This window comes from Ramlibacter sp. MAHUQ-53 (genome assembly GCF_052600055.1).
The window spans coordinates 161,378-215,898 of the sequence record NZ_JBQWTS010000005.1 but is presented as its reverse complement, the minus strand read 5'-3'; the positions used below and the strand labels follow the sequence as shown (position 1 = coordinate 215,898).

Below are 54,521 nucleotides of genomic sequence, written 5' to 3'. Positions count from 1 at the left end.
TTGGGCAGCTTGTAGGCGGTGAGGTTGGCGCGGCAGAACTCGCGCACCCGCTCCTCGGTGAGCGCCGGGTCCTTGCGCACGATGACCAGCTTGACGGCCTCGCCGGTCTTCTCGTCGGGCATGCCGACCACGGCGCTCTCCAGCACCCCGGGCAGCTGGCCCACCACGTCCTCGACCTCGTTGGGGTACACGTTGAAGCCGGAGACCAGGATCATGTCCTTCTTGCGGTCGACGATGCGGAACCAGCCGCGCGTGTCCATGATGCCGATGTCGCCGGTCTTGAAGTAGCCGTCGGCCGTCATGACCTTGGCGGTCTCGTCGGGCCGCTGCCAGTAGCCGGCCATGACCTGCGGCCCCTTGATCACGATCTCGCCGGCCTGGCCCGGGGGCAGCTCGTTGCCGGCGTCATCGATGCACTTCATCCAGGTGGAGGGGATCGGCACGCCGATGGTGCCGGTGAACTCGGTGCTGGTCACCGGGTTGCAGCTGGCCGAGGGCGCGGTCTCGGACAGGCCGTAGCCCTCGCAGATGGGGCTGCCGGTCTTCTCCAGCCACAGCTTGGCCACCGCGCCCTGCACCGCCATGCCGCCGCCGACCGAGAGGGTCAGGTTGCGCCAGTTCACGGTGTCGAACTGCGGATGGTGGGCCAGGCCGTTGAACAGCGTGCTGACCGCGGGGAAGACGTGGAAGGTCTCCTTGGACAGGGTCTTGAGCACCCCCGGCAGGTCGCGCGGGTTGGGGATCAGGATCACCTTCCCGCCCAGGCGCATGAACAGCATCATGCAGACCGTGAACGCGAAGATGTGGTACAGCGGCAGCGCGCAGACCACGGTGATCTGCTCGTTGGCCGGCACCTTGCTCATGGCCGGGTGCTTCCAGGCCTGCGACTGCAGCACGTTGGCCACGACGTTGCGATGCAGGAGCACCGCGCCCTTGGCGACGCCGGTGGTGCCGCCGGTGTACTGCAGCAGCGCGATGTCGTCGGGGCCGATGGCCGGCGGCGAGAAGCTGCGGCGCTGGCCCAGCGCCAGGGCGTCGTTGTAGCGGACAGCGCCGGGCAGCTCGAAGGCCGGCACCAGCTTCTTGACGTGGCGCACCACGTAGTTCACCAGAGCGCCCTTGAGCAGGCCGAGGCGGTCGCCCATGGCGGCGAGCACCACGTGCTGCACCTGGGTGTTGGCGATGCAGGCCTGCAGCGTGTGGGCGAAGTTCTCGATGATGACGATGGCCCGGGCGCCCGAATCGCGCAGCTGGTGCTCCAGCTCGCGCGGGGTGTACAGCGGGTTGACGTTCACCACCACCAGGCCGGCGCGCAGGATGGCGGCCACCACCGCCGGGTACTGCGGCACGTTGGGCATCATGATCGCGACGCGGTCGCCCTTGGCCAGGCCCAGCCCCTGAAGGTAGGCGGCGAAGGCGCGGCTGTCGGCGTCGACCGAGGCGTAGTCGTAGGCCTTGCCGAGGAAGCTGAGGAAGGGGCGCGCGGAGAACTTCTGGAAGGCCTCCTCCATCAAGGCCACCAGCGACGGGTACTGGCCGGGGTCGACATCGGCCGGGACACCGGGGGGGTAGGACTCCAGCCAGGGGCGCTCACTCATTCTTTTGTCTCCTGCTTGCGGGCCCGCCGCGCGGGGCGCACCACGGGCTGATTGTGGTCCCGGGCCGCGCCTGCGCGGCCTCTTGTTTTCCCTGAAGGCGGCGGCATCGAACGCTTACTCGACGGCCTTGCCCATGTCCTCGACGACCTTCTTCGCGTCGCCGAAGACCATCATGGTCTTGTCCATGTAGAACAGCTCGTTGTCCAGGCCGGCGTAGCCCGCGGCCATCGAGCGCTTGTTCACGATCACCGTCTTGGCCTTGTAGGCCTCCAGGATCGGCATGCCGTAGATGGGGCTGCCCTTCTGCAGCGCCGCCGGGTTCACCACGTCGTTGGCGCCCAGGATGATGGCCACGTCGGCCTGGCCGAACTCGCCGTTGATGTCCTCCATCTCGAACACCTGGTCGTAGGGCACCTCGGCCTCGGCGAGGAGCACGTTCATGTGGCCCGGCATGCGGCCGGCCACCGGGTGGATCGCGTACTTCACGGTGATGCCCTTGTGCACCAGCTTCTCGGCCAGCTCCTTCACGGCATGCTGCGCGCGCGCCACCGCCAGGCCGTAGCCGGGCACGATCACCACCGTCTCGGCGTTGCCCAGGATGAAGGCGGCGTCGTCGGCGCTGCCGCTCTTGACGGTGCGCTGCACCGCCGCGCCGGCCTGCGCCGCGCCGGCCTCGCCGCCGAAGCCGCCCAGGATCACGTTGAAGAACGAGCGGTTCATGGCCTTGCACATGATGTAGCTCAGGATCGCGCCCGAGCTGCCCACCAGCGAGCCGGCGATGATCAGCATGGAGTTGTTCAACGAGAAGCCGATGCCCGCCGCCGCCCAGCCCGAGTACGAGTTGAGCATGGACACCACCACCGGCATGTCGGCGCCGCCGATCGGGATGATGATCAGCACGCCCATGACAAAGGCCAGCGCCAGCATCGCGAAGAACGCGCTCCAGTTCTCGGTGGCCATGTAGGCCAGCCCCAGCCCCAGCGTGGCCAGGCCCAGCGCCAGGTTCAGCAGGTGCTGGCCGGCGAACACCACCGGCGCGCCCTGGAACAGGCGGAACTTGTACTTGCCCGAGAGCTTGCCGAAGGCGATGACCGAGCCGCTGAACGTGATGGCGCCGATCGCCGCGCCCAGGAACAGCTCCAGGCGGTTGCCCTTGGGGATCTCGCCCACCGCGGGGGCGATGCCGAAGGCCTGGGGCTCGGCCACCGCGGCGATGGCGATGAACACCGCGGCCAGGCCGATCATGCTGTGCATGAAGGCCACCAGCTCGGGCATCTTGGTCATCTCCACGCGCTGGGCCATCACGGCGCCGGCGCCGCCGCCGACCACCAGCCCCAGCAGCACCCAGGCCATGCCCGGACCCGTGCCGCCGGACAGCTCCACGATCAGGGCCGCGGTGGTCAGCACCGCGATCGCCATGCCGGCCATGCCGAACAGGTTGCCGCGGATGGAGGTGGTGGGGTGCGACAGGCCCTTGAGGGCCTGGATGAAGCACACCGACGCCAGCAGGTACAGCAGGGTGACGAGGTTCATGCTCATGCTGCATCCCCCTTGGCCGCGGGCGGGGCGGCGGGCTTCTTGTCCTTCTTCTTGAACATCTCCAGCATCCGGCGCGTGACCAGGAAGCCGCCGAAGACATTGACCGCCGCCAGCGCCACGGCCAGCACGCCCATGGTCTTGGCCAGCCCGCCCTCGGTGAGCGCGGCGGCCAGCATGGCGCCGACGATGACGATGGCCGAGATCGCGTTGGTCACCGCCATCAGCGGCGTGTGCAGCGCGGGGGTGACGGTCCACACCACGTGGTAGCCCACGTAGATGGCCAGCACGAAGATGATCAGGTTGATGACGGTGGGCGACACGACATCCATGGCTCATTTCCTCCGCAGTTCACCGTTGTGGGTCATCAGGCAGGCGGCGACGATGTCGTCGTCCAGGTCCACCTTCAACTGGCCGTCCTTGTCGATCACGAGCTTGAGGAAGTCCAGCACGTTGCGCGCGTAGAGCGCGGAGGCGTCGGCCGCCACCAGCGCGGGCAGGTTGGTCTCGCCCACGATCGTCACGCCGTGCTTGACGACGGTGCGCCCGGCTTCGGTCAGCGGGCAGTTGCCGCCCTGGGCCGCGGCGAGGTCGACGATGACCGAGCCCGGCTTCATGGCCTGCACCATCTCCGGGGTGACGAGCACCGGCGCCGCGCGGCCCGGGATCAGGGCGGTGGTGATCACCACGTCGGCCTGGGCCACGCGCTTGGCGACCTCGGCCTTCTGGCGGTCCAGCCAGCTTTGCGGCATGGGCCGGGCGTAGCCGCCCACGCCCTCGGCCGCCTCCTTCTCCTCGGCGGTCTCGTAGGGCACGTCGATGAACTTGGCGCCCAGCGACTCGACCTGCTCCTTCACGCTGGGGCGCACGTCGGAGGCCTCGATCACCGCGCCCAGGCGCTTGGCCGTGGCGATGGCCTGCAGGCCCGCCACGCCCACGCCCAGGATCACGACGCGGGCGGCCTTCACGGTGCCGGCCGCCGTCATGAGCATGGGGAAGAAGCGCTGGTAGCGGTCGGCCGCGATCATCACGGCCTTGTAGCCGGCGATGTTGGCCTGGGAGGAGAGCACGTCCATGCTCTGCGCCCGGGTGGTGCGCGGCGCCGCCTCCAGCGCGTAGGCCGTCAGGCCTGCGCCCGCCAGGCCCTGCAGTCCGGCGGCATCGAAGGGATTGAGCATGCCCACCAGCGTGGTCCCCGCCCGCATCAGCGCAAGCTCGCCGCCGGAGGGAGCCCTCACCTTCAGCACCAGGTCGCTGCCGAAGGCCCCGGCCGCATCGGTGATCTCGCAGCCGACGGCTTCGTACGCCGCGTCCGGCGCGCTGGCCGCCAGGCCGGCGCCCGACTGCACGCGCACCGCGTGTCCCTGGCCCTTGAGCTTCTTGGCCGTCTCCGGAGTGACGGCAACGCGGGTCTCTCCCGCCGTGGTTTCGGCGGGTACGCCAATCTGCATGGATCTCCTCCTCGCAACAGGGGTGGCGGTAGCAACTGCTTACTGACCCGCAGCTTACATGAAAGCTCGGCGGGGTCACCCCCCTGCGTCGGACGGGAACCGGCACGCAGGCGGGTCCGCGTCCTACACGGATGAGCTGCCTCGAGGTCAAAAACTGCACAGATGGCACGTCCGGCATCCTTCTCATCCGCGGCTAACGGCCCGCGGGCAAGCAACGTGAACTACCTGGGCGCGTCACGCGCACGGCGCAAGTTCGAGCTCTACTACCCCGAAGGTTTCGGGGATGCGGCCTACCTGGTGGCCGAACGCTCGATGAAGGAGCGTGCCCACCTGGAATGGCAGCGCGACCTCGGGCCGGAGACCTGGCGCAAGCTGCTGGCGCGCGGCGAGTACCGGCAGATCGCCGACACCGCGCTGCGCATCGAGGCGCGCACCAACCTGCTGTTCTCGTTCGAGAAGATGGCGCTGCGCGAGGCCTTGCGGCCGGCCGCCGGGGCGCGCCTGTTCGCACACGAGCTGCATTCGTTCGTCTGGGGGCGCGGCCCTGCGCAGCGCCGCTTCGAGGACTGGAGCCAGGCGGTGGCCGAACTGCCGCAGCCGCGCGGGCGCGTGCGCAGCTGGCCGGTCGTCACGGTCTTCGGCTTCCTGGCCCGGCCCGACAAGCACCTGTTCCTCAAGCCGCAGGTCACGCGGCGCGCGGCCCGGGCCTATGGCTTCGACCTGCCGTATGACGCGACGCCGGGCTGGAAGGTGTACGAGGGGCTGATGACGTTCGCCGCGATCATCCGCCGCGACCTGGACCGGCATGTCGGCTTCCACGCGCGCGACATGATCGACGTGCAGTCCTTCATCTGGGTGCAGGGCGCGCAGGAGTACGAGGCCTGATCGGCGCCTGGCCGCCCCGCCCCGGGCCGCTCAGGGCCGCTCAGGGCAGGAACGGCGGCGACAACAGCCGCACGCCCAGGGACATCCAGCGGTTGGAGGTGCCGGGCTGCAGGCGGCTGCCGAGGGTGGCGTCGACCTGCACGCGATCGGGCACCACCCACCAGCGCAGTCCGCCGTGCACGTGGGTGCCGCTGCGGTTCTCGCCGAAGGCCTCGGCGATCAGCTGCACCTGCGGCGCCAGCCGGATCTCGCTGCCCAGGCCCCAGGTGCCGAAGCTGCGGCGGGCCGCGCGGTCGTCGCGCATGCCGAGGTTCAGGTGCAGGACCACGTCGTCGCCCCGCATCGCCCAGCTCGCCGGGACGTAGAAATAGTTGCTGGCCACGGCGGGTGAATCACCCGGCAGGTCGTGGCTGCGGCCCACGGCCAGGCCGATGCCCCAGCCATCCGGCGTCAGCGGCCTGATCAGCGTCTTTCCTTGGAACAGGTTGGCGACGAGGCGGCGCTCGCCGGGGCGCGCCTCGGTCGCACCGAAGCCGCCACCGACCGACAGCTCCAGGTTGCCTGTGGGGTTGCAGGCCGGCACCGCCCAGAAGCGGTTGGGGCCGTCGCGGTTGATCCGCTGCCACGACTCGACCTGGCACGCCTGGGCATCGACGATGCGGGCGTCGTCGGTGATCATGGGCCGTGCGGCCAGGGCGGGCGGGGGGGTGGCGGCAGCGGCGAGGAGCAGGCCAAGGGACCCGGTCAGGGAGGCAAGGCGGCGTGCGAAGGGCATGGCGAGGGCGGAGGGAGCGTGGCGTGGCGTGGCGTGGCGTGGCGTGGCGTGGCGTGGCGTGGCGTGGCGTGGCGCGCGATCCTACCCGCTGCCGGTGACGCGGTGGTGACCCCTATGATCGGCCGATGGACACCCGATGGAAACCCAGCGTCACCGTGGCCGCCGTCATCGAGCGTGACGGCCGCTTCCTCCTGGTGGAGGAACACACCCCCGAAGGCCTGCGCCTGAACAACCCGGCCGGCCACCTGGACCCCGGCGAATCACCCGTGGCCGGCTGCGCCCGCGAGGCGCTGGAGGAGACCTGCCACGCCTTCGAGCCCACCGCCCTGGTGGGCGTGTACCTCTCGCGCTTCCGGCGCGAGGCCACCGGCGAGGACATCACCTACCTGCGCTTCGCCTTCTGCGGCGCGCTGGGCGAGCTCGACCCGGCCCGCCGCCTGGACACCGGCATCGTGCGCACGGTCTGGATGACGCCCGACGAAGTGCGCGCCAGCGCCGGCCGCCACCGCAGCCCGCTGGTGCTGCGCTGCATGGAGGACTACCTGCGCGGGCAGCGCCACCCGCTGGACCTGGTCTACACCGACCCCAGCGTGGCCGGGCTGGGATAATTGCCCCCCTTATGAGTTCGAAGCAGCGCATCGTCGTGGGCCTGAGCGGGGGCGTGGATTCCGCCGTGTCCGCCTACCTGTTGAAGAAGCAAGGCCACGAGGTGGTCGGCATCTTCATGAAGAACTGGGAAGACGACGACGACAGCGAGTACTGCTCCTCGAACGAGGACTTCGTCGACGCCGCCAGCGTGGCCGACGTGATCGGCATCGAGATCGAGCACGTCAACTTCGCCGCCGAGTACAAGGACCGCGTCTTCGCCGAGTTCCTGCGCGAGTACCAGGCCGGCCGCACGCCCAACCCCGACGTGCTGTGCAACGCCGAGATCAAGTTCAAGGCCTTCCTGGACCATGCCATGCGCCTGGGCGCCGAGAAGATCGCCACCGGGCATTACGCCCGGGTTCGCTGGTGCCCGGCGAACCCGGGCGAGCCCGATGGGCCGTTATGGAAATCGCACGCTGGCGCGTGCGATGCGCCCGGGTCGGGAGGGCACTACCAGCTACTGAAGGGCCTGGACCCGGCCAAGGACCAGAGCTACTTCCTGCACCGCCTGAACCAGGCGCAGCTGCGCAAGACGCTGTTCCCGGTGGGCGAGCTGCACAAGACCGAGGTGCGCCGCATCGCCGAGGAAATCGGCCTGCCCAATGCGAAGAAGAAGGACTCCACCGGCATCTGCTTCATCGGCGAGCGGCCGTTCCGCGAGTTCCTGGGCCGCTACCTGAGCAAGGAGCCGGGCCCGATCAAGGACGAAAAGGGCCGCACCCTGGGCCAGCACCAGGGCCTGTCCTTCTACACGCTGGGCCAGCGCCAGGGCCTGGGCATCGGCGGGGTGAAGGCCAAGGGCGCGCAGAAGGGCGCGGGTGACCACGCGCCCTGGTTCGTGGCGCGCAAGGACATCGAGAAAAACACGCTGTACGTGGTGCAGGGGCATGACCACCCCTGGCTGCTCTCGCAGGCGCTGGAAGCCACCGACCTCAGCTGGACCGCCGACACGCCGCCCTCCGCGGGCGCCTACGCCGCCAAGACCCGCTACCGCCAGGCCGACGCGGCCTGCACGCTCTCGCTGCCGCGGGACGGCGCGATCCGCCTGCAGTTCACCGATCCGCAGTGGGCGGTGACGCCGGGGCAGTCCGCCGTGCTGTATGACGGCGAGGTCTGCCTGGGCGGCGGCGTGATCTGCGCGCGCGACTGATCTCGCGGCCCCGGCCGACTTGAATTCGGCCCCGTGATCGACTGAACTTCAGCCTCCCCTTTTCCGGAGGCTCGCCATGCTGATCGCACGCTGGAGCATCAATGCCCGCTTCGGGCACAAGCAGGTCGTCATCGACGCCATGCATCGCTGGCTGGCCGACATCGGGCCGAAAGCCGGCGTCGAGCCGCAACGCACCCGGCTGCTGACCGGGTCCATCGGCGCCCTCGAGGCGACGGTGCAGACCGAGCACGAGGTCGACAGCCTCGCACAGCTCGAGGCCGTGTGGGCCGAGTTGCCCAAGATCCCCGAACACCTCCAATGGAGCAAGGACCTCGAGCCCTACGTGGTCTCGGGCACCAGCCGCTGGGAGATCCTGCGGGCGCTCTGACGCGGGGCCGCGCGGCACGGGTGCGTTGACGTGGGTCAAATAAGGTGCATCTCAAATGCATATTCTGATGACACACACATCGCACCGAGGAACCCGAATGAACGCCGTGCTCGAACCCGCCGTCCCGGCCACCCTGCTGCAGCCCGCCGCCACGCTGGGCGAGATCGCCGCCCGCGTGCCGGGCGCGACCGCCGTCTTCCGCCGCCACAAGCTGGATTTCTGCTGCGGCGGCAACGTCGCCCTGGACCAGGCGGCCCGGGCCAAGGGCCTGGACGCGCAGGCGCTGCTGGCGGAACTGCGCGAGGCCGCGCCGGCCCCTGACGGCCAGGCCGTCCCGACCGAAGCCGGCGCGCTGATCGACCACCTCCTGGCCCGCTACCACGAGGTGCACCGGCGCCAGCTGCCCGAGCTCGAGCGCATGGCGCGCCGGGTGGAGGCGGTGCATGCCGACCACCCGCAGGTGCCCGCCGGGCTGGCGCAGCACCTGGAGGCGATGCAGTCGGAGCTGCTCTCGCACATGGAGAAAGAGGAGCAGGTGCTGTTCCCGGTCCTGCGCCGGGGCGGCCACCCGATGGCGGCCCACCCGATCACCATGATGCGGCACGAGCACCTCGAGCACGGCCAGGCCCTGGAGACGCTGGACCGCCTGACGCAGGAAATGACCCCGCCGCCCGGCGCCTGCAACACCTGGCGCGCGCTGTACACGGGGCTGGCCCAGCTCAAGTCCGACCTGATGGAGCACATCCACCTGGAGAACAACTGCCTGTTCCCGGCTTTCGAGGGCCAGTCGCCGGGGGAGTCGCAGGGCGGCTGCGGGTCAGGCGGGGCCTGCGGCTGCGCCTGAAACGACAACGGCCACCGAGGTGGCCGAAGGGGAGGTCCGGTGCCCGCGGCGCGGGGCGCAAGCCCTGTCGCCGCACAGGCGCGCCAGCGGCGCGGCCGGGCGGGGATCAGAACGGGATGTCGTCGTCCATGTCGTCGAAGCCCGAGTTCGCCTTGGGCGCCGGGGCCGGACGCGGAGCGGCCGCGCGGGGCGCGGGCGCCGGGGCGCGGCGCTGGGGAGCGCCACCGCCGTATTCGTCGTCGCCGCCGCCACCGCCGGCGCCGCCGCCCATGCCTTCACGGCCACCCAGCAGCTGCAGCTCGGTGGCGATGATGTCCACGGTATTGCGCTCGATGCCGTCCTGGCCGGTGTACTTGCCGTACTTCAGGCGACCCTCGACGTAGAGGGGGCGGCCCTTCTTCACGTACTCGCCCGCGATCTCGGCCAGGCGGTCGTAGAAGGTGACGCGGTGCCACTGGGTGTCTTCGACCATCTCGCCGCTGTTCTTGTCCTTGCGGCGGGTGGAGGTGGCAACACTCACGTTGGCCACGGCCTGGCCCGAAGGCAGGTAGCGCATTTCGGGGTCGCGGCCGCAGTTGCCGATGAGGATGACTTTGTTGACGGATGCCATGGGGTTTCCTTGCAGATATCGGCTCGATTATGTCGCCTGCGCCTCGCTGGCCAGGACCTCCGGCGCCGGCCGGGAGGAGGCCGGCGCGCGCATCGGCCAGGCCACCACCAGCCACACCGCCATCAGCGCGGCGCACAGGCCGAAGACGCCCGGCGCGCCGGCCTGCTTCACCAGCCAGCCACCCACCGCGCCCCCGGCGAAGAAGCCCAGGGACTGCAGGGTGTTGTAGACGCCCAGGGCCGCCCCGCGCGCATGGGCCGGGGCCACGCGCGAGGCCATGCTCGGCTGGCTGGCCTCCAGCACGTTGAAGCCGCAGAAGAACAGGAACAGCAGGGCGCCCAGCGCCGCCAGCGAGGGCTGGCCGGCCACGGCCAGCAGCCCCAGCTGCACCAGCCCGATCACACCGACCGAGGACAGGAAGACGGCGCGCAGGTAGCCGCGGCGCTCCAGCGGGAACAGCACCCCGCCCATGACGACGAAGGACCCCAGCATGGCCGGCAGGTAGACCTTCCAGTGGTCGGCCTTGGCCAGGCCGGCGGCCACCAGCAAGGCCGGCACCGCGACCCACATGGCCAGTTGCACCGCGTGCAGCACGAACACGCCCACGTCCAGCCGCAGCAGGCCCGGGTGCGAGAGCACCTCGGACAGGCGCCCGCGCGGCTGGTCCTTGTGCTGGACCGGCTCGGGCGGCGTCCACCACAGCACCACGGCGATGCAGGCCAGGGCCAGGAAGCCGGTGGCGGCGAACAGGCCCGACAGGCCGACCTTCGCCGCCAGCAGGGGCGCGGCGACGAGGGAGACGGCGAACATCAGGCCGATGCTGGCGCCCACCAGGGCCATGGCCTTGGTCCGCACGCTGTCGCGGGTCTGATCGGCCAGCAGGGCGGTGACGGCGGCCGAGACCGCGCCGGCGCCCTGGAGCGAGCGGCCGGCGACCAGGCCCCACAGGGAGGTGGCCGCCGCCGCCATGAAGCTGCCGGCGGCGAACACCAGCAGGCCCAGCACGATCACGCGCTTGCGGCCAAAGCGGTCGGAGGCCATGCCGAAGGGGATCTGCAGCAGGCCCTGGGTCAGGCCATAGATGCCCATGGCCAGGCCGACCAGGGACGGGTCGTCGCCGCCGGGGTAGCGGGCCGCCTCCAGGGCGAACACGGGCAGCACCAGGAACAGGCCCAGCATGCGCGCGGCGAATACGCTGGCCAGCGAGCCGCTGGCCCGGCGCTCGGCGGGGGTCATGCGGCTGGAAGTCGGGTCGGAAGGGGTCACGGGGCGGCTGGAGCGGTCGCGGGCGCGGACGCCCGCGCCTGAAAACCCTGCATTGTCCCGTATCCCGCCCGGGGTCGGGGCCGGCCGGTCAACCCGCCAGGTTCTGGATGCTGTATTCCAGCTGGTACAGCTCGCGGATCACTTCCGCCTTCGCCCCCAGGGCCACCAGGCGCGGGGTCGACAGGAACTGCTCGCCGGCGGCCCGGACACCGTCGGCGCTGGAGCCCTCGATGAGGACGACCAGGTGCGGCAGGGTGATCACGCGCCCGCGCTGGTTGCCCGAGTTGCCGCCGGTGAGGGAGGGGTCGTTGCGCACGAAGTGGGCGGCGGTGACCCGCGGCGCCTGGACCACCGGCGGCATGACCTGGTCGCGCAGCGCCTCGACCAGCGCCGCCTCGCGGCCCGGCTCGGCCTCGAAGCGCAGGGTCAGCACGAAGCCGCCCATGGCGCAGCCCCCGGTGAACTCGATGCGGCAGGCGCCGCGCACGTTGTTGCGAAAACCCGGCAGCGTGGCGGTGGACCAGGGCGTGGGGTGGGTCAGGCGGGTCAGGTAGGCCTCGCTGGTGAGGACGTCCGCGTCCCGCACCTCGTACAGCGTGAGGAATTCCGTGCCCGGGTCGACGGCGACGCAGCGGCGCCCGCGCAGGAAGCCCGGGATGCCGAGGCGTTCGACCATGTGCTCGCGGGGGTGCCATTCGAAGAAGTCCTCGCGCTTCTCGGGCGAGATGTCGTTCCAGATCGCGACCAGCGCGTTGCCGGCGAGTGCCATGCGGGTGTCTCCTGATGGAAAGGGGTGAAACGGACTCAGAGGCCGGTGATGGCGGGCGGAGCCACCGGCGGCAGCGGGCGGGCGCGCAGGCGCGGCGGCTGGCCGGCGAGCCGGTAGGCCTCCTCCATCACGCGCAGCGTCTCGAGCTGGTCGCGGGCGCTGGTCCAGAACGCGCCGCCGGCGCGAACCTGGTCGGCGAAGTGCTGGACGGAGGCGTCGAAGCAGCCCTGGCGCACCTGCGCCTCGTCATACGTGATGCGCGCCTGCTCGGCCCCGGTCAGCGTGAGCACCGCGCCCTCCAGCAGCACGCTGCAGCGGGTGCCGGCGATCTCGAGCCGGTCCGGCGCGCGGGTCTCATGGCCGGCCGCGGTCATGACGCCATCGATGGTGACCGGCACGCCGGCGGCTGAACGCAGCAGGATCATGGCGCTGTCCTCCCCCACGATCTCCTCGCAGGTCTGGGCCGTGGCACAGCCCAGGACCTCGAGCTCGCCAAAGAGCGCGCGCACCACGTCGATCTCGTGCACCAGGGACTCGGCGATCAGCACCCGCCGCTCGCGGGCCAGGAACGGCTGGCGGGTCAGGGAATGGATGCGGCCGTCCTCCGCTCGCGGCAGCATGCTCGATCGCCACAGGCCGATGCGCACCTGGGTCACCGCGCCCAGGCGGCCCTCGGCCAGCCACTGCGCGATCTGGCGGAAGTAGGCGCGGTAACGCCAGTTCTCGTTGACCATGACCCGGATCCTGTCGCCCACCTCCTCCACCAGGGCCACGGCCTCGGCATGGGTGGGACACAGCGGCTTCTCGCACAGCGCATGCACGCCGTGCCGCGCCGCCAGCCGCACCAGGCCGGCATGGGTCTCGCGCGGCGTGATGATGTCCACCATGTCCAGCGCCTCGGCGGCCAGCAGGGCCTCGGGCGAGGTGTAGGTGGCGGGGATGCCGAACTCGGCGGCGCGGGCCTGCGCGCGCTGCGGGTCGGGGTCGCATACCGCCACCACCTGCGCGCCGATGCAGCGGGCCCAGGCCCGGAAGTGGTCGGCGCTGATCATCCCGCAGCCCAGCACCCCCACGCGCAGCAGGCGGTCGGCGGTCATGCGGCCTCCTTCGCGGCGCGGTGGCGGGCGTAGGTGGCCATGAAGGCATCGGCATCCGCGCGGGCCGCGCGGGCCTTCTCGGCCGGCGTGCAGTCCGCCAGGTCCTGGCGGGCCACCTCGTACTCGATCTCCAGGCCCGGCGGCAGCGCGTCGAGGAAGTCGAACAGGGGCAGCTCGCCGGTACCCGCCGGCAGGCGCGCGGTGCGCGCCTCCTGCAGCAGGGCCTCGTCGCTGGGGCGAGCCGCGAGCCGGCGGGCGTCGCACAGCTGCGCGAAGACGATGCGGGCCGGGTCCAGCGCGGCGAGGTCGGCGGGCGTCGCGCCGGAGCGGTCCAGGTGCAAGGCATCCAGCAGCAGGCCGGCGTTCGGCGCGCCGGTGGCCTCGACCACGCGGGCTGCGGCCTCGAGCGAGCGCACGGCGCTGTAGGGGAGGAACTCCAGTGCCACGCGGATGCCGGCCTGCCCCGCCAGCTCGCAGTAGCGTGCGAGCAGGTCGGTGAAGGCCGGCAGGTCCGGGTCGAAGCCGTTGGCCACGACGATGGGCGCGCCCAGTTCGTGGGTGGCCTCGATCGCCGGGGCGATCTGGTCCCAGGTCACGTCGGGATAGAACTGGTAGGCCGAGACATTGGACAGGCGAATGCCCAGGCCGGCGGCGCGGGCCCTCAGCTCGCGGGCCCGCGCCGGGTGACCGACGATCGCGTCGCTGAACGCATCGCCCGGCTTGCGGCCGCAGATGCGAAGGCCGACGGCGCTGAAGCCTGCCTGCGCCGCGGCGTCGAGGGTCAGTTCGGGCGTGGTGCCCAGGCTCAGGTGGGCAAGGGTCAGGGGAGAAAGGGTGGCCATCGTTCAGTGGGAGGCAGGGGATTCGCAAGCGGCTTGCAGGACGGCCGGCACGGGGACATCCAGGCGCCCAGCGAGCGCGCGCAGGTCGGCGGCCACGCCCTGGGGCAGTTCGATGCCCAGCGCCTGCTGGCGCTGCTGCGTGCGCCAGGCGCGCTCGCCCGGCACCAGGATCTCGCGCGCGCCGGGCACCAGCGGCGTGGCCTTGAGCATCGCGACGATGGCGTCGACCCGCTGGCGGAAGGCCGCCGGGTCCACGAAGCGGGCGATGTCGATGGCGATATGGATGTGGCCGTTGCCGATCGCCTGGCTCGTCTGCTGGAACCAGGCCGGGATCTCGCCCAGGATGCGCGAGCCGGTGAGCGCGCCGCACAGGATCTCGCCGAACACGGCCAGGCCGTAGCCCTTGTAGCCCAGGGGCATGAGCGCGCCACCCGCGGTGAGCGCGCCGGGGTCGTCGGTGGGATGGCCCTCGGCATCGACCAGCCAGTCACGCGGGATCTTCTCGCCGTTCTTGGCGGCCAGGCGGACGCGGCCGCCCGCGGCCACGCTCAGGGCCATGTCCAGCACGACAGGGCCATGGCTGTCGCCGGGCGCGGCCATCGCGATCGGGTTGTTGCCGATGGTGTTGCGCCGCCCACCCCAGGGCGCCATCCCCGGGAAGCCATTGGTCCAGGCCAGGCCGATCATGTCGCGCGGCAGGCCCTGCATCGCGTAGTGCGCGCAGGCGCCGATGAAGTCGCTGTTGCGCGCGGCCACCAGGCCCACGCCCTGCGTGGCGGCCTTGTCCAGGGCGAGCTGCATGGCCTGGGTCGCAGTGATCGCGCCAAGGGCGCGGCCGCCATCCAGCAACGCGGTCGCGGGGGACTCCTGCACGACGACAGGCGCGGCATCGGCGCGGGCGCCTCCCTGCAGCAGCCGGTCCACCAGAAACGGGGCGCGCACCACGCCATGCGAGTGGGTGCCGCGCAGGTCGCTCTGCACGAGGCTGTCCGTCACCGTGGCCGCATCGGCCGCCGTCAACCCGGCGCGGGCGAACAGCGCACGCACGAAGGCGGCCAGCTCGCCCTGCGGCACGCGGCCGGTGGGATCATCGTCCATCGCCCACCTCACTCGGCGCGGATGTTGGCGCTGCGGGCGACCTTGCCGAAGGCCTCGTAATCGCTGGCGATGCGCGCGGCGAAGGCCTGTGGCGTGTCGCCGATGGCCTGCACCGCCATCTGCTGCAGGCCGGCCTTCACCGCGTCGGTCTGCAGGCTCTCCACCAGGGCCTTGTGGATCCGCTGGACCACTGCATCGGGCGTGCCGCGCGGCGCGTGCAGGCCGAACCAGTTGCTGCACGCCTCCATCGGGGCGAAGCCGGCCTCGGCGGCGGTGGGCACGTCGGGCAGCTTCGGGTGGCGCTTGCGCCCCACGATCATCAGCGGCCGCAACTTGCCCTGGGCGATGTGGGGCTCGACCACCGAGGGCGCGTTGAGGCTCATCTGGACCCGGTTGGACAGCAGGTCTGGCATCAGCGGGCCGCCACCGCGGTAGTGGACCGACTGCATCTGGATGCCCGCCAGCATCTTGAAGTACTCGAGGTACAGGTGCTGGTTGCCGCCGGCGCCGGCGTCGCCGGTGAACATCTCGTTCGGCCGGCGCTTGGCCAGCGCGATGAACTCGGCCAGGTTGCGTGCCGGCACGTCGGCGTTGATGTTCAGGATCTGGTCGCCCTCGCCCACCATGGCGATGTGGACCAGGTCGGTCAGCGGGTTGACGCCCACGTTGGAGGTATGCGGCAGCACCACGATCTGCCCCACGCCCGAGGCCAGCAGCGTGTAGCCGTCGGCCGGGGACTTGGCCACGAAGGCGGTGGCCAGGTTGCCGGCGGCGCCGACCTTGTTCTCCACCACCACGGGCTGCCCCAGGCGTTCGGCCATCGGGCCGGTGAGCAGGCGAGGCAGGGCGTCGGTCAGGCCACCGGGGGCGAAACCCACGACGAGCTTGATCGGCCGGCTGGGCCAGGACGGGCCCTGGGCCAGGGCAGGCAGCGCCAGGCCGGCGGCCAGGCCCGGGGCGGCGGCGAGCAGGCGGCGGCGGGAGAGGGGGTGCGTCATGGGGACCTCAGGCGTCGGCGAGTTGGCGGGGACGGGCGGGCGGCACGCCGCCGTGCACCAGCCACCCGTTGGTGGCGAGCACGCCGGCGTCCACGGCGATGTTGGCGCCGGTGATGGCGCTGGCGCGATCGGACAGCAGGAAGGCGATCGACTCGGCGACCTCGGCGGGCTCGACCAGCCGGCCCAGCGCGCTCACTTCCGCGGGCGAGATCGCGTAGCGCTTGCCCTCCTGGATGTTGGCCACCATGCGCGGCACCGCGACGAAGCCGGGGCTGACCGCGTTCACGCGCACGCCGCTGCGGCCCCACTCGCCGGCCATGCCCTCGGTGAGCATGTTGACCGCGGCCTTCGCGGAGTAGTACGCGTGGCCGTGGTTGGGGCGCTGGCCCACCATCGACGAGATGTTCACGATGGCGCCGGCGCCGCGCCCCGCCATGCGCTGGCCGAAGGCCACGTCGCACAGGTAGGTCCCACGGTAGCCGGAGTGGACGATGCGGTCCCAGTGCTCGATCGGCAGCTTCTCCGGCGCCATCTGCGGCTGGAAGATGGCCGCGGCGCTGACCATGGCGTAGACCGGGCCGAAGTCCTCGTCGATGCGGCGCGCGGCCTCGTGGATGGAGTCGGCGTCGAGCACGTCGACGCGCAGGGCCATGCCGTCGACGCGGGCCGCGGTGGCGCGGGCGGCGTCCAGGTCGATGTCGGCCACCGCCACGCGCCAGCCGCGCGCATGCAGCAGCTCGCAGGTGGCGGCGCCGATGCCATTGGCGCCGCCGATCACCGCAGCGACGCGGCCGCGGCCTTCCGTGTAGTCAGTCGTCATGGCGTCGTCCTCGCGCTGGGTCAGTTCACCTGGATGCGGGCGGCACTGGCCACCTTGGCGAAGGCCTCGTAGTCGACGGCGATGCGGGCGGAAAACGCGGACTCGCCGTCGCCCACCGGCCGGATCGACTGCGCCGCCAGCGCTGCGCGCAGGGCATCGGTCTTGAGCGCGTCCTGCACCGCCGCCTGGATGCGGCGGCGCACCGGCTCGGGAAGGCCCTTGGGCCCATGCAGGCCGAACCAGTTGGTGCAGGCCTCCAGCGCCTTGAAACCGGCCTCGGCGGCAGTGGGCACCTGGGGCAGCTTGGGCTCGCGCTGGCGGCCTACCACCATCAGCGGGCGCAGCTTGCCCTGCTGGATGTGGCCCTCGATCGCCGGGTAGGCGTTCAGGCTCATCTGCACCTGGTTGGCCACCAGGTCCGGCAGGAGCTGCGCGGTGCCGCGGTAATGCACACCCGTCATCTGCAGGCCCGCCAGCAGGTTGAAGTACTCCATGTACAGGTGCAGGTTGCCGCCCGCGCCGGAGTCGGCGAAGAACAGCTTGCCGGGGTTCTTCTTCACCAGCGCCACGAACTCCTGGATCGTGTTCGCCGGCACCTGGGCGCTCACGGTGAGGATCAGGTCGCCCTCGCCGATCATGGAGATGTGCGCCAGGTCGTTCTTCGGGTTGACGCGCATGTCGGTGTACGTGTGCGGCGACACCACGATCTGCCCCACCGAGGAGAACAGCAGGTTGTAGCCGTCGGCCGGCGCCTTGGCCACGAACTCGGTGGCCAGGTTGCCGGCGGCGCCGGTCTTGTTCTCGACGACCACGGACTGGCCGATGGCGGTCCCCATCGGGGTGGCGAGCAGGCGGGCGAGCACGTCGGTCAGGCCGCCGGCGGAGAAACCCACGTTCAGCTTCAGCGGGCGGGCGGGGAAGTCCTGGGCACGGGCCAGTCCCGGAAGGGCCAGGGCGGCCGCCGCGGCGCCGGCGTGGCGCAGCCAGTGGCGCCGGCTGCGGTCGGATGTCTCCATGTCGTTCTCCTGTTCGCCGGCTCGCGGGGGCTGGCGTGGCATGGATTACAGCGGGCCGCGGCGCCCGCGTCCAAGACCGTTGGTGTCGGCCTGTCCGAAGTTTTTCTTGGGTCCGACCGCAGCCGCCGCCTCAAGGGCGGGCCGGGGCCGGCGCGGGGTGGGCCGCCGCGAGCAGGTCCTCGGGCGTGGCCAGGGCCTCCAGCGGCGCGGCCAGCGGGCCCAGGCGCTCGGCATAGAGGCGGCACACCTGGGACATGAGCCGCAGCACGCCGGCCTCGGCCTGGAACGGCGCGCGCTTGTGGGGCCGCACCAGGTACAGGGTGCGGCGCAGGGGCGGGTTGACGATGCGCCGGCCGCGGATGCGGCCCGAGGCGATGTCCTCGGCCACGTTGCCATAGGGCATGACGGCGCAGGCGTCGCCCATGGCCACCATGTTCTTCATCATCGAGATCGAGGAGACGTCCAGCGTGACGTTGAGGTCCACCGCCAGCCGCCGGGCGGTGGCCAGCACCTGCTGGCGCACGCCGTCACGCGGCCCGGGCATGACCAGGGCATGGCGCGCGATCTCGCTGAACTCGATGGAGGGGACGGACTGCAAGGGCTGCACGTCGCCGCCCTCGCCCCGCGAGACGAACAGCGTCTCCTCCTCAAGCAGCGGCACCCGCAGCAGGCCGGGGCGCTCGTGCACCTCGTAGGCCAGGGCGATGTCGATCTCGTGGCGCTCCAGCGCGTCGACCAGGACCACGCTGCGCTCCTCGACCAGGCTGAGGGAGACATCGGGGATGTCCTGGCGGGCCTGCTGCACGAGGTCGCGGCCGACCACGTTGGCGAACCCGTTGGTCAGGCCCAGGAGGATGCCCTCGCGCTCCTGGCGGCCGGCGGCGATCACCTGGCGCTCGGCCTCGTCGACCAGGCGCAGGATCTCGCAGGCCCGCTCGTACAGCAGCCGCCCGGCGCGGGTGGGCTCGACCCCGCGCGAGTGCCGGTGCAGCAGGCTCACCCCCAGCGCCTCCTCCATCTGCTTGATCTGCAGGCCGAGGGCCGGCTGCGCCACGTACAGCTGCTCGGCGGCGCGTGTCATGTTGCCCGTCTCGACGATGCGGGCGAAGTACTGGAGCTGGCGGAAGTTGATGGGAGCCTCGATGCGGTTCGCGGTACCTGTGACCATTATCCGGGCCCGGTCGCGCCCCCGCTGTCACCCCTGCGCGAACTTGACGTGGATGTTCTTCTGCTGCGTGAAGGCCAGGAGTTCCTCCAGGCACTCCTCGCGCCCGATGCCCGATTGCTTGATGCCGCCGAAGGGCGCGCCCAGGAAATGCTTGCTGACCTCATTGATCCAGACGTAGCCGGCCTGCACGGCATGGGCCGTGCGCAGCGCCGCATGGAGGTCGTTGGTCCAGATCGAGCAGGTCAGGCCGACGTCGACCGCGTTGACATCGCGCAGGAGGGCCGCCTCGTCCTCCCAGCGCAGGACGGACAGCACGGGTCCGAAGATCTCCTCACGCGCGATGCGCATCTGCGGCGACACCTGCGCGAAGACCGTGGGCTCGATGAAGAAGCCCCCCGGCAGGCCGGCCGGCGCGCCGCCGCCGCACACCAGGGACGCGCCTTCGGCCCGGCCCGACTCGATGTACGACAGCACGCGGTCGTACTGCGCCTGGCTGATGATCGCGCCCATGGTCGTGTTCCAGTCGTGCGGGCGGCCGGGCCGGAAGGCGCGGATGCGGACCTTCAGGGCCTCGAGCACCCGGTCGTGGAGGGACGCATGCAGGAAGGCCCGGCTGCAGGAGCCGCAGGACTGTCCGCACCAGGCGAAGTTCATGCCCGCGACCATCGCATCGGCGACCGCCTCCGGGTCGGCATCGGGGAACGCGATCAGCGCGTTCTTGCCGCCCAGCTCCAGCATCACCGGCTTGACGGTGTCGGCCGCACTCTTCATCACGGCCCGCCCGGCGCCGACGCTGCCGATCAGGGCCACCATGTCGACGCCGGGATGGGCCACCAGCGCGGCGCCCGTGTCCCGGCCCGCGCCGGTGACGACGTTGAAGACGCCAGGCGGGAACAGCCCCTCGACCAGCTCCGCGAGCCGCAGCGCGGACAGCGGCGCCTGCTCCGGCGGCTTGATGACGATGGTGTTGCCCGCCGCCAGGGGCGCGGCCGCCTTGCCCGCCGCGAACATGAAGGGGTGGTTGAAGGGGATGACGCGGGCCACCACGCCCAGGGGCTCGCGCACCGAGACGTTCATGCGCCCGGGGCCCATCGGGATCGAGTCGCCCTTCATCTCGGTGACCAGGCCGGCGAAGAAGTCGATCTGCGAGGCGGCGATCTCGGCGTCGCCCACCATGGCGCGCACCGGGTTGCCGCAGTCGATCGCGTCGAGCATCGCCAGCTCCTTCGCGTGCTCGCGGACGATGGCGGCGAAGCGGCGCAGGAGGGCCGCGCGCTCCAGGGGCGGCAGGTCGCGCCAGGCCGGGAAGGCGGCGCGCGCGCTGGCGACGGCTGCATCGACATCGCGCGCGTCGCCGTCGGCCGCCCGGCCCAGGGACTCGCCGGTGCCGGGGCTCGACAGGTCGAAATGGCGGCCCGCATGGGGCGGATGCCAGGCGCCGCCGTAGTAGTGCGCGCGGTGGGTCGGCAGCACGGCGGCCGCGTCGAAGAGGGTGTCGCTCATGGTCGCTGCGGGCTCAGGCGCGGGGCGCATCGAACGGGGGATCGAGCAGCAGCTTCATGGCATCGATCGCGGCCAGCCAGCCGGCGGCGCCAAAGCCGAAGATGACGCCGGTGGCCACCGGCCGCACATGCGACAGCTGCCGGAACTTGCGGTCGGCGTAGCGGTAGGAGTTGTTGAAGTGCAGTTCGATGATGGGGCACTTCAGGATCCGCAAGGCGTCGGGGATGGCGATCGAGGTGTGGGTGTAGGCGCCCGGGTTGATGATCACCCCGTCGATGGCGGGATAGGCCTGCTGGATCCAGGTCACCAGCTCCCCCTCGTGGTTGGACTGGCGGAAGTCGATGGCCAGGCCCAGGCCCGCCGCGCGCTCGCGCACGGCGGCTTCGATCTGGGCCAGCGTGGTGCGCCCATAGAGCTCGGGCTCGCGCACGCCCAGCATGTTGAGGTTGGGCCCGTTGAGGCACAGGAGGGTGCGTTGGGACATGGTGCTCAATGACTCTGGGAAAGGTGGGGGGAAACGGGGGCCGCGCGCCGCGCGCGCGCCTCGGTGAGGAAGCGCCGCGTCGCCTCGCCCGCCCGGCGCAGGCGCTCGGCCACCGGCAGGTGGGCCTGGTGGGCATGGGGCGCTTCCAGGCTGACGGGGATGCCGGCCGGCAGGGCGTCCATCAGCGCCTGGATCGGCAGGCCGCCCTCGCCGGGATAGAGGCGGCCCTGCCGGCTCTCCTCGGTCAGCGCCTGCAGCGGCGGGTCCGGCGCATCGCACAGCTGCACGTAGGCGATGCGCGCGGGATCGACCGCCGCCACCTGGGCGGGCGTGCCGCCCGAGCGCGTGAGGTGCAGGGCGTCGACCAGGATCCGCGCGTTCGGGTGGCCGACCTGGCCGATCACGCGCAAGGCATCGGCCAGCGACTTCATCGGCCGGATCGGCATGAACTCGATGGCCATGCCCAGGCCGAAGCCCTGGGCGGCCTCTGCGAGTTCGGCATAGCGAGCGGCGAGGCGGCCCTCGTCGGGGTCGATGCCGCCCGAGACGATGAAGGCCGCGCCGAGCGCGGCGGCGGCCTCCAGCGCCGGCAGGTAGTCGGCGACACGGGTGTCGGCGTCGATGCCGAAGGACTCGGCCTCGAAGATGCGGATGCCCTGGTCGTCGGCGCGCCGGCGCAGGGCGGCGATGCGGGGCCGGTCGCCGGCGATCACCGCAGTCGGCGCATGCCGGGGCGGGATCACGCGCAGGCCCACGCCGTCGAAGCCGGCCGCCGCCGCGGCGTCGATGAAGGCCTCGGCAGGGGCGTCGATCGCGGTCAGGTGGGAGACGCAGAGCATCAGGTGTCGATCTTGATGTTCGCGCCCTTGAAGATCTCGCCGTAGAGCGCGAGGTCGGACTCGATGCGCTCGGCGAAGGCCTGCGGCGAGCTGGCGATCGGCCGCTGGCCGCTGGCGATGACCTTGTCCCGGAAGGCGTCGACCTTGTAGGCGGCGACCAGGGCCTCGTGCACCTTCTGGATGATGGGCCGGGGCGTGTTCTTCGGCGCATGCAGGCTCAGCCAGAAGGTGATCTGGTCGAGGTCCTTGACCCCCAGTTCAAACGAGGTCGGCACGTTGGGCAGTGGCGCCACGCGCTGCTTGCCCAGGACCATGAGGGCCCCCACCCGCCCCGACTTGATGTAGGGCTCGGCCAGGCCCACCGAGGCGATGGTCAGGTGGACCTGGTTGGCGAGCAGGTCGGGCATGAGCTGCCCGGAGCCGCGATAGTGGGCCGTGATCATCTTGATGCCGGTTCGCAGCGACAGGAGCTCGCCGGCGATGTGGTTGGCCGAGCCGATGCCTGGCGTGGCGTGGATCAGGCTGCCCGGCGACTTCTTCGCCAGCGCGAGGAAGTCCTGGTAGTTCTTCGCCTCCAGCCCGGGGCTGGTGATCAGGACGAACTCGCTCTCGACCGCCATCGTGATGGGCGCGAGGTCCCGCACCGGGTGGGCCGGCATGCGAGGCGTGGCATGCGGCGCGGCGACCACCGCGGAACTCGTCGACAGCAGCAGGGTGTGGCCGTCGGGCCGGGCCTTCGAGACGAAGTCGGTCGCCAGGTTGCCGTTGGCGCCCGTCTTGTTCTCGATCACGATCGACTGCCCGAGCTTGTCCGACAGGTAGGGCGTGAGCAAGCGCGCATAGGCATCGGCGCCGCCGCCCGGGGGAAAGCCCACGATGATGCGGATCGGGCCCGTGGGGAACTCCTGCGCCCGGGCGCCCAGGGGCAGCGCCGTGGCGGCGGCCAGGCCGGCGGCCTGGCGAAGGACCTGTCTGCGGGACGGGCTGGATTTCATCATCGCGTGTCTCCTGGGGTTTCGGGTTCTGGGGGACTCACTCGCCGAGCAGGTCGGCGATGCGGATGGCGCAGCCCGTCGCGGCGGACTGCCGGATCGCCAGCGTCGCGGCGAGGGTGCGGGCGGCATCGGCCGCTGTCACCCGCGACGCGCACTCGCCGCGCAGGAGGGCGGCGAAGTGATCGAGCTGGCGCGTGAAGGCATCGGCGGGCACGTGGTAGAGGCGCCGGCGAATCAGCGGCGCGTCGCGCCCGCCATTGGGCTCGTTGGTCCAGGTCTCGAGCGTGGGCACGGTGATCGAGCCCTGCGTGCCGCAGACGAGGTAGCAGTCCTCGGGGATGGTCGCGAAGCGCGGATCCTCCTGCGAGGTCATCTCCCAGCACCAGGGCGCGGTGGTGGCGTCGGAGACGGTCAGCGTGCCCAGGGCGCCGCTGGCGAAGCGCAGGGTCACGGCCGCCGTGTCCTCCACGCCCAGGCCCCGCGTGGCGTTGGAGGTGACGGCCTGGACCGATTCGATCTCGCCGCACAGCATGCGCAGGCAGTCGATGTCGTGGATGGTGTTGATCAACAGCACGCCCCCGCCCCGGGCCGGGTCGAGCTTCCACAGGTCGCTGAAGTACTCGTCGGGCTTGCGCCGCAGCCACAGGCCGACGACGGCCACCACCCGGCCGATGCCGCCGGCGGCGATGTGCTGCGCCGCCTTCTGCAGCAGGGGGTTGTGGCGGCGGTGGTGGCCGACCAGCACCGGGACCTCGGTGGACTGCAGCACCCGGACCAGGTCGAGCGCGCGCTCCACCGAGTCGGCCACGGGCTTTTCGATCAGCACGCCGACGCCGCGCTCGATGCAGTCGATCGCCGCCGGCACGTGCAGCGAGTTGGGCGTGGCGATCACCACCGCGTCGGGCCATGCGGTGTCCAGCAACTCGAGGTGGCTGGCGAAGGTGGCGATGCCCTGGGCGGCCAGCGGCGCCCGGGCCTTCTCGAAGGGGTCGGCCACGCCCACGACCTCGAAGGCCGGGTGGCGCGAGAGGATGTCGAGATGGGCGCGGCCCATCGCGCCGGCGCCGATGATGCCGATGCGGCAAGGTGAGGTCATGGCTTCTGTCCGCTGGAGTGATTCAGGGCCGTCACCATCGCGGGCGTGTAGCCCGGCTCGGTGATCACGTCGACCACGGCAATGCCGCCGGCGTCCACATGCGCGAGGGCCTGGCGGAAGGCGGCCACGAGCTGGTCCGCGCTCCTGACCGGGCCGATGCCCAGCGCGCCCTGCGACCGCGCCATGCCGGCGATGTCGACCGCCGGGTCGTCGATGCGCTGGCCGATCCACTTGTTCTCGACCGGCCGGCCCCGCAGGCGGGCGACGCGCTCCTGGTGCACCTCGTCGTTGAAGAACGACTGGTTGTTGGCGACGATGTACAGGAGCGGGATGCGGTAGTGGGCCGCCGTCCAGATCGCCGTCGCCCCCATGAGGAAGTCGCCGTCGCCGCCGATGCAGACCGGGATGCGCCCGCTGCCCTTGAGGGCCAGCGCCGCGCCCACCGAGATGCCCGGGCCGCCGCCCACGCCGCCCCCGCCGTCGGAGCCGAGGAAGTCCAGCGGGTGGGTGAAGTCCCAGAACTGGCCGTCCCAGCCCAGGGGCAGGTGGACCAGCGAGGTCTCGCGGGCGCCCACGGCCTCGCGCAGCCCGGTCGCCAGGTGGGCCATGGTGATGGGGCCGTGGCCGAGCGCCGGCCCCTGGAACGGGGGCCGCAGGGAGCCCGGGTCACGCGGGGCCCCGCCGACCGCGTCGGCCAGGGCGATCGCCACCTCGTCGGGGTCGGCCGCGAGCATCAGGTCCACCGGCGGCAGCCCCTGGTAATCCATGCTCCAGCCGTTGTGGAGCGTGTGGTCCTGCGACACCTGGATGATGGTGGCGCGGGGGTCGCCCGGGCCGAAGGCGGCGGCCAGGGTGCCGGCCAGGTCGACCCAGTCGAGCGACAGCACCACGTCGGCGGCGGCGATCGCCTCGCGCGCCTGCGGCGTCGCATAGATGCCCGGCGCGCCGGCGTGGAGCGGGTGGTTCGTCGGGAAGGCGGCGCCCACCTTCAGGTCGGTGACGACGCGGGCCCCCAGGGCCTGCGCCAGCCGCACCCGCGCCTGCCAGGCCGCCTCGCTGCGGGAGGCGCGGCCGGCCAGGATCACCGGCCGCTGCGCCGAGGACAGCAGGCGCGCGACCTCGGCGACCTGCCGGTCCGAGGCGGTGGCGGCCACCGGCGGCATGTAGCGGCGCGGGTCGATCGGCGCCAGCGGCTCGGCCAGGGGCGCCTCCTGGAGCTGGACGTCGAGGTTGACGTAGACCGGCCCCTTGGGCGCGGTCTGCGTGATCCAGCCGGCCCGCAGCAGGGACTCGCGCGCGGCGGCGGGCGAGGCGGGCTGGTCGTCCCATTTGGTGTAGTCCCGCAGCATCGCGCCCTGGTCCCGCGCGGTGTGGATCCACTCGATCCAGGGGCGTCGCTGGGCCGCGTCGAAGGGGCCGGTGGCCCCGATCAGCAGCAGGGGCATGCGGTCGCACCAGGCGTTGAACACCGCCATGGTGGCGTGCATCAGTCCGACATTTGAGTGCGCGGCGGCGGCCATCGGCCGGCCCGTGACCTTGGCGTAGCCATGGGCGATGGCCACCGCATGCTCCTCGTGCAGGCACAGCAGCATCTGGGGCTGCTCGTTGCCGAGGTAGTTGACCAGGCTGTCATGGAAGCCCCGGAAGCTGGCGCCGGGGTTGAGGGCGATGTAGGGAATATCCAGGGCGCGCAGCGCCTCGGCGATCGCATCGCTGCCGAACAGGGCGGTCGGCGGCGCGACGACAGGACGCTCGATCGGGGCAGCGCCCGTGGTGGCCGGGGACAGGTCAGGGAGATCGCGCGAGTCGTTCATGGAGCCGTCGGTGCATCAGGGGACGGCTGCCCACGCAGCCGGGGACCCGTATCTTGTTGATGCACGGCGGCGAAGGCCAACACCGTGTTCTTATGCCTGTCCAAAGAAGAATGTATGGCGGGCGGCCCGCGCCGCCGCCATCCGCCGCCAGGCCCGGGTTGCCAGCCCCCGGGTGCCACGACCTATGATGGCGGGTTGACTTCGACCGCCCCTGCCTTGAACACCGAGACCGCCGGCCAGTACCTGGGCGCCGCCCTGGCCGCGTCGCGCATCGCCATCCGCGGCGCGCGCACGCACAACCTCAAGAACATCGACCTGGACATCCCGCGCAACCAGCTGGTGGTGATCACCGGCCTGTCGGGATCGGGCAAGTCCTCGCTCGCCTTCGACACCCTGTACGCCGAGGGCCAGCGCCGCTACGTGGAAAGCCTGTCGGCCTATGCCCGCCAGTTCCTGCAGCTGATGGACAAGCCCGACGTGGACGTGATCGAGGGCCTGTCGCCCGCCATCTCCATCGAGCAGAAGGCCACCAGCCACAACCCGCGGTCGACGGTGGGCACGGTGACCGAGATCCACGACTACCTGCGCCTGCTGTTCGCCCGCGCCGGCACGCCCTACTGCCCCGACCACGGCCAGCCCCTGGCCGCCCAGACCGTCTCGCAGATGGTGGACGCGGTGCTGGCCCTGCCCGAGGAGACCAAGCTGATGGTGCTGGCGCCGGTGGCGCGCGAGCGCAAGGGCGAGTTCGAGGAGCTGTTCGCCGCCATGCAGGCCCAGGGCTACATCCGCTTCCGGGTCAACGGCCAGAGCTACGAATTCGACCAGCTGCCCAAGCTGAAGAAGAACGAGAAGCACGACATCGACGTGGTGATCGACCGCCTCAAGGTCCGTCCCGACGCGCAGCAGCGCCTGGCCGAGAGCTTCGAGGCCGCCCTGCGCCTGGCCGAGGGCCGCGCCATCGCGGTGGAGATGGACAGCGGCCGCGAGCACCTGTTCAACGCCAAGTTCGCCTGCCCGGTCTGCAGCTACTCCATCAGCGAGCTGGAGCCGCGCCTGTTCTCCTTCAACTCGCCTGTGGGCGCCTGCCCCGCCTGCGACGGCCTGGGCCAGGGCGAGGTGTTCGACCCGCAGCGCGTGGTGGCCTTCCCCTCGCTGTCGCTGGCCTCCGGGGCCATCAAGGGCTGGGACCGCCGCAACGCCTACTACTTCAGCCTGGTCGAAAGCCTGGGCAAGCACTACGGCTTCGACCCCGAGGCGCCCTTCGAGCAGCTGCCGCCCGCGGTGCAGCACGCCATCCTGCACGGCTCGGGCGAGGAGGAGATCCGGTTCTCCTACACGATGGAGTCCGGCCAGTCGTCCGGCCGCAAGGTGACGAAGAAGCACCCCTTCGAGGGCGTCATCCCCAACATGGCCCGCCGCTTCCGCGAGACCGAATCGGGCGCCGTGCGCGAGGAACTCGGCCGCCTGCGCAGCCTCCAGCCCTGCCCCGAGTGCGCGGGCTCGCGCCTGCGCCGCGAGGCGCGCCACGTGAAGGTGGGCCAGGGCGAGCAGGCCCGGGCCATCTACGAGATCAGCCGCGTCACGCTGCGCGAGTGCCTGGGGTATTTCCAGGGCCTGCGGTTGAAGGGCGCGAAGGCCGAGATCGCCGACAAGGTGGTGCGCGAGATCGGCAACCGCCTGAAATTCCTCAATGACGTGGGCCTGAACTACCTGAGCCTCGACCGCAGCGCCGAGACGCTGTCCGGTGGCGAGGCCCAGCGTATCCGCCTGGCCAGCCAGATCGGCTCCGGCCTGACCGGCGTGATGTACGTGCTGGACGAACCCAGCATCGGCCTGCACCAGCGTGACAACGACCGCCTGATCGACACCCTGCGCCACCTGCGCGACATCGGCAACAGCGTGCTGGTGGTGGAACACGACGAGGACATGATCCGCGCCGCCGACCACGTGATCGACATGGGCCCGGGCGCCGGCATCCACGGCGGGCGGGTGATCGCCCAGGGCACGCCAGCGCAGGTGCAGGCCAGCGCCAGCTCGCTCACCGGCCGCTACATGGCCGGCACGCTGAAGATCGAGGTGCCGAAGCGGCGCACCGCCTGGCTGCCGGTCGAGGGCGGCCGGCCCGGCGAAGTGCAGCGCCTGCGCATCACCAACGCGCGGGGCAACAACCTCAAGGGCGTCACCGTCGATATCCCGGTGGGCCTGCTCACCTGCGTGACCGGGGTCTCCGGCTCGGGCAAGTCCACCCTGGTGAACGACACGCTGCATGCCGCGGCGGCGCGCAGCCTGTACCGCGCCCATGAAGAGCCCGCGCCCTACGACGAGATCGAGGGCCTGGAGCACTTCGACAAGGTGATCGCCGTCGACCAGTCCCCCATCGGCCGCACGCCGCGCAGCAACCCTGCCACCTACACCGGCCTGTTCACACCGATCCGCGAGCTGATGGCGGACACCCACACCGCCAAGGAGCGCGGCTACGGCCCCGGGCGCTTCTCGTTCAACGTGCCCGGCGGGCGCTGCGAGGCCTGCGAGGGCGACGGCGTGGTGAAGGTGGAGATGCACTTCCTGCCCGATGTCTACGTGGCCTGCGACGTGTGCCGCGGCATGCGCTACAACCGCGAGACGCTCGAGGTCCAGTGGAAGGGGAAGAACATCGCCCAGATCCTGGACATGACGGTGGAGGCAGCGCACGAGTTCCTCAAGCCGGTGCCCGCCATCGCCCGCAAGCTGCAGACGCTGCTGGACGTGGGACTGTCGTACGTGAAGCTGGGGCAGGCCGCCACCACGCTCTCGGGCGGCGAGGCGCAGCGGGTGAAGCTGGCGCTGGAGCTGTCCAAGCGCGACACCGGCCGCACCCTCTACATCCTGGACGAGCCCACCACCGGCCTGCACTTCGCCGACATCGACCTGCTGCTCAAGGTGCTGCACCAGTTGCGCGACGCGGGCAACACCATCGTCGTTATCGAGCACAACCTGGACGTGATCAAGACGGCCGACTGGCTCGTCGACATGGGCCCCGAGGGCGGCGCCGGCGGCGGCACGGTGGTGGCCACCGGAACGCCCGAGGCGGTCGCCGCGAACCCGGCGAGCCACACCGGCCGCTACCTGGCGCGCCTGCTCTGAGCCGCTGAAGCCCCGCGGGCCGCCGCGGGGCGGGTCGGGCCGCTGTCCCCGGGGATGCATTCGCGCGCCAAAAGCGCGACGATGCGTGCGTGCGCAAGGACCGAGGAGCCCGCATGACCCCCGCCGCCACCGGCCCCACAGCCCGCCTGCCCGATCCCTACCGCCCCGAGGCCCAGGTCCTGGCCGACCGGCTCGCGCGCCTGGAGGGCGCGCTGGACTGGTCGGCCGTGATGCGCGAGGCCACGCCCTGGGTGCAGGCCGTGCGCAGCCACCCGCCGCCGTTCTGGGCGATGGAGAGCCTCCTGCGCGAGTACCCGATCTCCAGCGCCGAGGGCCTGGCCCTGATGCGCCTGGCCGAGGCCCTGCTGCGGGTGCCCGACATCGAGACCGCCATCGCCCTGGCCGCCGACCAGCTCGGGCAGGCCGACTTCGCCGCCGCCGGCGACAGCACGCTGGCGCGCCTGTCCGGCGCCGTCATCGCCCTCTCCCGCCGGCTGCTGCCGGCCGATGGCGAACCGGACGGCCTGTGGGAGCGCCTGGGCGCGCGCACCCTGGTGGCGGCCGCCCTGCGCGCGGTGCAGCTGCTCGGGCACCAGTTCGTGATGGCGCAGGACATCCACCAGGCGCTGGCGTCGGCCTCGCGCCATGGCGGAGGCCTGCACTCGTTCGACATGCTCGGCGAGGGCGCGCGCACCGCGGCCGACGCGCGGCGCTATGCCGACGCCTATGCCCAGGCCCTGCAGGCCATCGCCGCCCGCGCCGAGCCGGCGCGCGGCCCCGGCGGCAACGACGGCCTGTCGATCAAGCTCAGCGCCCTGCACCCGCGCTACGAGGACGCGCAGCGTGACCGGGTGCTCGCCGAGCTGGTGCCGCGCGCCTGGGCGCTGTGCGAGCGCGCCGCCGCCGCCAACCTGAACCTCACCCTCGACGCCGAGGAGGTGGACCGCCTCGAGCTTTCGCTGGACGTGTTCGAGGCGCTGGCGCTGCAGGTGCGCGCGCACTGCCCGCAGTGGTCCGGCCTGGGCCTGGCGCTGCAGGCCTACCAGACCCGCGCGCTCGACCTGGTGGAACAGGTCATCACGCTGGGCCGCCGCCTCGGCCTGCGCTTCACCTGCCGCCTGGTCAAGGGCGCCTACTGGGATGCCGAGGTCAAGCGCGCCCAGGAGCTGGGCCTGCCGCACTACCCGGTGTTCACGCACCGCGCGCACACCGACGTCTCCTACCTCGCCTGCGCCCGGGCCCTGCTCGACGCGGGCGACGTGGTGTTCCCCCAGTTCGCCACGCACAACGCCGCCACGCTCGCGGCGGTGGCGCGCCTGGCCGCGGGCCGGCCGTTCGAGCTGCAGCGGCTGCACGGCATGGGCGAGGGCGTCTACCGTGAGGCGCTCAAGGACGGCGCGCTGCGTTGCCGGGTGTACGCGCCGGTGGGCCGGCACCGCGACCTGCTCGCCTACCTGGTGCGGCGGCTGCTGGAAAACGGCGCCAATTCCTCCTTCGTGCACCAGCTCGCCGACCCGGCGGTGGACCTGCCCGCACTGCTCGCCTCGCCCATGGCGCGCGCCCGCGCCTTCCTCGCCGCGCCGGCGTCGCTGCCGGGCCTGCCGCTGCCGCGTGACCTGCTCGGCGAGCGCCGCAACAGCGAGGGCGTGGACCTGGCCGTGCCCGCGATGCGCGAGCCGCTGCTGGCGGCGCACGCGCGCCTGCAGGTCCCCTTGGTGGCGCCCGCCGACCCGGGACAGGTGGCGGAGGCCGTCGAGCGCGCGCGCGCCGCGTTTCCCGCCTGGGAGGCGATGCCGGTGGCCGAGCGCGCCGCCATCCTCCTGCGCGCCGCCGACACCCTGCAGCAGCGACTGCCCCCGCTGGCCGCGCTGCTGGTGAAGGAAGCGCGCAAGACCTGGGGCGACGCGGTCGCCGAGGTGCGCGAGGCCGTCGACTTCCTGCGCTATTACGCGCTCGAGGCCGGGCGCGTGATGGCGCCCGTTGCCCTGCCGGGCCCCACCGGCGAGTCGAACGCGCTGCGCCTGTGCGGGCGCGGCGCCTGGGTCTGCATCAGCCCCTGGAATTTCCCGCTCGCCATCTTCACCGGCCAGGTGGCCGCGGCCCTGGCCACCGGCAACACCGTGCTGGCCAAGCCCGCCGAGCAGACGCCCGCCATCGCACAGGAAGCGGTGCGGGTGCTGCACGAGGCCGGCGTGCCGGCCGGGGCCCTGCAACTGCTGCATGGCCCGGGCGAGACGGTGGGCGCGGCGCTGGTGGCCCGTGCCGGCATCGCCGGCGTGGCCTTCACCGGCTCCACCGCGGTGGCCCGCGCCATCCAGCGCGCGCTGGCGGCGCAGGACGGGCCCATCCTGCCCCTGGTCGCCGAGACCGGGGGCGTCAACGCCATGCTGGTGGACTCCACCGCGCTGCCCGAGCAGGTGGCCGACGCGGTGGTGCACAGCGCCTTCCGCTCGGCCGGCCAGCGCTGCTCCGCGCTGCGCCTGCTGCTGCTGCACGAGGCCATCGCCGACGAGGTCGTCGCGATGGTGGCGGGCGCCGCGGCCGAACTGCGCACGGGCGAGCCCTCGCAGGTCGCCACCGACATCGGACCGGTGATCGACGACGCCGCCTTCGCCGGCCTGCAGGCGCACATCGCGCGCCTGCGCGCCACCGGGCGCCTGCTCTACGCGCCGCCACCGCTGCCGGGCCAGCCCCCCGGCCTGGTCGGCCCGCACCTGTTCGAGGTGGACGACATCGGCCAGGTGACCGAGGAGGTCTTCGGCCCGGTGCTCCAGGTGGCGCGCTGGCGCGGGGATCCGCTGGCCGTGGTCGACCGGGTCAACGCGCTCGGCTGGGGCCTGACCCTGGGGATCCAGACCCGCATCGAGGGCCGCGCCCGCGCCCTGGCGGCGCGCGCGCGCATCGGCAATGTCTACGTGAACCGCGCCATGACCGGCGCGGTGGTGGGGGTGCAGCCCTTCGGCGGGGAGGGCCTGTCCGGCACCGGGCCCAAGGCGGGCGGGCCGCACTACCTGCCGCGGTTCTGCGTGGAGCGCACGGTGAGCATCAACACCGCCGCCGCCGGCGGCAACGCGGCGCTCATGGCGCGGGTCGACTGAGGGCGGCATTGCGGCCAGCGCGGCGCCGGACACGGGGCCGCGCCGCTGTCCGACTTGACGCCGCGCACTTCATCGCCACACTGAGTCGGCACGCCATCGTGCAGGGCACAGGAGGGCCTCATGGCCTACAGCAGCATCATGGGCGCGGACAAGGCGCCCCTTCAGCCCCGTGGCCGCGGCAGTGACCTGCTCGGCCCGAGCGACAACTCCGACAGCGGCAGCGATGCGCTGGGCACCTCGGAAGTCCACGGCGACAGCGACGCCTACGGCACCGGCGAGCGCGGCGTCGTCTCCGGTACCGACGCCAAGGAGGGCGGCGACATCCTCCCGGACCGCATCGTGCGCCTGGGCGGCGGCGAGGGCGCCGGCGCCGAGGCCGGCGACGACGAGTTCATGGACCTCGACGAAGGCCTCGCCGGCTTCGGCGACGAGGACGAGGAGGAAGACGAGGCGTGAGGCCGGCCCTCAGCGCGCCAGCGTCGACGCGCCGAACAGACTCCGGATGAAATCGACCGCCAGTTCGGCGGTGCGGTTGCGGACATCGAGCGCGGGGTTGATCTCCACGACGTCGAGCGAGGCGAGGCGGCCGGTGTCCGCGATCATCTCCATGCACAGCTGCATCTCGCGGTAGGTCGGCCCGCCGCGCACTGCGGTGCCCACGCCGGGCGCATCCGCGGGGTCCAGGCAGTCGAGGTCGAAGCTCACGTGCAGGTGGGTGTCCTCGTCGATGTCGTGCAGCGCCTCGGCCATGGTGCGCAGCATGCCGTGCTCGTCGATGTGGCGCATGTCGAAGACCTGCAGCCCGAGCTGGCGGATCTCCTGCTTCTCCTGCGCGTCGACGCTGCGGATGCCGATGAAGTCCAGGTCACCGGCCGCCAGGGCCGCGACCTCCCCGCTCCAGCCCGTGAGCTGCGAGGGCCCGTGCCCCAGCAGGCAGGACACCGGCATGCCATGCAGGTTGCCGCTGGGGCTGATGGCCTCGGTGTTGACATCGGTGTGCGCGTCCAGCCACAGCACCCGCAGGCGGCGGCCCTGGCGACGGCAGTGGCGGGCGATGGCACTGATGGAGCCGATGGCCAGGCAGTGGTCGCCCCCCATGAGGAGCGGGAAATGCCCGCGGCCCAGCGCGGCGTCGACCGCCTCGAACACCGCGCGGTTCCAGGCCACCACCTCGGGCAGGTGGCGCACGCCCGCCTCGGGCGTCAGGCCGGGGTTGGGCGGTCCGGCGAGGTTGCCCAGGTCCGTCACCTGCAGGCCCTGGGCGCGCAGGGCCTCGGCCAGGCCGGCCACCCGCAGGGCGTCGGGCCCCATGCCGGCGCCGCGCACGCTGGCGCCCACGTCGGTGGGCGCGCCGATCAGGCTGACGGCGGGAAATGCGGCCATGCGCCCATTGTGCGGCGACGGCGGCGGCCCTGGGAAGCGTGCGGCGCGGCACGCGGCTTGCCCGCCACGCAGCCCGCCCCTTTTTCCAGGAGACCCGTCCATGCTGGCGATGAACTACCGCGGCCCCTACCGGGTGCGCGCCGACCAGAAGCCCGAGCCGCGCATCGAGCACCCCGGCGACGCCATCGTGCGCGTCACCCGCGCCTGCATCTGCGGCTCCGACCTGCACCTGTACCACGGCCTCGTGCCCGACACCCGCGTGGGCAGCACCTTCGGCCACGAGTTCACCGGCATCGTCGAGGCCGTCGGGCCCGAGGTGCGCAGCCTGCAGCCCGGCGATGCGGTGCTGGTGCCGTTCAACATCGCCTGCGGGCGCTGCTATTTCTGCCGCAAGCAGCTGTTCGGCAACTGCCATGACACCAACGCGGAGGCCACCGCGATCGGCGCCATCTACGGCTACTCGCACAGCGCCGGCGGCTACGACGGCGGGCAGGCCGAACTCGTGCGCGTGCCACTGGCCGATGTCGGCCCGATGAAGATCCCGCCCGACATGGACGTGGACGACGCGGTGCTCCTGACCGACGCCTTCCCCACCGGCTGGCAGGCCGCCGAGATGGGCGCCATCACGCAGGGCGATACGGTAGTGGTGTTCGGCGCCGGGCCGGTGGGCCTGTTCGCGGCGCGCTCGGCCTGGCTGTTCGGCGCGGGGCGGGTGATCGTGGTCGACCACCTGGCCTACCGGCTCGAATTCGCGCGCACCTTCGCCCCCTGCGAGGTGGTGAACTTCCGGGAGGTCCGCGACATGGCGGTGCACCTGAAGAAGCTCACCGACGGCCTGGGCCCGGACGTCGCCATCGACGCCGTGGGCGCCGAGGCCGCGGGCAGCGCGATGCAGCGACTGCTCGGCGTGCGCCTGAAGCTGCAGGCCGGCGCCGCCTCCGCGCTGCACTGGGCCATCGCCTCGGTGCGCAAGGGCGGGCATGTCTCGATCGTCGGCGTGTACGGCCCCACCTTCAACGCGGTGCCGATCGGCACCGCCCTGAACAAGGGCCTGACCCTGCGCATGAACCAGGCGAGCGTGAAGCGGCACCTGCCCCGGCTCGTCGAGCTGGTGCAGTCGGGGCAGGTGCGGCCGCGCGAGGTCATCACGCACCGGCTGCCGCTGGAGGACGTGGCCGACGCCTACCACCTGTTCTCCAGCAAGCTCGATGGCTGCATCAAGCCCGTGCTCGTGCCGCCCTCGGCGGCGATCCACTGATCCACTCCTGGAGCCCCGCCATGGACACGCACCCCCCCCCTCACCCGCCAGCCCGAAACGGTGCGGGTGCTGCATTCGAACGAGCGGCCCGGCCTGACGCCGGTTTTCGGCACCAGCGTCCCGCCTGCCGGCCTGAGCGGGCGCCTGCGCGAGTTCGCGTTCCGCTACGCCGAGGGCGACCTGCGCCACTGGATGCTGCTGCTCCTGGCGGACCGGGTGGGCGTGGGCGAAGGCGTGCTGTCCGACCTGGCCCGGGGCCGGGTGCCCAATGTCTTCGCCGAGATGGGCCTGGGAACGGAGTGGCGGCACAACCGCGCCGGCCTGGTGCGCAAGGTGGCGGTGGCCGCGGCGGTGACGGGCGTGGCGGTGTGGCTGCTGCGGCGCCCGCGGCGCCGGCGCCAGGCACCGGCGAATGCCCGCTAAGCTCGGCGGATGCCCGCCACGCTCCAGACCATCGCGCTCCTCATCGCCTCGAACGTCTTCATGACGCTGGCCTGGTACGGCCACCTGCGCAGCCTGGCGGCGGCGCCCTGGTACACGGCGGCCCTCGTGAGCTGGGGCATCGCGCTGGCGGAGTACCTGCTGCAGGTGCCCGCCAACCGCATCGGCTACCGCGACGCGGGCCTGTCGCTGGGGCAGCTGAAGATCATGCAGGAGGTGATCACGCTGGCGGTGTTCGTGCCGTTCGCGGTCCTGTACATGAAGGAACCGCTGAAGCTGGACTACCTGTGGGCCGCGCTGTGCCTGGTGGGCGCCGTGTACTTCATCTTCCGCAGCGCCTGAGGGCGGCAAGGGGGGCGGCCCGCGCCCCGGGGTCGGCTGACCGGGTGATCAGCGACGGTGGCCGCCGGGGGCGCCCGGGGGACGCGCGCGATCCGGCAGGTGGCGGAACATGATGCGGCCCTTGTTCAGGTCGTAGGGCGAGAGCTCCAGCGTCACGTCGTCACCCGCGATGATGCGGATGTGGTTCTTGCGCATCTTGCCGCCACTGTAGGCGATCAGCTCGTGGCCGTTCTCCAGCACCACGCGGTAACGGGAGTCGGGCAGGACTTCGGCCACGCGGCCGCGCATTTCAATGAGTTCTTCCTTGGCCATTGGAAACCTTAGGCAACCTACACAAGCGGCGCCGGGGTCCGGGCCGGCACCCTGCCAGCCGCGCCGCAGCGCCCATGCCGGCGCCACGCCGGCAACCCGCCATTGTAGGCCCATCGGGTGACGCCTGTCCGCAAGGCGCCGCCGCCGGTTATGTCACGAGGGCGACCGCCGCGGAGAAGCTGAGGAAGGCTGCCGCGGTGGTGAGCAGGATGATCCGGGCGATGCGCCCGGTGTCGGCGCCGAAGCGCTCGGCCAGCACCGAGACGTTGCTGGCGCTGGGCAGGGCCGCCACCAGCACCAGCACGGTGGCGGCGAACGGGTCCAGGGGCAGCCCCAGCGCCCGCGCGCCCCAGGCCGCGCCGGCCACCAGCAGCGGGTGCAGCACCAGCTTGGCCAGCGAGACCGGCACGAAGTCGCGCCAGGGCATGGCCGCATCGCCGCGGGCGGCGGCCACCATCTGCGAGCGCGCCAGCACCGCGCCAATGGTGAACAGGGCCACCGGCGAGGCCGCGTCGGCCAGCAGGCCGATGGTGGCGCCCAGCGGCTTGTACGGTTCCAGTCCGAGGGCCGAGGACAGCCCCCCGAGCAGGATGGCCCAGGGCAGGGGGTTGAGGAACACGCCGCGCAGGGCCTTGCGGGCGGCCGCCGCGGCGCCCCCCTGGCCGGCGCCATCGAGCCGCGAGAGCGCGATGCACAGCGAGGAGGTGATCACCATGTCGACCAGGAGGGCGGCGATCGTGGGGCCGGCCGCCCGGGGCCCGAGCAGGGCCACCAGCAGCGGCACGCCCATGAAGCCGGTGTTGGGGAAGGCCGCCACCAGCGCGCCGAAGGAGGCGTCGTTCCAGCGGATGCGGCCGTTCAGGCTGAAACGCACCGCGCCGGCCACCATCAGCAGCGCGCAGGGCAGCCACACCGCCACCACCGCGGGGTCGAACAGGCGGGCCACCGGCATGCTCGCGCCGAAGCGATACAGCATGCAGGGCAGCGAGAAGAACAGGACGAAGGTGTTGAGCCCGCCGATCGCCTCCAGCGGCAGCATGCGCCGGCGCGCGGCGAGGTAGCCGCACAGGACCAGGGCGAAGAAGGGGAAGGTGACCTTGAGGATGTCCAGCACGGCGCGTATTGTCCCTGCATCGCGGCGGCCAGCCCCGGGGGCGCGGCGGGTCGGCCGGTATCATCGGCCGCTTCGCTCCGCTACCCCGATTCCCCCCCGATGTCCGGCCTCAATTTCGCCCAACAGGAAGCCGTCAACTACCTGCATGGGCCCTGCCTGGTGCTGGCCGGCGCCGGCTCCGGCAAGACCCGGGTGATCACGCACAAGATCGCCCGCATGATCCAGACCGGCCTGGAGGCCAACCGGATCCTCGCCATCACCTTCACCAACAAGGCCGCCGCGGAAATGCGCGAGCGCGCCAAGGGCCTGATCGGCAAGCCGGCCAAGGAGGTGGTGATCTGCACCTTCCACGCGCTGGGCGTGCGCCTGCTGCGGCAGGACGGCACCGCGCTGGGCCTGAAGTCGCAGTTCTCCATCCTGGACTCGGACGACGTCACCTCCATCCTGAAGGACGCCGGCGGCACCACCGACGCGGCCACCGCCCGCCAGTGGCAGTGGACCATCAGCCTGTGGAAGAACATGGGCCTGAACGCGGCCCAGGCCGAGGCCCAGGCCAAGGACGACAACGAGCGCATCATCGCCCGCATCATGGCCCGCTACGAGGAGCGCCTGGCCGCCTTCCAGAGCGTGGACTTCGACGACCTGATCGGCCTGCCCCTGAAGCTGCTGCGCGAGCACGACGACGTGCGCACCAAGTGGCAGAAGAACCTGGGCCACGTGCTGGTGGACGAATACCAGGACACCAACGCCACCCAGTACGAGCTGCTCAAGCTGCTGGTGGGCGAACGCGGGCGTTTCACCGCGGTGGGCGACGACGACCAGTCCATCTACGGCTGGCGCGGCGCCACGCTGGACAACCTGCGCAAGCTGCCGGTCGACTTCCCGAGCCTGAAGGTCATCAAGCTGGAGCAGAACTACCGCTCCACCAGCGCCATCCTGCGCGCGGCGAACAACGTGATCCAGCCGAACCCGAAGCTGTTTCCCAAGACCCTGTTCTCCGAGCTGGGCGAGGGCGAGCCGGTGCGCGTGGTCGACTGCGACAACGAGGAGCACGAGGCCGAGCGCGCGGTGGCGCGCATCCAGTCGATCCGCGCCAGCGGCCAGCACAAGGAGTGGAAGGACTTCGCCCTCCTGTACCGCGCCAACCACCAGGCCCGCATCTTCGAGCAGGCCCTGCGCAAGGCGCAGATCCCCTACAAGGTCTCGGGCGGCCAGAGCTTCTTCGACCGCGCCGAGATCCGCGACCTGTGCGCCTGGCTGCGCCTGTGGGTGAACAACGACGACGACCCGGCCTTCCTGCGCTCGGTCACCACGCCCAAGCGCGGCATCGGCCACCAGACGCTGGCCAGCCTGGGCCAGTTCGCCAGCCAGTACAAGCTGAGCCTGTACGAGGCGCTGTTCTCCAGCTCGCTGGGCTCGGTGCTCAACGCCCGCGCGCTGGGCAGCCTGCACGAGTTCGGCCGCTACGTGAACGACCTCGAGTACCGCGCCCGCCACACGATGGGCGCCGAGGATGCCCGCGCCTTCCTGAACGACTGGCTCAAGGACATCGGCTACGAGAAGCACCTGTACGACAGCGAGGACAGCGAGAAGCTCGCCGCCTCGCGCTGGTCGAACGTGATGGAGTTCTGCGACTGGATGGCGCAGCGCTGCGGCGGCCAGATCGACGACGCCGCCGGCGTCACCACCGCCAGCGAGACCAAGAGCCTGCTCGAGGTGGCGCAGACCATCGCGCTGCTGTCCACCATCAGCGAGCGCGAGCAGGACCAGAACGTGGTCACGCTGTCCACGCTGCACGCCTCCAAGGGCCTGGAGTGGCCGCACGTGGTGCTGGTGGGCTGCAACGAGGGCCTGCTGCCGTTCAAGCTCGATGACGACGACGGCAAGGCCGGCGCCGCCAACGAGGGCATCCTGCAGCGCCTGCAGGAGGAGCGCCGCCTGATGTACGTGGGCATCACCCGCGCCCAGCGATCACTCGCGGTGAGCTGGGTCAAGCGCCGCAAGAAGGGGCGCGAGGTCGTCCCCGCGCTGCCGAGCCGCTTCATCGCCGAGATGGCGCTGGACCAGACCACGGTGAAGGAAGACCCGCGCGAGAAGCTCAAGGCGCTGCGCGCCGAGTTCGCCGCACGCAAGGCGCAGGCCGCGGCCGCCGCGTCGAACAACCCATGACGCGCCTGGCGACGCTGCTGGCCCCGGGCCTGCTGGCGCTGGCAGCCACCGGCGCGGCCGCCTGCCCCGCGGCGGCCGACCTGACGGCGGCCGACCTGTACGGGCTGTGGCGCGCCGAGGTCAGCGGCCGCCATGCGGGCACGCTGCTGCTGGAGCCCAACCCGCGCTGGCCGGGCAGCCTCGCGGGCACGATCAACCGTGATGGCGTGAAATCGCAGGTGGCCGGCGACCTGGACGACGGCGAGCTCACGCTGGAGGAATCGGCGGACGGCACGCGCATCAGCGCCACCTGGATTGGCGAGCCGGTGCTGGGCAGCTGCGGGCGCGAGTTCCGCGGCAGCTGGCAGGCCGGGGAGCCCGGCCGGCCGGCCGGGTTCGTCCTGCGGCGCGCCGACGGCGCCCGCTGAGCGCCACGGCATTTTTTTCGCGCCTCCTGCATCCACGGCGCGTGCTGGCGGGTAGAGGCTTGCGTCCCCGGGACATTGCCCCGGTGGGCACGAGCCCTTCCTCCAACCCTCGAAGAAAGCACGCCATGCACACCCCCCTGCGCTTCGCCGCCGTCGCCTCCTGCATCCCCGTCCTGGCCGCCTGCGGCTCGATGGCCACGATGTCCCCGCCCGCCCCGTTCTCGCAGGCCGGCCTGCCCGCCAGCATCCAGGTCCCCGCCGGCCACCGGGTGGCCTGGGAGACCGTGGGCGTCGGCGAGATCACCTACGAGTGCCGCGACAAGGCCAACGCCCCTGGCCAGACCGAGTGGGCCTTCGTCGGTCCCCGGGCCGTCCTGAACGACCGCGCGGGCAAGCAGGTCGGCACCTACTACGGCCCGCCCGCCACCTGGGAGGCCAGCGACGGCTCCCGGGTGACGGCCACCCAGCTGGCCGTGGCGCCGGCCGGCGAGGGCAACCTGCCCCTGCAGCTGGTCAAGGCCAATCCCGCGATGGGCACCGGCGCGATGACGGGCGTGGCCTACATCCAGCGCGTCGCCCTGCGCGGCGGCGTCGCGCCGGCCACGCCGTGCACCGCGGCCAGCAAGGGCGCGCGCGAGCAGGTCCGCTACCAGGCCGACTACATCTTCTGGAAGGCCGTCTGAGCGCCCCGCGGGCGGGCAGGGCGATGGCCGCGCCGCTACGATGCGGCGCATGCGCCCTGCCAGGCCACCCGCAACCCCCATGCCGCCGCCTGCGCCCGGCTTCGACCACGCCCAGGCCCTCGCCCGCTGCGCCCTGGGCGACGCGCGGGCGCTGCACGGCCTGTACCAGGCCGAGGGGCCGTGGCTGCTCGGGGTGGCCCAGCGCATCGTCGGCGACAGGGGCCGGGCGGAAGACATCGTGCACGACGCGTTCGTGAACATCTGGCAGCGGGCCGGCAGCTACGACGCGTCACGGGGCGATGCGCGGGGCTGGATCCTCAGCGTGGTGCGCCACCTCGCCCTCAACGCGGTGCGCGACTCGCAGCGTGACGTGGCGGTGGACGACGACACCGCCGCCATCCTGGACGAGCGCCGCGCGCTGGAGGCCTGGCGCGAACAGGCCGACGCCTTCGAGCTCCATGCCAGCCTGGGCCGCCTGCAGCACTGCCTGCAGGCCCTGGAGCCGGCCCGGCGGCTGTGCGTCCTGCACGCCTACGTGGACGGCCTGTCCCACGACCAGATCGCGCGGAAGCTGGGCGCGCCGCTGGGCACCGTCAAGGCCTGGGTGCGCCGCAGCCTGCTGGCACTGCGGGAGTGCATGACATGAACGCGGCGCCGGGGCCCGAGGATCCGCGGGACGACGACCTCCAGGCTCTGGCGGGCGAGTACGTCCTGGGCACGCTGCCCGCCGGCGAGCGGCGCGAGGTCGCCCGGCGCCTGCGCACCGAACGCGCCCTCCAGGAGGCCGTGGCGCAATGGGAGGCCCGGCTGGCGCCGCTCGCCGGCCTGGTCGACCCCGTCACCCCGTCGCCGGGCCTGTGGCCCCGGATCGTCCGCAGCCTGCCCGCGCCGCACGCCACGGCGCCGGGCTGGTGGCACAGCCTGCGCCTGTGGCGCGGCCTGGCCGGCGCGGGCCTGGCGGCGACGGCGATCCTGGCCAGCGTGCTCGCCACGCGCCTGCAGGCGCCCGCCCCCGCGCCGCAGTACGTGGTGGTGCTGGTGGCGCCGCAGGGCCAGGCGCCGGGGTGGGTGATCCAGGCCGACGCGCGCCGGACCCTGCGCCTGATCCCGCTGGGCGCCGTGGCCATCCCGCCGGACAAGGCGCTGCAGTTCTGGACCAAGGGCGAGGGCTGGAGCGCCCCCGTCTCGCTGGGCCTGGTGACGCCCGGCCAGCCGATGCAGGTCCCCCTCGACCGGTTGCCGCCGCTGCAGCCGGACCAGCTCTTCGAGCTGACCCTCGAACCGCCCACGGGCTCGCCCACCGGCCGGCCCACCGGCCCGATCCAGGCGATCGGCCGCGCGGTCAAGGTGCTGTAGGCGAAGCAATCCTCCCCGCCAGGGTCGGGATAGGCCGGCTGCCTATGATGGCCCCGCGTGATCGCCCGCGCGGTCCACCGCCCCGAAGAACAACCACAGGAGACCCCATGCGAAAGATCCTGGCCGCTGCCGTCGCCGGCGCCGCCCTGCTGCTGCCCGCGCTCGCCCCGGCGCAATCCGCCCGCCCCGAGCCCTATGGCATCGCCCTGGAGGGCTATGCCTACCCCCACCCCGTCAGCCACCTGCCGGTGACCTGGGAGGGCCGCACCCTGCGAATGGCCTACATGGACGTCGCGCCCACCGGCCCGGCCAATGGCCGCACCGTGGTCCTGTTCCACGGCCGCAACTTTCCCGGCAGCTACTGGGCGCCGGTGATCACGGCCCTCGCGGCCGAGGGCTACCGCGTGGTGGCGCCGGACCAGATCCACTTCGGCAAGTCGTCCAAGCCGGACGACCTGCCGGTCAACTTCGACGTGATGGCCGCCCACACCGCCAGCCTGCTGGACCACCTGAAGGTCGGCCAGGTGGACATCGTCGCCCACTCCATGGGCGGCATGGCCGGCACCCGCTTCACCCGCACCTACCCGCAGCGCGTGAACCGGCTGGTGCTGGTGGGCCCGGTGGGCCTGGAGGACTACCGCCAGTACGTGCCCCTGGTGCCGCGTGAGCGCCTGGTCGAACAGGAGATGGCGCTCACCCCCGAGCAGTACTACACGCAGCTGGTGAACACCTACAACCCGCAACTCACGCGCGAGCAGTTCTATCCCTTCGTGGACGTGCGGGCGCGGATGATGGCCTCCGCCGAGTACCCGCGCTGGGTCCGCAGCTACGTCTCGAGCTTCTACGCGATGTGGGGCCAGCCGGTGGTGCACGAGTTCCCCCTGGTGCGCCAGCCCACGCTGATCCTGGTGGGCAGCCGCGACCGCACGGCCACCGGCCGCGCCTTCGCGCCCGCCGAGGTGCGCGAGCGCATGGGCAACTTCCCGGAGCTGGCACGCGCGGTGGCCGGTCGCATGCCCAATGCACGGCACGAGGTGTTCGAGGGCTTCGGCCACATGCTGCACCTGGAGGCGACCGAGCGTTTCAATCGCAGCGTGATCGGCTTCCTCGCCGAGAAATGAGGCCCCCCGGGGGCCGGCCCGTCAGAGGGACAGCTCGTAGTCCACCGTGATGGGGGCGTGGTCCGAGAACTTCTCGTCCTTGTAGATCGACTCCGAGCGCGCCAGCGCCGCCAGTGCCGGCGTGGCCAGGTGGTAGTCCAGGCGCCACCCCACGTTGTTCGCGTAGGCCTGGCCGCGGTTGCTCCACCACGTGTAGCACTCGTGGGTGGTGTCCGGCTTCAGCCGGCGGTAGACGTCCACCAGCCCGGTGTCGGACAGCAGCGCCGTCATCCAGGCGCGCTCCTCGGGCAGGAAGCCGCTGTTCTTCTGGTTGCTGCGCCAGTTCTTCAGGTCGGCCTCCTGGTGGGCGATGTTGATGTCGCCGCACAGGATGAATTCGCGCTGCGCCTTCAGCGCCGCCAGGTGCGGCTCGAAGCCCGCGAGGAAGCGGAACTTGGCCTGCTGGCGCTCCTCGCCCGAGGAACCCGAGGGGAAGTAGGCGCTGATGATGGACAGCTTGCGCCCGGGGGTGTCGAAGCGCAGTTCCACGTAGCGGCCCTCGGCGTCGAACTCGCCGCCGTCCCAGCCCACGACCACGTCGCTGGGTTCGTGCTTGGTGTAGACCGCGACGCCGGAATAGCCTTTCTTCTCGGCGAAATGGAAATGGCCCTTCAGGCCGGCGAGCGCCTCGAAGCGGCCGGCCACGTCCGGGGCCTGGGCCTTGACTTCCTGCACGCAAATACAATCCGGAGCATTCTTCGCCACCCAGGCCTCGACGCCCTTGCTCGCTGCCGAGCGGATGCCATTGAGGTTGAGGCTGGTGAGCTTGAACAAGGAATTTCCCATGGTGGCAAGTGCAAATGCGGGTGGCGGCCAGGACCGCCTGGCCCAGGACTTCGTGCAGTTTTCGGTGGAAGCAGGCGTTCTGCGCTTCGGCAGCTTCAAGACCAAGGCGGGGCGCGAATCCCCCTACTTCTTCAACGCCGGCCTGTTCGACGACGGCGCCAAGCTCGGCCGTCTCGCGCAATTCTATGCACAGCGCATCGTCGCCTCGGGCATCGAGTTCGACATGCTGTTCGGGCCGGCCTACAAGGGCATCCCGCTGGCCGCCGCGGTGGCCATCGAGCTGGCCCGCCTGGGCCGCAACGTGCCTTACGCCTACAACCGCAAGGAAGCCAAGGACCACGGCGAAGGCGGCGTGCTGGTGGGCGCCCCCGTGAAGGGCCGGGTGCTGATCGTCGACGACGTGATGTCCGCCGGCACCGCGGCGCGCGAGTCCATCGCCATCATCCAGGCCGCCGGCGCCACGCCGCACGCGGTGGCCATCGCCCTGGACCGCCAGGAAAAGGCCACCGAGAACGGCCAGGACGTGGACCACAGCGCCGTGCAGTACGTGCGCGACAAGCTGGGCCTGAAGGTTTGCGCAATTGCCCGACTGGCCGACTTGCTGCAATATCTCCACGAGCACGCCGGCGAGGCGCTGGGCGCGCACTACGCCCAGGTGCTCGCCTACCGACAACGTTACGGCGTGGACGACTGAGACCCGACCCAGGACCCCTTTGACACGCACCGGCCACGCCCTCCTGACCGCCGCGAGCCTGCTGCTCGCGGACCAGGCGGCCGCAGCCATCTATACCTGCGTGGACGGCCAGGGCCGCCGCCTCACCGCCGACCGCCCCATCCCCGAGTGCATGGACCGCGAGCAGCGCATGCTCAACCCGAGCGGCACGGTGCGCGAGGTGGTCCCCCCTTCGCAGACCGAATCCGAACGCGCCGCCGCCGACGAGAAGGCCCGGCGCGAGGCGCTGGAGCGCCAGCGCGCGGCGGAAGACCGCACCCGGCTGCGCGCCCTGGTGGCGCGCTACCCGAACCAGGCCGCCCTGGACAAGGACCGCGCCGCCTCGCTGGCGCCGATCGACGAAGTCATCGCCGCGGCCCGCCACCGCGTGGAGGTGCTGGAAGCCGATCGCCGCCGTCTGCTGCTCGAAGGCAAGGCGCCGCAGCGCACGCTGGACCAGCTGGAGCAGCAGCGCGCCGCGCAGGAGCGCTTCGTGGCCGACAAGATGGCCGAGAAGGAATTGATCCGCCTGCGCTTCGCGGACATGCAGCGCAGGCTCGAGGCGGCATGGGCAGCGCCGCCACCCACCACCGCCACCTCGCGGTAGCCCCCGTCAGCCCGCCAGCTTCGCCCGCAGCAGCTCGTTGACCTGCGCCGGGTTGGCCTTGCCCTTGCTGGCCTTCATGGCCTGGCCGACCAGCGCGTTGAACGCCTTGTCCTTGCCGGCCTTGAACTGGGCCACGTTGTCGGGGTTGGCGGCGATCACGTCCTCGATGATCTTCTCCAGCGCGCCGGTGTCGTTCATCTGCTTGAGGCCCTTGGCCTCGATGACGGCGTCGACATCGGTGGCGCCTTCGCTCCACAAGGCCTCGAACACCTGCTTGCCGGCGTTGTTGGAGATGGTCCCGTCGGCGATACGGCCGATCAGGGCGGCCAGGGTCTTCGCGGGCACCGGCGCGTGCTCGATGCCGGTCTCCTGCGCGTTCAGGCGGCGCGAGACCTCGCCCATGATCCAGTTGCTCGCCAGCTTGGGCTGGCCGCAGGCCTTCGCCGCCTCCTCGAAGTAGGCCGCCATGGCCTTGCTCTGGGTGAGCGTGGTGGCGTCGTACTCGGGCAGGCCGTAGTCGGCGACGAAGCGGGCCGCCATCACGCGCGGCAGCTCGGGCATCGAGGCCTTCACCCGCTCGACCCACTCGGGCGCCACCACCAGCGGGGGCAGGTCCGGGTCGGGGAAGTAGCGGTAGTCGGCGGCGTCCTCCTTGGTGCGCATGGCGCGGGTCTCGCCGGTGTCCGGGTCGAACAGCACGGTGGCCTGCTGGATGGCGCGGCCGTCCTCGATCTCCTCGATCTGCCAGCGCACCTCGAAGTCGATGGCCTGCTGCATGAACTTGAAGCTGTTCAGGTTCTTGATCTCGCGGCGCGTGCCCAGGGGCTGGCCGGGCTTGCGCACCGAGACGTTGGCGTCGCAGCGGAAGCTGCCTTCCTGCATGTTGCCGTCGCAGATGCCGATCCAGGTGACGATCTTGTGCAGCTCCTTGGCATAGGCCACGGCTTCTTCCGAGGAGCGGATGTCCGGCTCGGTCACGATCTCCAGCAGCGGCGTACCGGCGCGGTTCAGGTCTATGCCCGACTGGCCGATGAAGTCCTCGTGCAGCGACTTGCCCGCATCCTCCTCGAGGTGGGCGCGCACCAGGCGCACGGTCTTCTTCTCGTCGCCGAGGAAGAAGCTGACCTCGCCGCCCTGCACCACCGGGATCTCGAACTGGCTGATCTGGTAGCCCTTGGGCAGGTCGGGGTAGAAGTAGTTCTTGCGAGCGAAGACGCTGCGCGGCGCGATGTGCGAGCCCACCGCCAGGCCGAACTCGATGGCGCGCTCGACGGCGCCCAGGTTCATCACCGGCAGCGTGCCGGGCAGGGCCATGTCCACCGCGCAGGCCTGGGTGTTCGGCTCGGCGCCGAAGGCGGTGGGGGCGCGGCTGAAGATCTTGGATTGGGTGGACAGCTGGGCGTGCGTCTCGAAGCCGATCACGACTTCATAGCCCTGGACGAGTTTGGCGGTCATCTCAGAAACCCTCCGGGGAGCGGAGGTGGAAATCGGTAGCCTGCTGGAAGCGGTGCGCCGCGTTCAGCAGCCTCGCCTCGCCGAAGTAGTTGCCGATCAGCTGCATCCCCACCGGCATGCCGCCCGCGCCGAAGCCCACCGGCACGCTCATGCCGGGCAGGCCGGCCAGCGAGGCGGGCAGGGTGAAGATGTCGGCCAGGTAGTCGGCCAGCGGGTCGCTGCCATGCTCGCCCAGGTGCCAGGCCACGGTGGGCGCGGCCGGGCCGGCGATGACGTCGCAGGACTTGAAGGCCTGCTGGAAGTCGTCGGCGATCATGCGGCGGATCTTCTGCGCCTGCAGGTAGTAGGCGTCGTAGTAGCCGTGCGAGAGCACGTAGGCGCCCACCATGATGCGCTGCTTGACCTCGGCGCCGAAGCCCTCGGCGCGCGACTTCTTGTACATCTCCAGCAGGTCGGCGTAGTCCTTCGCACGGTGGCCGAACTTCACGCCGTCGAAGCGCGAGAGGTTGGACGAGGCCTCGGCCGGGGCGATGATGTAGTAGACGGGAATGGACAGCTCGGTGCGCGGCAGCGAGATCTCCACCAGCCTCGCGCCCAGCGCCTGGTACTGCTTCAGCGCGGCGTCGATGGCGGCGCGCACGTCGGCGGCCAGGCCCTCGCCGAAGAATTCCTTCGGGATGCCGATGCGCAGGCCCTCGAGCGAGTCGCCCAGGCTGCGGGTGAAGTCCTCGGCGGGCACGTCCAGCGAGGTGGAGTCGCGGTCCGGGTCGGGGCCGCACATGGCGGACAGCAGCAGGGCGCAATCGTGCGCGCTGCGGGCCATGGGGCCGGCCTGGTCCAGGCTGGAGGCGTAGGCGATCATGCCGTAGCGCGAGGCGCGCCCGTAGGTGGGCTTGATGCCGGTGATGCCGCAGAACGAGGCGGGCTGGCGGATCGAGCCGCCGGTGTCGGTGCCGGTGGCGGCGGGTGCCAGGCCGGCGGCCACGGCCACCGCGCTGCCGCCCGAGGAGCCGCCGGGGATGCGGGTGGCGTCCCACGGGTTCTTCGAGGGGAAGTAGGCCGAGTTCTCGTTGGACGAGCCCATGGCGAACTCGTCGCAGTTCAATTTGCCCAGCGTCACCATGCCGGCGTCGGCCAGTTTCGCGACGACGGTGGCGTCGAAGGGCGAGCGGTAACCCTCCAGCATCTTCGAACCGGCCGTGGTCGGGAAAGCGCGGGTAACAAAGATGTCCTTGTGTGCGACCGGCACCCCCAGCAGCGGGGCGCTGTCGCCGGCCGCCAGGCGCTCGTCGGCCGCCCGGGCCTGGGCCAGGGTGGCCTCGGGATCGGTGGCCAGGTAGGCGCCCAGGTCCTGGTGGGCGTCCACGCGCGCCAGGAAGTGGCGGGCCGCCTCGACGGCCGAGACCTGCTTGCCGCGGATCTGCGCGGCCAGCTCGGCCACGCCCAGTTCATGCAATGCCTTGGTACTCATTCGATGACTTTCGGGACCAGGAAAAGGCCGCGCTCGACCGCGGGGGCGCTGCGCTGGTTGGCCTCGCGCTGGTCGGGCTCGCTGGCCACGTCGGCGCGCAGGCGCAGGGCCACGTCCTGGAAGGCGGCCACGGGGTGGGCCAGGGGCTCGATGCCGGTGGTGTCCACGGCCCGCATCTGCTCGACGATGCCGAAGAAGCCGTTGATGCGGGCGAGCATGCGCTCGCCCTCCTCGGGCGCGAGTTCGAGCCGCGCCAGGTTGGCGATCCGGCTGATGTCGTCAGGGGTCAGGGCCATGGGAAATCGGGCGAAAAAAAGGCGTCCGGGACGCATGTTCCGGCCCCTGTGCAGGCCGGGGGATTCAAAGGGGATCGGGTATTATCCCGCCTTCGGGTTTCCCCGGCTGAGGCCACTGCGCGGGCCGGGCCGCTGGAGCCCCCATGCAACGGCCGCGACATGCGGCCGCTTTCGCAAGTTCACGAGGACACCCTGATGTTCGGAGCCTTCCGACGCTACCTTTCCACCGACCTGGCCATCGACCTGGGAACGGCCAACACCCTCATCTACGTTCGGGACAAGGGCATCGTGCTGGACGAGCCCTCGGTCGTGGCGATCCGTCATGAAGGCGGCCCGCAGGGCAAGAAGACGATCCAGGCCGTGGGCCACGAGGCCAAGGCCATGCTGGGCAAGGTGCCCGGCAACATCGAGGCGATCCGCCCGATGAAGGACGGCGTGATCGCCGACTTCACCGTCACCGAGCAGATGCTCAAGCAGTTCATCAAGATGGTCCACCCGCGCTCGGTGCTCAAGCCCAGCCCGCGGATCATCATCTGCGTGCCCTGCGGCTCCACCCAGGTCGAGCGCCGCGCCATCCGCGAGTCCGCCCTCGGCGCTGGCGCCTCCGACGTCTACCTGATCGAGGAACCCATGGCTGCCGCCATCGGCGCCGGCCTGCCGGTCTCCGAGGCCTCCGGCTCCATGGTCGTCGACATCGGCGGCGGCACCACCGAGGTCGGCGTCATCTCCCTGGGCGGCATGGTCTACAAGGGCAGCGTGCGCGTGGGCGGCGACAAGTTCGACGAAGCCATCATCAGCTACATCCGCCGCAACTACGGCATGCTGATCGGCGAGCCCACCGCGGAACTGATCAAGAAGAGCATCGGCTCGGCCTTCCCCGGCTCCGAGGTCAAGGAGATCGAGGTCAAGGGCCGCAACCTGTCCGAGGGCGTGCCGCGTTCCTTCACCATCTCGTCCAACGAGATCCTGGAGGCGCTGACCGACCCGCTGAACAACATCGTCTCCGCCGTGAAGAATGCGCTGGAGAGCACCCCGCCCGAGCTGGGCGCCGACATCGCCGAGCGCGGGATGATGCTCACCGGCGGCGGCGCGCTGCTGCGTGACCTGGACCGCCTGCTGGCCGAGGAAACCGGCCTGCCGGTGCTGGTGGCCGAGGACCCGCTGACCTGCGTGGTGCGCGGCTGCGGCATCGCGCTGGAGCGCATGGAGCGCCTGGGTTCCATCTTCACCAGCGAGTAAGGCTCGCCCCGAAGGACAGCGATGCCGCTCGGTACGCTGGACAGGTCCCCGCCCCCCTTCTTCAAGCAGGGCCCCTCGGCCCTGTCCAAACTCATGGTGTGCAGCGCGCTGGCCGTCTTCCTGATGGTGGCGGACACGCGCTTCAAGATCACCGCGCCGCTGCGCTCGGCGGTGGCCGTGGTGCTGTACCCGGTGCAGTGGCTGGCGATGCAGCCCGTGCAGGCGGCCCAGTGGGCCGGCCGCTACTTCGAATCCCTGAGCAGTGCCCAGGCGTCCGAGGCCCGCGCCCGGGCGCAGCTGGCCACGCAGGCCCTGCGCGCCAACCAGGTCGAGCTGCTGCTGCAGGAGAACGCCCGGCTGCGCCAGCTCATGGCGCTGCGCGAGCGGGTCGCCACGCCGGCCCAGGCCGCCGAGATCCTCTACGAGGCGGCCGACCCCTACACCCGCAAGGTCGTGATCGACAAGGGCCTGGCCCACGGCGTCACGCCCGGCTCCCCGGTGATCGACGAGGCCGGCGTGATCGGCCAGGTGATCCGCGTGCACCCGCTGGTCAGCGAGGTCAGCCTGGTGACCGACCGGGACCAGGCCATCCCGGTGCTGAACGTCCGCACCGGCGCGCGCAGCGTGGCCTACGGCGATGCCGGGGGCAGCCACCCGGGCGCGCTGGAGCTGCGCTTCATGGCGGCCAATGCCGACGTGCAGGCCGGCGACCTGCTCACCACCAGCGGCGTGGACGGCGTCTACCCGCCCGGCCTGCCGGTGGCCAAGGTGGACCGCGTCGAGCGCCGCGCCGACTCGGCCTTCGCCCGCATCTACACCACGCCGCAGGGCGGCGTCTCCGCCGGCCGGCACGTGATGGTGCTGCAGCCCGTGGGCGGCCGGCAGCCGCCGCGCCCGCCCGCCGACGAGGCGCCGGCCGGGCCGCGCGGCAAGGGAGCGCGCAAATGATCATGCGTCCCGGGCAGCCGCTGCTGCTGCCGGCCAACCCCTGGTTCATCTGGGGCAGCCTGCTCGCCGGGCTGCTGGTCAACATGCTGCCCCTGGGCCGCTCCGGCTGGATGCCCGACCTGCTGGCCCTGGTGCTGGTCTTCTGGAGCGTGCACCAGCCGCTGCGCGTGGGCATCGCCACCGCCTTCGCCTTCGGCCTGGCGATGGACGTGCACCAGACCGGGCTGCTGGGACAGCACGCGCTGGCCTACACCGCGCTCACCTACTTCGCCATCACCATCCACCGCCGCCTGCTGTGGTTCACCGTGCCCTCGCAGGCCCTGCAGGTGTTCCCGCTGTTCGCGGCGGCCCATGCCATCGAGCTGGCGGTCCGCGGAATCGCGGGCGACGGCCTGCCCGGCTGGCCGGCCCTGTTCGCGCCGGTGCTCGAGTCAGCGCTGTGGCCGGTCGCCAGCGTGGTCTTGCTCGCGCCGCAACGCCGCGCGCCCGACCCGGACGAGAATCGTCCCCTGTAGGGGCCAGACGCCATGACCGCGCTGCGCAATGTCGAAGCCGACCTGTCGCGCTTTCGCGCGCGCGTCTTCGCGGCCACCGTGGTCGTGCTGGTGTGCTTCTCGCTGCTGGCGATGCGCCTGGTGTGGCTGCAGGTCGTACGCCACGAGGACCTGGACGAGCAGGCCGAGGCGAACCGCACGGCCATCGTGCCCATCGTCCCCAACCGCGGCCTCATCCTGGACCGCAACGGCATCGTGCTGGCCTCCAACTACTCGGCCTACACGCTGGAGATCACCCCCTCGCGCCTGTCGGCGCCGCTGGAGGAGGTGATCGACCGGCTCGCCGAGGTGGTGGAGATCACCCCGCGCGACCGCCGCCGCTTCAAGAAGCTGCGCGAGGAGTCCAAGAGCTTCGAGTCGATCCCGATCCGCACCAAGCTCACCGACGAGGATGTCGCCCGCTTCACCGCGCAGCGCTTCCGCTTCCCCGGCGTGGACATCCGCGCCCGCCTGTTCCGCAGCTACCCCTGGGGCGAGCTCGCCAGCCACGTGATCGGCTACATCGGCCGCATCAACCAGAGCGAGAAGGCGCAGATGGAGGACTGGCCCGAGGAGGAGCAGGCCAACTACCGCGGCACCGAATACATCGGCAAGCTGGGCGTGGAGCAGAGCCTGGAGCGGCAGCTGCATGGCATCACCGGCGTCGAGCAGGTGGAGACCTCGGCCGGCGGCCGCGCCGTGCGCAAGCTGGACAGCCACCCCGCCACCCCGGGCCAGACGGTGATGCTGTCCATCGACATCAAGCTGCAGCACCTGATCGAGCAGATGTATGGCGAGCGCCGCGGCGCGCTGGTGGCGCTGGACCCCAAGACCGGCGAGGTACTGGCCTTCGTCTCCAAGCCCACCTTCGACCCCAACCTGTTCGTCGACGGCATCGACCAGGAGAGCTGGCAGTCGCTCAACGAGTCGATCGACAAGCCGCTGCTCAATCGCGCCCTGCGCGGCACCTACCCGCCCGGCTCCACCTACAAGCCCTTCATGGGCCTGGCGGCGCTGGAGCTGGGCAAGCGCACGGCCGGCCAGGTCATCCAGGACAACGGCTCCTGGTCCTACGGCGGCCACGTGTTCCGCAGCCACGGCGACCATGGCCTGGGGCCGGTGGACCTGCACAAGGCGATCGCGCTGTCATCCAACGTCTACTTCTACTCGCTGGCCAACGACCTGGGCGTGGACGCCATGCACGACTTCATGAAGCCCCTGGGCTTCGGCCAGGTCACCGGCATCGACATCCAGGGCGAGGTGCGCGGCGTGCTCCCCAGCCAGGAGTGGAAGCGCAACTACTACAAGCGCCCCGAGCAGAAGAAGTGGTTTGGCGGCGAGACGATCTCACTGGGCATCGGCCAGGGCTACAACAGCTTCACCATGCTGCAGCTGGCGCAGGCCACCGCCACGCTGGCGAACGACGGCGTTCGCCACAAGCCGCGGCTGGTGATCGGCACGCAGGACCCGCTGACCCGGACCACCGTGCCCGTGCCGCCCGAGCCGCCGGTGAACCTGGGCTACAAGCCGGAGAACATGGCGGTGGTCCGCAACGCCATGGTGGGCGTGGTGCAGGGTGGCACCGGCACCCAGGTGTTCGCGGGCGCGCCCTATGTCTCGGGCGGCAAGACCGGCACCGCGCAGGCAGTGACCATCGGCCAGAAGCAGCGGTACGACGCCGCCCGGCTCGAGGAGCACCAGCGCGACCACGCGCTGTACATCGCCTTCGCCCCGGCCGACAACCCGAAGATCGCGCTGGCGGCCATCGTCGAGAACGCCGGCTTTGGCGCGATGTCGGCCGCGCCGATCACACGCCGGGTGTTCGACTACTGGCTGCTCGGGCAGTACCCCAGCGAGGAGGACCTCGCCGCGGTGCGCAAGGGCCAGGCGAGCCGGCCGATCGGCCAGCCCCGCAGGGCCGAGGACGTGGCCTGGCCGCCAGCCAACGCGGTGCGGCCGGCGCCCTGAGGCTGGCCGCGCTCTCGGCTCTCGGCTCTCGGCTCTCGGCTCTCGGCTCTCGGCCTACGGTCCCAGGTCCCAGGTGCCAGGCCGTCACGCCTGCGCCAGCAGCCACGCCGTCACCGCCTCCGGCATCCAGCGCACGTCCGCCGGCGGCCGGCCGCGCGGGAAGCCCACATGCCCGCCCTGCGCCGGCTGCCAGAGCGTCACGCACGGCCCGACCGTGCCGGGCTCGGGCAGGCTGGCCTCCGGCACGAACGGGTCGTTGCGCGCATTCAGCGCCAGCGCCGGCAGGCGGATGCGGTGCAGGTGCGGCCGGGCCGAGGCGCGGGCGTAGTAGTCGTCGGTGTCGCGGAAGCCGTGCAGGGGTGCGGTGAACAGGTTGTCGAAGGCATACAGGTCGCGCGCGGCCAGCAGCGCCTCGCGGTCGAACAGGCCCGGGTACTGGGCCAGCTTGGCCAGCGCCTTGGGCTTCATCGAGCGCAGGAACATCGTGGTGTAGACCAGCCGGTTGAAGCCGCGCCCGATGGCGCGCCCGCCCGCCGCGAGGTCCAGCGGCGAGCACACCGAAGCGACCGCATCGACGGTGCCCGCCGCGGCCTCGCCGGCCTCGGCGGCCCATCGCATCAGCGCATTGCCGCCCAGGGAAATGCCCACCGCCAGCAGGCGGCCGGCGTGGCGCTCGCGCAGGCGCGCGAGGATCCAGTCGATCTCCTGCCAGTCGCCCGAGTGGTAGGCGCGCGGGGCGTGATTGAGCTCACCGCTGCAGCCGCGGAAATGCGGCACCACGTAGCGCAGGCCGCGCTCGCGGGCCACGTCGGCGAAGGCCTCGGCGTAGTGGCTGCGGGAGGATCCCTCCAGGCCGTGGAACAGGACCAGCAGCGGCGCGCCCGGCGGGGCGGGGGCGTCGAGCCAGTCGGCGTCGACGAAGTCGCCATCCGGGGTGGTCCAGCGCTCGCGGCGCCAGGCGAGCGGGCCGCCGGCCCCGCGGCGCGCGTAGAGCGCGGGCCAGATCGTCTGCAGGTTGCCGCCCGGCAACCAGGCCGGCGCGCGGTACGGAAAGCCGCGCCCGCTCAATGCAGCACCGGCGGCGTGTCGGCAACCTCCTGGATCTCGCTGGGAGTGCCGGGGCTGGCATGGTGGGCCACCAGTCGCCAGCCCTGCGCGGTCTTCTGGTAGACGTTGGTCGCGATGACCCAGGCCTTGCGCGGGCCCTGGGGCGAGGGCACCTCGACCCGCTCGATCAGGTGGTGCACCGCGCTGCCCAGCGCCTCCACCTTGCGCAGGCGCTCGGGCCAGGCGCGGATGCCGCCATTGGCGAACATCGCCTCGAAGGTGGCGCGGATCGCGGTGGCGCCGACCACGCGCGGGCCGCCAGGGTGGACGCAGGCGATCTCGTCCTCGTCGGCCCAGCAGGCCATCAGCTTCTCGATGTCGGCCTCGCGCAGCGCGTCGTAGAACGCGGCTTCGACGTCGTCGGCGCTGCCGCCGAGGGCGGCGGCCAGGAGTGGGTTCTTGCGCATCGCACCCCGGATTGTGCAGGAGCGCGCCCCCTCGCCGCACGCGAAGGCCTGTGCTAACGTGCCGGCCAACCACTTCCGGGAGTTCCGCATGATGCTTCGCTGGCTCGCCCTCCTCGCCCTGGCGCTGTCGCTCACGGGTTGCGGCTACAACGACTTCCAGCGGCTGGACGAACAGACCCAGTCCTCCTGGAGCGAGGTCCTGAACCAGTACCAGCGCCGCGCCGACCTGGTGCCGAACCTGGTGGCCACGGTCAAGGGCGAGGCGAACTTCGAGCAGGAGACGCTGGGCCGGGTGATCGAGGCCCGCGCCAAGGCCACCTCGATCCAGGTCACGCCCGAGACCCTGAACAATCCGCAGGCCTTCCAGCAGTTCCAGCAGGCGCAGGGCGAGCTGTCCTCGGCGCTGAGCCGGCTGATGGTGGTCAGCGAACGCTACCCGGACCTCAAGGCCAACCA

54 protein-coding genes (2 of these 54 running past the window's edge) are annotated in these 54,521 nt (G+C 71.6%); 24 read left to right on the top strand and 30 right to left on the bottom strand.

Going from position 1 to position 54,521, the window contains the following annotated elements; translation table 11 throughout:
- From ACT80S_RS09990 to ACT80S_RS09975, 4 genes are all read right to left on the bottom strand, one after another.
- A protein-coding gene (locus ACT80S_RS09990) for a long-chain-fatty-acid--CoA ligase (RefSeq protein ID WP_377415479.1) crosses the window boundary here: on the bottom strand, positions 1 to 1,598 show its 5' portion. It extends 79 nt beyond the left edge of the window; the window shows 1,598 of its 1,677 coding nt (coding positions 1–1,598); its start codon is at positions 1,596 to 1,598; its stop codon lies off the left edge, out of view.
- Between the two features lie 114 nt (positions 1,599 to 1,712).
- Positions 1,713 to 3,137 carry an NAD(P)(+) transhydrogenase (Re/Si-specific) subunit beta gene (locus tag ACT80S_RS09985; protein ID WP_377415478.1) on the bottom strand — a complete coding sequence of 475 codons (1,425 nt, stop codon included), beginning with the start codon at positions 3,135 to 3,137 and terminating at the stop codon, positions 1,713 to 1,715.
- The gene (locus tag ACT80S_RS09980; RefSeq protein ID WP_377415477.1) at positions 3,134 to 3,466 is read right to left on the bottom strand and encodes an NAD(P) transhydrogenase subunit alpha; all 333 of its coding nucleotides are present in this window, start codon (positions 3,464 to 3,466) and stop codon (positions 3,134 to 3,136) included. The genes ACT80S_RS09985 and ACT80S_RS09980 overlap by 4 nt, the downstream gene beginning before the upstream one ends.
- Positions 3,467 to 3,469: 3 nt before the next feature.
- Entirely contained in the window at positions 3,470 to 4,585 is a 1,116-nt protein-coding gene (locus tag ACT80S_RS09975) for a Re/Si-specific NAD(P)(+) transhydrogenase subunit alpha (protein ID WP_377415476.1), read from the bottom strand.
- A 216-nt stretch (positions 4,586 to 4,801) separates the two neighbouring features.
- Between ACT80S_RS09975 and ACT80S_RS09970 the strand changes: the two genes are divergently transcribed.
- Positions 4,802 to 5,470, top strand: coding sequence for a hypothetical protein (locus ACT80S_RS09970; RefSeq protein WP_377415475.1), 669 nt, complete (start codon positions 4,802 to 4,804; stop codon positions 5,468 to 5,470).
- A gap of 40 nt (positions 5,471 to 5,510) precedes the next feature.
- Here the strand turns inward: ACT80S_RS09970 and ACT80S_RS09965 are convergent, their stop codons facing one another.
- The gene (locus ACT80S_RS09965) at positions 5,511 to 6,245 is read right to left on the bottom strand and encodes a hypothetical protein (protein WP_377415474.1); all 735 of its coding nucleotides are present in this window, start codon (positions 6,243 to 6,245) and stop codon (positions 5,511 to 5,513) included.
- Positions 6,246 to 6,370: 125 nt separating this feature from the next.
- Between ACT80S_RS09965 and ACT80S_RS09960 the strand changes: the two genes are divergently transcribed.
- The 4 genes from ACT80S_RS09960 (at position 6,371) to ytfE (ending at position 9,275) form a co-directional block, all read left to right on the top strand.
- A complete protein-coding gene (locus ACT80S_RS09960) occupies positions 6,371 to 6,853 on the top strand; it encodes an NUDIX hydrolase (protein ID WP_377415473.1) in 483 nt (160 codons plus the stop codon).
- 11 nt (positions 6,854 to 6,864) lie between these two features.
- Positions 6,865 to 8,043: a tRNA 2-thiouridine(34) synthase MnmA gene (gene mnmA / locus ACT80S_RS09955; RefSeq protein ID WP_377415472.1), complete on the top strand. Its 1,179-nt coding sequence runs from the start codon at positions 6,865 to 6,867 to the stop codon at positions 8,041 to 8,043.
- A 76-nt stretch (positions 8,044 to 8,119) separates the two neighbouring features.
- Positions 8,120 to 8,431, top strand: coding sequence for a hypothetical protein (locus ACT80S_RS09950; protein ID WP_377415471.1), 312 nt, complete (start codon positions 8,120 to 8,122; stop codon positions 8,429 to 8,431).
- Positions 8,432 to 8,528: 97 nt separating this feature from the next.
- The gene (ytfE, locus tag ACT80S_RS09945; RefSeq protein WP_377415470.1) at positions 8,529 to 9,275 is read left to right on the top strand and encodes an iron-sulfur cluster repair protein YtfE; all 747 of its coding nucleotides are present in this window, start codon (positions 8,529 to 8,531) and stop codon (positions 9,273 to 9,275) included.
- Between the two features lie 106 nt (positions 9,276 to 9,381).
- On the opposite strand, the gene ssb is transcribed toward ytfE, so the two are convergent.
- The 16 genes from ssb to ACT80S_RS09865 all read right to left on the bottom strand — a co-directional run bounded on the left by ssb (position 9,382) and on the right by ACT80S_RS09865 (position 25,690).
- Positions 9,382 to 9,885, bottom strand: a complete 504-nt coding sequence (gene ssb, locus ACT80S_RS09940; protein ID WP_377415469.1) for a single-stranded DNA-binding protein — start codon at positions 9,883 to 9,885, stop codon at positions 9,382 to 9,384.
- 27 nt (positions 9,886 to 9,912) lie between these two features.
- Positions 9,913 to 11,121: an MFS transporter gene (locus tag ACT80S_RS09935; protein ID WP_377415556.1), complete on the bottom strand. Its 1,209-nt coding sequence runs from the start codon at positions 11,119 to 11,121 to the stop codon at positions 9,913 to 9,915.
- A gap of 118 nt (positions 11,122 to 11,239) precedes the next feature.
- Positions 11,240 to 11,920, bottom strand: a complete 681-nt coding sequence (locus ACT80S_RS09930; RefSeq protein ID WP_377415468.1) for a hypothetical protein — start codon at positions 11,918 to 11,920, stop codon at positions 11,240 to 11,242.
- A gap of 35 nt (positions 11,921 to 11,955) precedes the next feature.
- A complete protein-coding gene (locus tag ACT80S_RS09925) occupies positions 11,956 to 13,017 on the bottom strand; it encodes a Gfo/Idh/MocA family protein (protein WP_377415467.1) in 1,062 nt (353 codons plus the stop codon).
- Entirely contained in the window at positions 13,014 to 13,859 is an 846-nt protein-coding gene (locus tag ACT80S_RS09920) for a sugar phosphate isomerase/epimerase family protein (protein WP_377415466.1), read from the bottom strand. The genes ACT80S_RS09925 and ACT80S_RS09920 overlap by 4 nt, the downstream gene beginning before the upstream one ends.
- 3 nt (positions 13,860 to 13,862) lie before the next feature.
- Positions 13,863 to 14,957: an Ldh family oxidoreductase gene (locus ACT80S_RS09915; RefSeq protein WP_377415465.1), complete on the bottom strand. Its 1,095-nt coding sequence runs from the start codon at positions 14,955 to 14,957 to the stop codon at positions 13,863 to 13,865.
- Positions 14,958 to 14,965: 8 nt separating this feature from the next.
- Entirely contained in the window at positions 14,966 to 15,955 is a 990-nt protein-coding gene (locus ACT80S_RS09910) for a Bug family tripartite tricarboxylate transporter substrate binding protein (RefSeq protein WP_377415464.1), read from the bottom strand.
- A gap of 7 nt (positions 15,956 to 15,962) precedes the next feature.
- Complete coding sequence (locus tag ACT80S_RS09905) at positions 15,963 to 16,775, bottom strand: SDR family NAD(P)-dependent oxidoreductase (protein WP_377415463.1); 813 nt, start codon at positions 16,773 to 16,775, stop codon at positions 15,963 to 15,965.
- A 20-nt stretch (positions 16,776 to 16,795) separates the two neighbouring features.
- Entirely contained in the window at positions 16,796 to 17,791 is a 996-nt protein-coding gene (locus ACT80S_RS09900) for a Bug family tripartite tricarboxylate transporter substrate binding protein (protein ID WP_377415462.1), read from the bottom strand.
- A 130-nt stretch (positions 17,792 to 17,921) separates the two neighbouring features.
- Positions 17,922 to 18,959, bottom strand: coding sequence for a LysR family transcriptional regulator (locus ACT80S_RS09895; RefSeq protein ID WP_377415461.1), 1,038 nt, complete (start codon positions 18,957 to 18,959; stop codon positions 17,922 to 17,924).
- A 27-nt stretch (positions 18,960 to 18,986) separates the two neighbouring features.
- On the bottom strand, positions 18,987 to 20,462 hold the full coding sequence (locus ACT80S_RS09890; RefSeq protein WP_377415460.1) for an aldehyde dehydrogenase family protein: 1,476 nt from the start codon (positions 20,460 to 20,462) through the stop codon (positions 18,987 to 18,989).
- Positions 20,463 to 20,475: 13 nt separating this feature from the next.
- Entirely contained in the window at positions 20,476 to 20,946 is a 471-nt protein-coding gene (locus ACT80S_RS09885) for a type II 3-dehydroquinate dehydratase (protein ID WP_377415459.1), read from the bottom strand.
- 5 nt (positions 20,947 to 20,951) lie between these two features.
- Positions 20,952 to 21,785 carry a sugar phosphate isomerase/epimerase family protein gene (locus ACT80S_RS09880; protein ID WP_377415458.1) on the bottom strand — a complete coding sequence of 278 codons (834 nt, stop codon included), beginning with the start codon at positions 21,783 to 21,785 and terminating at the stop codon, positions 20,952 to 20,954.
- On the bottom strand, positions 21,785 to 22,783 hold the full coding sequence (locus tag ACT80S_RS09875; RefSeq protein WP_377415457.1) for a Bug family tripartite tricarboxylate transporter substrate binding protein: 999 nt from the start codon (positions 22,781 to 22,783) through the stop codon (positions 21,785 to 21,787). The genes ACT80S_RS09880 and ACT80S_RS09875 overlap by 1 nt, the downstream gene beginning before the upstream one ends.
- Before the next feature lie 34 nt (positions 22,784 to 22,817).
- Positions 22,818 to 23,876, bottom strand: a complete 1,059-nt coding sequence (locus ACT80S_RS09870; RefSeq protein ID WP_377415456.1) for a Gfo/Idh/MocA family protein — start codon at positions 23,874 to 23,876, stop codon at positions 22,818 to 22,820.
- Entirely contained in the window at positions 23,873 to 25,690 is a 1,818-nt protein-coding gene (locus ACT80S_RS09865; RefSeq protein WP_377415455.1) for a thiamine pyrophosphate-binding protein, read from the bottom strand. The genes ACT80S_RS09870 and ACT80S_RS09865 overlap by 4 nt, the downstream gene beginning before the upstream one ends.
- Positions 25,691 to 25,804: 114 nt before the next feature.
- Between ACT80S_RS09865 and uvrA the strand changes: the two genes are divergently transcribed.
- The 3 genes from uvrA to ACT80S_RS09850 all read left to right on the top strand — a co-directional run bounded on the left by uvrA (position 25,805) and on the right by ACT80S_RS09850 (position 32,367).
- Complete coding sequence (gene uvrA, locus ACT80S_RS09860; protein ID WP_377415454.1) at positions 25,805 to 28,813, top strand: excinuclease ABC subunit UvrA; 3,009 nt, start codon at positions 25,805 to 25,807, stop codon at positions 28,811 to 28,813.
- Positions 28,814 to 28,926: 113 nt separating this feature from the next.
- Positions 28,927 to 31,911 carry an L-glutamate gamma-semialdehyde dehydrogenase gene (locus ACT80S_RS09855; protein ID WP_377415453.1) on the top strand — a complete coding sequence of 995 codons (2,985 nt, stop codon included), beginning with the start codon at positions 28,927 to 28,929 and terminating at the stop codon, positions 31,909 to 31,911.
- A gap of 120 nt (positions 31,912 to 32,031) precedes the next feature.
- Positions 32,032 to 32,367 (top strand): hypothetical protein, encoded by a 336-nt coding sequence (locus ACT80S_RS09850; protein ID WP_377415452.1) that lies wholly within the window; start codon positions 32,032 to 32,034, stop codon positions 32,365 to 32,367.
- A gap of 9 nt (positions 32,368 to 32,376) precedes the next feature.
- Here ACT80S_RS09850 and rocF read toward each other — a convergent pair whose 3' ends face one another.
- Complete coding sequence (gene rocF, locus ACT80S_RS09845) at positions 32,377 to 33,294, bottom strand: arginase (protein ID WP_377415451.1); 918 nt, start codon at positions 33,292 to 33,294, stop codon at positions 32,377 to 32,379.
- Between the two features lie 100 nt (positions 33,295 to 33,394).
- On the opposite strand from rocF, the gene ACT80S_RS09840 reads away from it, so the two are divergent.
- From ACT80S_RS09840 to ACT80S_RS09830, 3 genes are all read left to right on the top strand, one after another.
- Entirely contained in the window at positions 33,395 to 34,552 is a 1,158-nt protein-coding gene (locus tag ACT80S_RS09840) for a zinc-dependent alcohol dehydrogenase (protein ID WP_377415450.1), read from the top strand.
- Positions 34,553 to 34,618: 66 nt separating this feature from the next.
- On the top strand, positions 34,619 to 34,975 hold the full coding sequence (locus ACT80S_RS09835) for a hypothetical protein (protein WP_377415449.1): 357 nt from the start codon (positions 34,619 to 34,621) through the stop codon (positions 34,973 to 34,975).
- 9 nt (positions 34,976 to 34,984) lie between these two features.
- Positions 34,985 to 35,335: a DMT family protein gene (locus tag ACT80S_RS09830; RefSeq protein WP_377415448.1), complete on the top strand. Its 351-nt coding sequence runs from the start codon at positions 34,985 to 34,987 to the stop codon at positions 35,333 to 35,335.
- A 48-nt stretch (positions 35,336 to 35,383) separates the two neighbouring features.
- Here ACT80S_RS09830 and infA read toward each other — a convergent pair whose 3' ends face one another.
- Both infA and ACT80S_RS09820 read right to left on the bottom strand, forming a co-directional pair.
- Positions 35,384 to 35,647 (bottom strand): translation initiation factor IF-1, encoded by a 264-nt coding sequence (gene infA, locus ACT80S_RS09825; RefSeq protein WP_377415447.1) that lies wholly within the window; start codon positions 35,645 to 35,647, stop codon positions 35,384 to 35,386.
- A gap of 148 nt (positions 35,648 to 35,795) precedes the next feature.
- Positions 35,796 to 36,761, bottom strand: a complete 966-nt coding sequence (locus ACT80S_RS09820; protein WP_377415446.1) for an AEC family transporter — start codon at positions 36,759 to 36,761, stop codon at positions 35,796 to 35,798.
- 99 nt (positions 36,762 to 36,860) lie between these two features.
- Between ACT80S_RS09820 and ACT80S_RS09815 the strand changes: the two genes are divergently transcribed.
- The 6 genes from ACT80S_RS09815 to ACT80S_RS09790 all read left to right on the top strand — a co-directional run bounded on the left by ACT80S_RS09815 (position 36,861) and on the right by ACT80S_RS09790 (position 42,497).
- A complete protein-coding gene (locus ACT80S_RS09815) occupies positions 36,861 to 38,930 on the top strand; it encodes an ATP-dependent helicase (protein ID WP_377415445.1) in 2,070 nt (689 codons plus the stop codon).
- Entirely contained in the window at positions 38,927 to 39,337 is a 411-nt protein-coding gene (locus tag ACT80S_RS09810; RefSeq protein ID WP_377415444.1) for a hypothetical protein, read from the top strand. Before ACT80S_RS09815 ends, ACT80S_RS09810 begins: the two co-directional genes overlap by 4 nt.
- 125 nt (positions 39,338 to 39,462) lie before the next feature.
- Positions 39,463 to 40,020, top strand: a complete 558-nt coding sequence (locus ACT80S_RS09805) for a DUF3455 domain-containing protein (protein ID WP_377415443.1) — start codon at positions 39,463 to 39,465, stop codon at positions 40,018 to 40,020.
- A 79-nt stretch (positions 40,021 to 40,099) separates the two neighbouring features.
- Positions 40,100 to 40,666 carry a sigma-70 family RNA polymerase sigma factor gene (locus ACT80S_RS09800; RefSeq protein ID WP_377415442.1) on the top strand — a complete coding sequence of 189 codons (567 nt, stop codon included), beginning with the start codon at positions 40,100 to 40,102 and terminating at the stop codon, positions 40,664 to 40,666.
- Positions 40,663 to 41,376 carry an anti-sigma factor gene (locus ACT80S_RS09795; protein WP_377415441.1) on the top strand — a complete coding sequence of 238 codons (714 nt, stop codon included), beginning with the start codon at positions 40,663 to 40,665 and terminating at the stop codon, positions 41,374 to 41,376. Before ACT80S_RS09800 ends, ACT80S_RS09795 begins: the two co-directional genes overlap by 4 nt.
- Positions 41,377 to 41,483: 107 nt before the next feature.
- A complete protein-coding gene (locus tag ACT80S_RS09790; RefSeq protein WP_377415440.1) occupies positions 41,484 to 42,497 on the top strand; it encodes an alpha/beta fold hydrolase in 1,014 nt (337 codons plus the stop codon).
- 21 nt (positions 42,498 to 42,518) lie between these two features.
- Here ACT80S_RS09790 and ACT80S_RS09785 read toward each other — a convergent pair whose 3' ends face one another.
- Positions 42,519 to 43,322, bottom strand: coding sequence for an exodeoxyribonuclease III (locus ACT80S_RS09785; protein WP_377415439.1), 804 nt, complete (start codon positions 43,320 to 43,322; stop codon positions 42,519 to 42,521).
- Between ACT80S_RS09785 and pyrE the strand changes: the two genes are divergently transcribed.
- Positions 43,321 to 44,016 carry an orotate phosphoribosyltransferase gene (pyrE, locus tag ACT80S_RS09780; protein WP_377415438.1) on the top strand — a complete coding sequence of 232 codons (696 nt, stop codon included), beginning with the start codon at positions 43,321 to 43,323 and terminating at the stop codon, positions 44,014 to 44,016. The two genes, ACT80S_RS09785 and pyrE, sit on opposite strands and share 2 nt — an antisense overlap.
- Before the next feature lie 19 nt (positions 44,017 to 44,035).
- Positions 44,036 to 44,641, top strand: coding sequence for a DUF4124 domain-containing protein (locus ACT80S_RS09775; protein ID WP_377415437.1), 606 nt, complete (start codon positions 44,036 to 44,038; stop codon positions 44,639 to 44,641).
- 6 nt (positions 44,642 to 44,647) lie between these two features.
- Here the strand turns inward: ACT80S_RS09775 and gatB are convergent, their stop codons facing one another.
- From gatB to gatC, 3 genes are read right to left on the bottom strand one after another with little or no spacing between them, the layout of a single operon-like run.
- The gene (gatB, locus tag ACT80S_RS09770; RefSeq protein ID WP_377415436.1) at positions 44,648 to 46,096 is read right to left on the bottom strand and encodes an Asp-tRNA(Asn)/Glu-tRNA(Gln) amidotransferase subunit GatB; all 1,449 of its coding nucleotides are present in this window, start codon (positions 46,094 to 46,096) and stop codon (positions 44,648 to 44,650) included.
- 1 nt (position 46,097) lies between these two features.
- On the bottom strand, positions 46,098 to 47,567 hold the full coding sequence (gene gatA / locus ACT80S_RS09765) for an Asp-tRNA(Asn)/Glu-tRNA(Gln) amidotransferase subunit GatA (protein ID WP_377415435.1): 1,470 nt from the start codon (positions 47,565 to 47,567) through the stop codon (positions 46,098 to 46,100).
- Entirely contained in the window at positions 47,564 to 47,863 is a 300-nt protein-coding gene (gene gatC, locus ACT80S_RS09760) for an Asp-tRNA(Asn)/Glu-tRNA(Gln) amidotransferase subunit GatC (protein ID WP_377415434.1), read from the bottom strand. Before gatC ends, gatA begins: the two co-directional genes overlap by 4 nt.
- 195 nt (positions 47,864 to 48,058) lie before the next feature.
- Here gatC and ACT80S_RS09755 point away from each other — a divergent pair, with 195 nt between their 5' ends.
- The 4 genes from ACT80S_RS09755 to mrdA are packed head-to-tail and all read left to right on the top strand — an operon-like array spanning position 48,059 to position 52,551.
- Complete coding sequence (locus tag ACT80S_RS09755; protein ID WP_377415433.1) at positions 48,059 to 49,102, top strand: rod shape-determining protein; 1,044 nt, start codon at positions 48,059 to 48,061, stop codon at positions 49,100 to 49,102.
- A gap of 21 nt (positions 49,103 to 49,123) precedes the next feature.
- A complete protein-coding gene (gene mreC / locus ACT80S_RS09750; RefSeq protein ID WP_377415432.1) occupies positions 49,124 to 50,050 on the top strand; it encodes a rod shape-determining protein MreC in 927 nt (308 codons plus the stop codon).
- Positions 50,047 to 50,565 (top strand): rod shape-determining protein MreD, encoded by a 519-nt coding sequence (gene mreD / locus ACT80S_RS09745; RefSeq protein WP_377415431.1) that lies wholly within the window; start codon positions 50,047 to 50,049, stop codon positions 50,563 to 50,565. The genes mreC and mreD overlap by 4 nt, the downstream gene beginning before the upstream one ends.
- A gap of 12 nt (positions 50,566 to 50,577) precedes the next feature.
- Positions 50,578 to 52,551: a penicillin-binding protein 2 gene (mrdA, locus tag ACT80S_RS09740; RefSeq protein ID WP_377415430.1), complete on the top strand. Its 1,974-nt coding sequence runs from the start codon at positions 50,578 to 50,580 to the stop codon at positions 52,549 to 52,551.
- Between the two features lie 84 nt (positions 52,552 to 52,635).
- On the opposite strand, the gene ACT80S_RS09735 is transcribed toward mrdA, so the two are convergent.
- Positions 52,636 to 53,619, bottom strand: a complete 984-nt coding sequence (locus tag ACT80S_RS09735) for a YheT family hydrolase (RefSeq protein ID WP_377415429.1) — start codon at positions 53,617 to 53,619, stop codon at positions 52,636 to 52,638.
- Positions 53,616 to 54,065 carry a YybH family protein gene (locus tag ACT80S_RS09730; protein WP_377415428.1) on the bottom strand — a complete coding sequence of 150 codons (450 nt, stop codon included), beginning with the start codon at positions 54,063 to 54,065 and terminating at the stop codon, positions 53,616 to 53,618. The genes ACT80S_RS09735 and ACT80S_RS09730 overlap by 4 nt, the downstream gene beginning before the upstream one ends.
- 88 nt (positions 54,066 to 54,153) lie before the next feature.
- Here ACT80S_RS09730 and ACT80S_RS09725 point away from each other — a divergent pair, with 88 nt between their 5' ends.
- Positions 54,154 to 54,521 carry the 5' portion of a LemA family protein gene (locus ACT80S_RS09725; RefSeq protein ID WP_377415555.1) on the top strand. Its footprint extends 229 nt past the window's final position, so 368 of the gene's 597 nt are visible here — the first part of the coding sequence; its start codon is at positions 54,154 to 54,156; the stop codon falls past the right edge of the window.

What these genes read in the sequence shown, in the direction of transcription:
- ACT80S_RS09915 (WP_377415465.1), bottom strand. Translation starts at nt 14,957, where the DNA reads ATGGACGATGATCCCACCGGCCGCGTGCCGCAGGGCGAGCTGGCCGCC.
- ACT80S_RS09815 (WP_377415445.1), top strand. Translation starts at nt 36,861, where the DNA reads ATGTCCGGCCTCAATTTCGCCCAACAGGAAGCCGTCAACTACCTGCAT.
- ACT80S_RS09905 (WP_377415463.1), bottom strand. Translation starts at nt 16,775, where the DNA reads ATGACGACTGACTACACGGAAGGCCGCGGCCGCGTCGCTGCGGTGATC.
- ACT80S_RS09830 (WP_377415448.1), top strand. Translation starts at nt 34,985, where the DNA reads ATGCCCGCCACGCTCCAGACCATCGCGCTCCTCATCGCCTCGAACGTC.
- ssb (WP_377415469.1), bottom strand. Translation starts at nt 9,885, where the DNA reads ATGGCATCCGTCAACAAAGTCATCCTCATCGGCAACTGCGGCCGCGAC.
- ACT80S_RS09925 (WP_377415467.1), bottom strand. Translation starts at nt 13,017, where the DNA reads ATGACCGCCGACCGCCTGCTGCGCGTGGGGGTGCTGGGCTGCGGGATG.
- mreC (WP_377415432.1), top strand. Translation starts at nt 49,124, where the DNA reads ATGCCGCTCGGTACGCTGGACAGGTCCCCGCCCCCCTTCTTCAAGCAG.
- ACT80S_RS09850 (WP_377415452.1), top strand. Translation starts at nt 32,032, where the DNA reads ATGGCCTACAGCAGCATCATGGGCGCGGACAAGGCGCCCCTTCAGCCC.
- ACT80S_RS09840 (WP_377415450.1), top strand. Translation starts at nt 33,395, where the DNA reads ATGCTGGCGATGAACTACCGCGGCCCCTACCGGGTGCGCGCCGACCAG.
- ACT80S_RS09755 (WP_377415433.1), top strand. Translation starts at nt 48,059, where the DNA reads ATGTTCGGAGCCTTCCGACGCTACCTTTCCACCGACCTGGCCATCGAC.
- ACT80S_RS09950 (WP_377415471.1), top strand. Translation starts at nt 8,120, where the DNA reads ATGCTGATCGCACGCTGGAGCATCAATGCCCGCTTCGGGCACAAGCAG.
- ACT80S_RS09870 (WP_377415456.1), bottom strand. Translation starts at nt 23,876, where the DNA reads ATGACCTCACCTTGCCGCATCGGCATCATCGGCGCCGGCGCGATGGGC.
- ACT80S_RS09800 (WP_377415442.1), top strand. Translation starts at nt 40,100, where the DNA reads ATGCCGCCGCCTGCGCCCGGCTTCGACCACGCCCAGGCCCTCGCCCGC.
- ACT80S_RS09960 (WP_377415473.1), top strand. Translation starts at nt 6,371, where the DNA reads ATGGACACCCGATGGAAACCCAGCGTCACCGTGGCCGCCGTCATCGAG.
- gatC (WP_377415434.1), bottom strand. Translation starts at nt 47,863, where the DNA reads ATGGCCCTGACCCCTGACGACATCAGCCGGATCGCCAACCTGGCGCGG.
- ACT80S_RS09885 (WP_377415459.1), bottom strand. Translation starts at nt 20,946, where the DNA reads ATGTCCCAACGCACCCTCCTGTGCCTCAACGGGCCCAACCTCAACATG.
- ACT80S_RS09985 (WP_377415478.1), bottom strand. Translation starts at nt 3,137, where the DNA reads ATGAGCATGAACCTCGTCACCCTGCTGTACCTGCTGGCGTCGGTGTGC.
- ACT80S_RS09920 (WP_377415466.1), bottom strand. Translation starts at nt 13,859, where the DNA reads ATGGCCACCCTTTCTCCCCTGACCCTTGCCCACCTGAGCCTGGGCACC.
- mreD (WP_377415431.1), top strand. Translation starts at nt 50,047, where the DNA reads ATGATCATGCGTCCCGGGCAGCCGCTGCTGCTGCCGGCCAACCCCTGG.
- ACT80S_RS09965 (WP_377415474.1), bottom strand. Translation starts at nt 6,245, where the DNA reads ATGCCCTTCGCACGCCGCCTTGCCTCCCTGACCGGGTCCCTTGGCCTG.
- ACT80S_RS09855 (WP_377415453.1), top strand. Translation starts at nt 28,927, where the DNA reads ATGACCCCCGCCGCCACCGGCCCCACAGCCCGCCTGCCCGATCCCTAC.
- ytfE (WP_377415470.1), top strand. Translation starts at nt 8,529, where the DNA reads ATGAACGCCGTGCTCGAACCCGCCGTCCCGGCCACCCTGCTGCAGCCC.
- ACT80S_RS09810 (WP_377415444.1), top strand. Translation starts at nt 38,927, where the DNA reads ATGACGCGCCTGGCGACGCTGCTGGCCCCGGGCCTGCTGGCGCTGGCA.
- ACT80S_RS09900 (WP_377415462.1), bottom strand. Translation starts at nt 17,791, where the DNA reads ATGGAGACATCCGACCGCAGCCGGCGCCACTGGCTGCGCCACGCCGGC.
- mnmA (WP_377415472.1), top strand. Translation starts at nt 6,865, where the DNA reads ATGAGTTCGAAGCAGCGCATCGTCGTGGGCCTGAGCGGGGGCGTGGAT.
- infA (WP_377415447.1), bottom strand. Translation starts at nt 35,647, where the DNA reads ATGGCCAAGGAAGAACTCATTGAAATGCGCGGCCGCGTGGCCGAAGTC.
- ACT80S_RS09975 (WP_377415476.1), bottom strand. Translation starts at nt 4,585, where the DNA reads ATGCAGATTGGCGTACCCGCCGAAACCACGGCGGGAGAGACCCGCGTT.
- ACT80S_RS09795 (WP_377415441.1), top strand. Translation starts at nt 40,663, where the DNA reads ATGAACGCGGCGCCGGGGCCCGAGGATCCGCGGGACGACGACCTCCAG.
- ACT80S_RS09875 (WP_377415457.1), bottom strand. Translation starts at nt 22,783, where the DNA reads ATGATGAAATCCAGCCCGTCCCGCAGACAGGTCCTTCGCCAGGCCGCC.
- ACT80S_RS09910 (WP_377415464.1), bottom strand. Translation starts at nt 15,955, where the DNA reads ATGACGCACCCCCTCTCCCGCCGCCGCCTGCTCGCCGCCGCCCCGGGC.
- ACT80S_RS09805 (WP_377415443.1), top strand. Translation starts at nt 39,463, where the DNA reads ATGCACACCCCCCTGCGCTTCGCCGCCGTCGCCTCCTGCATCCCCGTC.
- ACT80S_RS09935 (WP_377415556.1), bottom strand. Translation starts at nt 11,121, where the DNA reads ATGACCCCCGCCGAGCGCCGGGCCAGCGGCTCGCTGGCCAGCGTATTC.
- ACT80S_RS09980 (WP_377415477.1), bottom strand. Translation starts at nt 3,466, where the DNA reads ATGGATGTCGTGTCGCCCACCGTCATCAACCTGATCATCTTCGTGCTG.
- pyrE (WP_377415438.1), top strand. Translation starts at nt 43,321, where the DNA reads ATGGTGGCAAGTGCAAATGCGGGTGGCGGCCAGGACCGCCTGGCCCAG.
- rocF (WP_377415451.1), bottom strand. Translation starts at nt 33,294, where the DNA reads ATGGCCGCATTTCCCGCCGTCAGCCTGATCGGCGCGCCCACCGACGTG.
- ACT80S_RS09790 (WP_377415440.1), top strand. Translation starts at nt 41,484, where the DNA reads ATGCGAAAGATCCTGGCCGCTGCCGTCGCCGGCGCCGCCCTGCTGCTG.
- ACT80S_RS09895 (WP_377415461.1), bottom strand. Translation starts at nt 18,959, where the DNA reads ATGGTCACAGGTACCGCGAACCGCATCGAGGCTCCCATCAACTTCCGC.
- ACT80S_RS09785 (WP_377415439.1), bottom strand. Translation starts at nt 43,322, where the DNA reads ATGGGAAATTCCTTGTTCAAGCTCACCAGCCTCAACCTCAATGGCATC.
- mrdA (WP_377415430.1), top strand. Translation starts at nt 50,578, where the DNA reads ATGACCGCGCTGCGCAATGTCGAAGCCGACCTGTCGCGCTTTCGCGCG.
- ACT80S_RS09880 (WP_377415458.1), bottom strand. Translation starts at nt 21,785, where the DNA reads ATGCTCTGCGTCTCCCACCTGACCGCGATCGACGCCCCTGCCGAGGCC.
- ACT80S_RS09930 (WP_377415468.1), bottom strand. Translation starts at nt 11,920, where the DNA reads ATGGCACTCGCCGGCAACGCGCTGGTCGCGATCTGGAACGACATCTCG.
- uvrA (WP_377415454.1), top strand. Translation starts at nt 25,805, where the DNA reads ATGGCGGGCGGCCCGCGCCGCCGCCATCCGCCGCCAGGCCCGGGTTGC.
- ACT80S_RS09865 (WP_377415455.1), bottom strand. Translation starts at nt 25,690, where the DNA reads ATGAACGACTCGCGCGATCTCCCTGACCTGTCCCCGGCCACCACGGGC.
- gatA (WP_377415435.1), bottom strand. Translation starts at nt 47,567, where the DNA reads ATGAGTACCAAGGCATTGCATGAACTGGGCGTGGCCGAGCTGGCCGCG.
- ACT80S_RS09730 (WP_377415428.1), bottom strand. Translation starts at nt 54,065, where the DNA reads ATGCGCAAGAACCCACTCCTGGCCGCCGCCCTCGGCGGCAGCGCCGAC.
- gatB (WP_377415436.1), bottom strand. Translation starts at nt 46,096, where the DNA reads ATGACCGCCAAACTCGTCCAGGGCTATGAAGTCGTGATCGGCTTCGAG.
- ACT80S_RS09890 (WP_377415460.1), bottom strand. Translation starts at nt 20,462, where the DNA reads ATGAGCGACACCCTCTTCGACGCGGCCGCCGTGCTGCCGACCCACCGC.